This window comes from Corynebacterium tuscaniense (genome assembly GCF_008693065.1).
GTDB lineage: Bacteria > Actinomycetota > Actinomycetes > Mycobacteriales > Mycobacteriaceae > Corynebacterium > Corynebacterium tuscaniense.
In genome coordinates this window covers 1-52,720 of the sequence record NZ_VXKH01000007.1, presented here as the reverse complement: position 1 = coordinate 52,720, position 52,720 = coordinate 1, and the positions used below count along the sequence as shown (strand labels likewise).

Genomic DNA, 52,720 nt, shown 5'->3' with positions numbered 1-52,720 from the left:
TCGTGGGACTCGCGGGCGCGGCGTTGATGCGGCGCGCGCGGGCCACGCGGGACGAGGCTCTCACTGAGATGGGCGGGGATGCCTGATGCGCCATTACTTGGAAGAAGCCGTGTTGGTTGCGGAGGGGCTGCGTGTCAATTACGGCCCCGCGAGTGTGTTCGCGGATGTGAGCGTGACGGTGGGCGCCGGGGAGTTTGTTGGGTTGCTTGGGCCGAATGGTGCGGGCAAGACGACGTTCCTGCGCGCGTTGTTGGGTCTGGTCAAGGCCGATTCTGGTGAGGTTGAGGTGTCCGGGCAGCGCGGTAAGGGGGTGCGGGATGCTGTCGGCTATGTGCCGCAACGTCATGCGGTGGCGTGGGATTTTCCCATTGACATTTACGCGATGGTGCTCAGCGGCCGCCTGAGTTTGCGCCCATGGTGGCGCCCCGCCAGTCGCGCGGACCACATCGCCACAGCGCGCGCTATCAAACAGGTCGGCCTTTGGGACCTGCGCGAACGCCCAGTGGGAAGGCTCTCCGGCGGTCAGCGTCAGCGTGTCCTCGTCGCTCGTGCGCTTGCGCGTGAGCCGAAGCTTTTGCTTCTCGACGAACCCTTTACCGGCCTTGACATCCCCACCACCGAACAACTTTTGTATCTCTTCCGCGAGCTGGTGGACAGCGGTGTGGCTGTGGTGATGTCCACGCACAACGTCGCTGAGGCGGTGTATTCCTGTGACCGTCTGATCTTGTTTAACCACGGCATTGTTGCTGATGGCAGCCCGGAGGACCTCGCTGACCCGCAGCCATGGTCGGAAACTTTTTGTGTGGCCCCGAATTCACGGTGGCTGGCTGGAATTCATGCTGTTCAAGGAGGCGTTCGTGCCTGAGATTAGTTTTGTGCAGTTCCTGGTTGATTTGACCAACCCTCAACTGAGTTTCCTGCCGCGCGCCCTTATTGTGGCGGTGATCGCGGCGGTGGTCTGTGCGGTGGTGGGCTGCTACGTGGTACTTCGTGGGATGGCCTTCATCGGTGATGCTGTGGCGCATGCTGTGTTCCCCGGTATTGCTGTGGCCTTTGCGTTGCAGGTGTCTGTGCTGCTTGGCGGTGCTGTTGCCGGCATGACGGTGGCGGTGTTGATCGCGGTGTTCTCACAGCGGGAACGGGTGAAGGAAGACACCGTGATCGGTATTTTCTACGCCGCCGCGTTCGCCGTGGGGCTCGTGGTGATCTCCCGCGTTGAGGGCTATACCGCCTCGCTCACATCTTTCCTTTTCGGTTCGCTGACTGGTGTGTCTGAGCAGGATATGTGGGTTTCGGCGGCCGCCGGCATTCTCATTGTGGGGCTCATGCTGGGCTTGCGTCCGTGGTTTACTGCGGTGAGTCTGGACCGGGAGACCGCGCGTTCCATGAACCTTCCCGTTTTTGTTCTGGACCTGCTGCTGTACTTGGCGGTGACCACGGCGGTGGTGATTTCCGTGCGCACGATCGGCAACATCCTCGTGGTTGCCCTCTTGGTTACCCCGGCTGCCACAGCCCGGATGTTTACTGACAAGCTCGGCGTGATGATGTTGCTTGCCGCTGGCACCGGTGTTGCCGGCTCCGTCCTCGGAGTGTGGCTGTCCTGGGCCTATGACACCCCCACCGGCGCCACCGTAGTGCTCTGTCTCACCGCATTCTTTGTAGTCAGCTGGCTCTTTTCGCCCCAGCAGGGGCTGGCCACCGAACGTTTTCGCCGCCGTACACGGCACGACTTAAGGAAGAACCTTGCTCACTCACTCAACTGATACTTCTGCTCTGCGTCGCGGTTCAGCTGCCGTGGCTGCCACATTCGTGGTTGCTGGCAGCGCCTTAAGTGGTGCCCTCATTGGGGCTGGCACTGCTGCTGCGGACCCTGCCGTATCGAGTGCCCACCGCCCCGGCGATGCAGGCTTTGGTGTGAACCTGCCCGCGGACGCCACCATGACAACCACGGAGGGCAGGCAGGTGACCCATCCCTGCGCGGGCCGCAAGCTGTTGTACCACTCTCACGTTGATGCGTTGTACGGCACCCGCGACGCCCAGGGCGCATTGTCCGTGATGGCGGTGGATGGCCAATCCGTGGTGCCCATGGATGATGTGTGTTTCCGTCTCGCGCCCGACGCGGATGCGGACGGTAATGAGGTGAGCCGCATCACCGTCCCCGACTCCGATGCCTTGTCCTTCCTGGGGGCACCGGGTGATGTGGTGTGGACCGCCCCGCAGTCCGTCAGCTTCTTCGACCAGTGGCGCCCGATCTGGGCGGGCCTTGGCGCCTTCGACCCGAACCACGAGTTGGATGGGCGGATCCCCACCAATTTCGTCGACGACCTCATGTATTTCGACCTCAAAGAATTCTCCGGACCGGGCGACATGAATGTCTTCTTCGCTGGCGCGGGCGGTGCCGGGGATGTGGAGCACGCCTTCAGCAGCGCCGATGAGACCAAGCACAGCATTGACTACGAAGTGGGTGCGCATGGCCATTTCACCTGGACCTTCACCAAGCCCGGTATTTACGCCACCACGTGGCAAGGTCGTGCCGAGCTTATCGACGGCACCCAGGAACTCACCACCCCCGTCACCATGTACTGGCTCGTGGGCACGGATGAACAGGCGGGCTTGCCGAAAGGGACGACGACGGAGCTTCGCCCCATCACTAACCCGCTAGCCCCAGTCGATACACCAGCACCAACGCCGCCACCCGGGCCATCACCGGGACCCAGCCAGCCGCCCGCGCCGTCGAACCCGCCCAGCGAACCCAGCAGGCCTGCGCCCCGCTTGCCCAACGCTGCAGAGAAGTGCCAGGCAGCCAAGGCTCTAGCGGGTAAACCAGACACCATCATTACCCACGGGCACCTCGATATCGCTCTGGCCGGCGGCGGCGATAAGCCGATCACGTTTGAGCTTCTCGACGGCTCTGACCCGGCCAACACCATCTCCCGCCCGAGCGGCACATTCGCCTTGACCGTCCCGGATGCGGCGAAGGTGACACCACCGGCAAAGATCCGGGAGTCCTTGCCGGGCCAGCCGGAAACCCTGTGGTCCCTGCCGCAGTCGCAGAAACCCAACGTGCCGTGGCCAGGCTTTTCCACAGACCACCTCGCCCCCGGCACCCTCGCGCCGGGCAGTACCGTGACTGTGTCCATCAGTGATTACACCGGCCCCGGCCGGATGCTGGCGTGGCATGAATCCCTCGGTGGTCTCAAAATCGCTTTTGATTCCCACGACCGCAGTCACGTGATGCAGTACCCGGCCCGCGCACATGACCACATGGCCTTCGGCTTTAATCGGCCGGGCTATTACACGGTGCGGTTCAACGTCAGTGGGGAAACCGCGGCAGGGGAGAACATCGATCACTCCATCGACGTACCATTCCTCGTGGGGGATAAAACCATTGCCACTGCTCAGGCGCACCAGGCTGCCGGCTATACAGACCTGGGCAATGTGGATGAGCTCTGCGCCGGACTCCCATCTGCCCCATCAGTTGCCAGCCCGTGGACACCACAGGGCATCGGCCAGATAGGCACCGCCGTGCAGCAACTTGGCAAAGCCCTTGACGGCACCCTGAAAGCCGCAGCCCCAAAACGGACCAACACCAACAGCACCACCAAAGGCAACATCACCAAGCCAGCTACCAAACCCGCGCCGGGCCATCCGGGAGGCACTGCACCCCAAAACCAAGCAGGTGCACCAGCTCCCGCTCACGTCGCTGCACCAGCTGGCGTTGCGCAACCCGCGGCGGTAGGTGGTGGTGTTGCCCAACCGGCGCCAGTCGGTAACGCTGAGGACATCACCGATGCAATGGAGGACGCACCGGAAGATGTAGTGGAGGATGCTCCGCCGGTTGAAGTCGGGGAGGAAGGGGCGCCGATTAGATCGTCGATAAGCGGAATGGGCGTGCCCGATGAGGACACTGATCGCGTGGATAGCCTCGGCGGGCTCGCGTCACTCACGGCGGGCGGATTCTGGTCCGGGCTCGCGCTAGGCGTGGGGGTGATGGCGCTGATTGGCGGGATCGTGCTGTTTAACGCGGCGCGGCGCCTGATCAAGGATTTGGAAAAAGCCAAGGGGAAGCGCTAGGGTACTCAACCGAAGTTTGAACGGGTACTACCCGAGCTCAAGTTTCACCGAAGACCGTCGGTCATCTGTCCTCGAGGCAGATCGAAGGATCCCACCCAGGGATCGGCCCACGCAGGAGAAACGTGGCACCTTTCGCGCAACATGCGCACTGCCTCGTGCTTCTGCACGGGGCTTTTTGTCGCTTCGCTCCAAAACGGATGCAAAGTGTCTGAAAGCTCCGGGCGGACAAGACATGAAGTAATGGGAAGGAGGCGTGTGTTATGGCAAACCCGAAGAATGTTGCGGAGCTCAAGGCTCTCAAGGAGAAGTTTGAGTCATCTTCCGCTGTGTTCCTCACCGAGTACCGTGGTCTGACCGTTGGTCAGCTGCAGCAGCTGCGCGGTGATCTGGGCTTTGATGTTGAACTGCACGTCGCCAAGAACACCCTCGTGAAGATCGCTGCTAACGAGCAGGGCATCGAGGGTCTCGATGATCTTCTCACCGGCCCAACCGCCGTTGCCTTCATCCAGGGCGACGCATCGGTTGACGCTGCGAAGGTGATGAAGAAGTTCGCCAAGGAGAACGACAAGTTCATCCTCAAGGGCGGCTACATGGACGGTAACCCTCTCGACGCAGCCCAGCTGGACGCTGTCGCAGAGATGGACAACCGCGAGACCACTCTGGCCAAGCTTGCCGGCGCATTCCAGGGTTCTTTGGCAAAGGCTGCAGGCCTGTTCCAGGCTCCGGCCTCCAAGACGGCACGACTCGTTGCCGCACTGCAGGACAAGCAGGGCGACGCCGCTTAAGGCAAGCCCACCACAAACACACTTACAAGTCGGCCACACGGCCGCATAAAGAAAGGAAGCCACAATGGCTAAGCTGTCTAAGGACGAGCTCATTGAGCAGTTCAAGGAAATGACCCTCATCGAGCTCTCCGAGTTCCTGAAGGAATTCGAAGAGGTCTTCGACGTTACCGCTGCCGCTCCGGTTGCAGTTGCTGCTGCCCCGGGTGCTGCTGGCGGCGATGCTCCGGCTGCTGAGGAGAAAGACGAGTTTGACGTCGTTCTCGAGGACGCTGGCGACAAGAAGATCGGCGTGATCAAGGCTGTCCGCGAGATCGTCTCCGGCCTGGGCCTGAAGGACGCCAAGGAGATGGTTGAGGGCGCACCGAAGGCCATCCTCGAGGGCGCAAACAAGGACGACGCTGAGGCTGCAAAGGCCAAGCTGGAAGAGGCTGGCGCAAAGGTCTCCCTCAAGTAAGCGCGTCTTCGCATCATGCCCCTGCCGATTGGCAGGGGCATTTTTGCGTTTCGACGTTTCACTCCAAACACCCCCACAGCCCACTACATAGTTGCCACGAGCCACCGCATATTCTGGTGCAACCCAACCTAAACGTAGCCCCAAGCTCAATCCCCGCTCACGCGGGGAACACACGATTTTGCTTGACCGACCTGCACAGGCAGGGCTCATCCCCGCTTGCGCGGGGAACACGACATGTCCTTTCGGGTTGATGCCGGGGGCCGGGGCTCATCCCCGCTTACGCGGGGAACACGGCCGCCCCCTTCGCTTTTCCGAGTACATCCGGGGCTCATCCCCGCTTACGCGGGGAACACGAGTACGTCGAGCGTCTCCGCCAGGCGCTGGTGGGCTCATCCCCGCTTACGCGGGGAACACGTGATGCGCTGATGGAGCAATTACAGGGTGAGCGGCTCATCCCCGCTTACGCGGGGAACACTTTGAAAGCGGTGTGGGGGGCTTCCCTCCGTGGGGGCGCATCCCCGCTTGCGCGGGGAACACTCCTCCACTTGGGTTCCTGTTGCCTCACTGTGGGGGCGCATCCCCGCTTACGCGGGGAGCACCGACACAATCAGAGAATCTTCGATATGCGGTACGGCTCATCCCCGCTCACGCGGGGAGCACTCCATCGTGGTGAGCTTCTGATTACCAGCAACCGGCTCATCCCCGCTCACGCGGGGAGCACTGTCAGTGATGTACATGGCGTGATGCTTTCTCGGGCTCATCCCCGCTCACGCGGGGAGCACCGTCGCGGGTGAACGGGTCGGCTTTAGCGCCTGGGCTCATCCCCGCTCACGCGGGGAGCACAAGATCCGGTTTAGGCAGGATGATCGCGGCGTGGGCTCATCCCCGCTCACGCGGGGAGCACCACGCTCATGGTTGTACCGCGACCTCATTCCCGGGCTCATCCCCGCTCACGCGGGGAGCACAGCCTCTTCCAAAAACTCTAACCCCGAACCCCCGGCTCATCCCCGCTCACGCGGGGAGCACTACTTTTTTTGAGCGGGAGATTGACCGTGGGGGGGCTCATCCCCGCTCACGCGGGGAGCACTACCCGCCCCACCCCGGCCCGCGCCTGGACCGCGGGCTCATCCCCGCTCACGCGGGGAGCACGAGGCCTAAGAATAATGATTCTTTGGACTGATGGGCTCATCCCCGCTCACGCGGGGAGCACTTGTGAAGTTCGCCAGGGCCTTCAACGTCAATGGGCTCATCCCCGCTCACGCGGGGAGCACCCCATCGGGGCAGCCCTTGTCTGTGCAAGTTGCGGCTCATCCCCGCTCACGCGGGGAGCACGTCCGCGACATCCACCACGAAATGACCCACAAAGGCTCATCCCCGCTCACGCGGGGAGCACGGGCGGCTGCCAGTCACGCTAAACGTATGCGAGGGCTCATCCCCGCTCACGCGGGGAGCACCCAGCAGCCGCACCCATATTCTCCAAAGCACCCGGCTCATCCCCGCTCACGCGGGGAGCACGCGGCGGATGCTGCCGGTAAAACCGAGGTTGCCGGCTCATCCCCGCTCACGCGGGGAGCACGCCCATGGTGACAAGAAGCGTGTCTACCGGCTGGGCTCATCCCCGCTCACGCGGGGAGCACTTCTTTAGTTGTCGCCGAGAACTTCGGCTGCGACGGCTCATCCCCGCTCACGCGGGGAGCACGTATGTCTGGGGTGGTGTCCAAGGTTGGTGGGGGGCTCATCCCCGCTCACGCGGGGAGCACCTTCCTTTCGGGGTGGTTTCTTCCTGACACCTAGGCTCATCCCCGCTCACGCGGGGAGCACGTGTCATTTGACGCTTCCTTTCGGGGTGGTTTCGGCTCATCCCCGCTCACGCGGGGAGCACGGCTGTCTGTGGTAGCGGAACAGCTCGCGGAGGGGCTCATCCCCGCTCACGCGGGGAGCACAAACAGCGGGCCACACACAAATATATGGACGGGGGCTCATCCCCGCTCACGCGGGGAGCACCCTCCCTGAACAGTGGGGGAGGGGCTGTCCACATTGGGAGAGGGACAACTTGAAGCCCAATCCGATGATACCCCGCTCACGCGGGGAGGGGAGCCAATCGCATAAGAACAATGGCTCATCCCCGTAATCGGGGATGAGCCAACGGTAGGTGAGTGGTGCCTATTTTTGCTAAATTAGGCCCGATCGCTATACCTAACTTGTTATTAAGAGATTATTAAGACCGGAATGGTGGAGGGATTATGCTATCTTCGTTGGTGAAGATGTTTATCGCATGGATCGTTAGCAAGGAGTAGATCATGGAGGGGCGACACGAAACTTTGCTCCTTGAACAATCTGTTCGAGGGCTTTTGGCTTCCCTAGATTTCAGTGAGCGATCACGGGCCTTGTGGGCGAAGTCGGGAGATGAGAGTGGGAGCCTTAGTCTTCCCCAGCACCTCATGGATGCTGCGCGGGTCGCTGCCGTGGTTTACGACATCTGGGTCGCGAAACCTTTGAAACGCAGGTTGTCAGAAGGGTTGGGTCTCACTGATGAGCAGGTGCGGAGCTTGTATGTGTGGCTGGCGGGAACCCACGACGTTGGAAAAGCCTGCCTCAAGTTCCAGACGCAGTTGGAGAAGATGGGAGGGTACGAGCATCTTGTTTCGGCGCTGGCGGACGTCGGCATCCCTCTCCGTATGAGTGGTTTGGAAAAGGGGCGAGACAAGATGCCACATGGCATTTGTTCGGGGGTTCTGATTGCGAACTGGCTCATGGATGAGGGCTTTGATTTTCCCACTGCGGAATGGCTGGCGTCCGTGGCTGATGCCCACCACGGTGTCCCGTCTTTGGATGGGGAGCGGGATCATATTGAGACGATTTTGAGTACCTACTCTCGCGAATGGCAAGAAATTCATACTGAATTGTTGGATTCTATGGCTGATGCGACGGGGGTTCGGCCGACGCTGGATGAATTGAAAGAGGGGGCAAGGCCGAACGCTTCGGTGATGCAGTTGTTTACGGGTCTCGTCGTTATCGCTGACTGGATTGCATCCAACGCCGATGCATTTCCCATGGTGGTCGATGGGAGCCAGGAAGCTCGCATTCGCGTCGGGATGCAATCGACCGATTTGACTGGTCCGTGGAGGGGGAAGGCGGTTGAGGGGGACGTCGATAAGCAATATCAAAGCTCTTTCGGCTGGCCAGAGTTTTATCGCGCGAGGAGCGTTCAATCGGCGATGGTCGAGGCCGCGAAGGAAATCACGGAGCCGGCATTGATCATTCTTGAGGCTGAAACTGGTGTAGGAAAGACGGAGGCTGCCCTGGCCACGGCGCACGTGATTGCGAATGCCACCGGCGCCCAGGGGATTTACTTCGCGGCGCCAACGATGGCTACGGCTAATGGTTTGCTCGAGCGGACTATCGCTTGGGCTGAAAACACCACTGAATCAGGTGCTGTTTCATCTCTCTACCTAGCTCATTCCAAAAATCAATTGGCGCAGCCTTATCAGGAGTTGCGATTCCGAGGGATTGGGGAGGATGGTCTGGCTGGTGAAAATGTGGTTGCCAGTTCGTGGATGAGTGGACGGCGCCGTGGTTTGCTTTCAAACGTGGTTGTAGGAACCGTTGACCAGGTGCTCATGATGGCCCTGCGGCAACGATATTCGATGCTGCGACACGTTGCGCTCGCTGGAAAAATCATCATTTTCGACGAGGTCCATGCGTATGACACCTATACCTCTGACTACCTTGAAACCACTCTTGAATGGCTGGCGGAGTACGGCGTGACAGTCATCATGATGTCTGCGACCTTGCCGCCCGAGCGCAGAAACGCACTGGTCAAGGCTTTCTCCGGTCGGGAAATCGCGGAGCCTTCGAATGCGTATCCGCTCATTACCGTGGTCTCCGAATCGGGGCAGCGAAACCTCGCGCCCGAACCTAGCCCCACGAACCTCGAAGCAACAATGGAGGTTATTGATGATTCGCTCGATGCTCTTCAGCAGCGCATTGGAGATGTGCTTGAGGATGGCGGCGTGGCCCTCATTATCTGCAACACCATTGCGCGCGCCCAAGAAACATACAGTGCCTTAAAGCGGTTTTATCCTGACGAAGTTGAGTTGCACCACGCGGGATTCATGGCCTGGGAGCGTTCAGAGAAGGAAGACCGCTTGCGTGGGGAGCTCGGCCCGGATGCCCACCGCGGCGCGGGGCGACCAGACCGAAAAATCGTGGTTGCCACTCAGGTAGCGGAGCAGAGTCTAGATATTGATGCCGATGTCCTGGTTACAGACATTGCCCCGATGGACCTGATTATTCAGCGTATTGGGCGCCTGCATCGGCATAATCGCCCGGTGGCTGACCGCCCCGAACGGGTACGGGAACCAAAAGTGTTTGTGCGAGGTATCGAGTCCCAGACCCCTTGCCCAGTTCTCAATTCGGGAGCTGAAGCCATCTACGGGGCGAAGGTTCTTCTTTCAACCATCCTTCATTTGCCCACGACGTTTAGACGTCCGGATGACGTAGCTGCGCTCGTGCGTCAGGTCTACGACGTTGAACAAGACATTCCCACGGAGTGGATGGAGGAATGGGAGAAAGCACTGGTTGCCGAGGAGGCGCGTGTACAGACGGCACATAGCCGATCGAAGAGCTTCCGTCTGAAATCACCACAGAGATGCACGAAACTAAGTGATCTGTTTGGTGATCTCCGGCAAGCCACCATCACCCTTGGGGATGATGAGGTGGGTGCGGCGCAAGTGCGCGACGCTGAGCCGGCAGTTGAGGTTATTCCCATCTTCGGTGATGCGGAGGAGTACGTGCCACTGGGCACCGACTGGTTGATCACTGGTGACCCCGAACTCAATTACCGCCAGGCATTCCACCTGGCGTCAAGTACCGTTCGGCTTCCAACGCGAATGACCCGGTACAACTCGGATTTTGAGGATGTAGTTGGGACGCTTGAACAACAAACACCTATGGCGTGGAACAAGCACTACCTGCTCAAAGGACAGTTAGCTCTTCCTCTAAACGCAGAAGGGGAAGCGGTCTTGGGGAGGTTCAAGGTGAGATACACCTCGGAACTCGGAATCGAAATTCTGAGCGATAAACCTGGGTCGGATGTCACGCACGATTCCTAATATCTGAGATGACAAGATCCGCTAACACAAGAAGGAAGGAGAAAATGGAGTGAGACAGCTGGACAATCATCCGTCGTTTAACTTGCTTGATCAGCCGTGGATCGTCTGCGTGACCTCTGCGGGCACCGAGAAGCTAAGTATTCGCCAAATTTTCGATGGCACGGCGACCCCCATCCAAGTCCTCGGGGATTCCCCGACTCAGGATTACGCAGTACTCCGTGTCTTGTTGGCAATCTTCTGGCGGGCTCACCGCGGCAGCCCGGAAGATTCACCAAGTTGGGAGCAGTGGTTCATTGCAAAACGGCAGGAGCTAATCGAACAGAACCGGGACGAGCGGGTATTGGAGTACTTGGACAAGTACCAGCACCGTTTTGATCTGTTCGATGGTGAGGTGCCGTTCATGCAAGTGGCTAGCCTCGATACAACCAAGTCAACGCGACAGTCAGTCTCCAGAATTTTGCCGGATGCTGAACATGACTTTTTCACGATGCGCACGCATGAGGGGCGTCAAGGCCTTGCTTTCGATGAAGCAGCGCGATGGCTAATTCACACCCAAGCGTATGACTACTCCGGGATCAAGTCCGGTGCGATTGGAGACCCTCGTGTTAAAGGCGGAAGGGGTTACCCCATCGGGACCGGTTGGGCGGGCATGACTGGTGGAACTGTCATCCGGGGGCGTTCGCTTCTGGAGACACTTCTGCTTAACACCACTCCGCAAGTCCTTGCTGATGAGGCGGTCGTCGACTTCCCCGTGTGGGAGCGCGAGGCTGACTCATCTGCGCAACGTAATGATCGGGCAGGCAAACTAGACAAACCCCCAGCCGTGCAGCCGCAGGGAGCTGCGGACTTGGCCACATGGCAGTCCAGAAGAATTCGGTTGTTTGCCGAAAGTGACCGGATTGTCGCGGTGTTGGTGAGCAATGGTGACCAGATCCCGGATGCCGGAAAGAACGTCTTCGGGGATCCAATGACGCCGTACCGTTTCAGTAAAAACCAGACCAAAAAAGGCCAGCTGGCTTTTTATCCCAAACCGTACGATGCACAGCGCACCATGTGGCGCTCACTCGATGCGCTGCTTGTGTCTGAATCTGATGCCGGTTTTACCGGTGGCGAGCATGCGCCCAAGCGGCCAGAAAATCTGGTGAATTTCTCCAGTATCGCGAGGTCTCAGAGGGCGCAGGAAATCGCGGATGTCAGCATCGTATCGATGGAGTACGGCCCGCAAAGCTCATCGGTTGGGACGGTAGTTACAGGGACTATTGGGTTGCCGCTTTCACTGCTGCAGGACGACAAAACTTCCCGAGTACATAGGCAGTACGTGCGCGACGCGGCTGATGTCACGCGCAATGCAGCTATTTCGTTGGGTTGGTTTGTTGGGCAGCTCGCTGTCGCCGCGGGTGGAGAGTACATCTTCGATGCGGACGCAGCGGATCGCTTGTACACCGTCTTGGAGCCACTCTTTATCAATTGGCTGCGCGACTTAGACCTCGAAAACATTGAGGAAGATGCAGTTGTGTGGCAGAAGCAGATCCGAAAAGAGCTCTTCCAAATTGCTGATGAAGCGGTTCGCGGAGCTGGACAGAAAGCTCTGATCGGTCGCGTTGTGGATAGCGGAGAAGACGGAGGTGGTCGCGTGATTAGCGCCGGTTCACTGTACCGCCATCTGCAATACCGAATCAGTCAGGATCTTCCCCTTCTACGAGAACACGAGAGAGAAGAAAGAGAACTGCGACAGAAAGGTAACCAGCCATGAGTAAACCACATCTCCGGTTCAGTGTGGCCAACACTGTGAACCGATTGCAGACGAACTACCTTGAGCACCAAGAATCAATCGCGGGCAGTGAAGCACGTCGCGTGCTCGCAGAATTGCGTAAGAGTGCAGCACGCGAATTCGGCACGGATCCGCTTGCTCTCCAACACGTCCTGAGCATCCTCACCCCAGCACTCAGTGACGGAGAACTCGGCTGTGGCGATGCACCTTCGCCTTCCGAGTCCGCGGCCTACTACGCACTCACGCTCTTTGCTGCGCACATGCAAAGCGCCACCACGCCTGCACATTCTGAAGAGCGCACCTTCGCAATGGCCTGCGGTCGGCTGCAAGCTATCAGCGAATCAGGCTCCCTCAAAGCTCGTTTTGACGCTATGCAGACGGCTCGTGAAGAAGCGTCGCGTCTGATTCATTTGCGCACGCTGGTCTCTCTCTTGAAAGGAGAAAAGCTCGCGTTCGATTATGGCGCGCTTGCGGCTGATCTCCGTAGTCTCCAAAATCCGGCACGTCGCGATGGCGTTCTCCTGCGTTGGGGGCGCGATTTTGCAGTCGGAATGCTCCGCCCATCCCAACAAGACTCACCACTCACGGAATCTGAATCTTCGGACCTCCCTGTTACTACCAATTAGAAAGGCAACACTCATGTCCCTCATCATTGATATCCACGCACTCCAGACCATCCCGCCGTCTCTGATCAACCGCGATGACACCGGTGCGCCTAAGACCGCAGTCTTCGGTGGTGTCCCGCGTCAGCGTGTTTCCTCACAATCGTGGAAGCGGGCGATCCGCCGCTACTTCGAGCACGAGTTTGATAGCGAACAGATTGGTGACCGTTCGAAGCGCCTGCCAGAAAAGATTGCAAAGCTACTTGAGGCTAAGGGGCTTGAGCAATCTGAGGCCATTGCGCGGAGCGAGAAGCTGTTCAAGGCTGCAGGAATTAAAACCGAAGTAGAAAAGAAGCCGAAGAAAGTCGACGAAGATACTCCGGCACACAACCCATACCCTCGCACTACCTACCTCATCTTCCTCAGCCAGCAGCAGATCGATCGCGCAGTTGAGGAGCTTCTCGCACGCGGCGATGAGAAGCTGACTAAGAACGAAGCCAAGGACATTCTGGACACGAAGCACTCAGTCGACATGGCGATGTTTGGCCGCATGATTGCTGATGACGCGGCGTACAACGTCGATGCTGCCGTCCAGGTCGCTCACGCCATCGGCATTCACAACTCCACCCCGGACTTTGACTACTTCACGGCGGTCGACGACCTCGCTGAAGAAGGCGAAGAGACAGGCGCTGGAATGATCGGCACTGTTCAGATGATGTCTTCCACTCTCTACCGGTATGCAACCGTCGACCTGGACGGATTGAAGGAGAACCTGGGTTCCGCCGAGGTGGCAGGTCAGGCTGCAACGCAATTCATTGAGGCCTTCATTGCTTCGATGCCTACTGGCAAGATCAACACCTTTGCGAACCAGACGTTGCCTGAGCTGGTGTACGTAGCCATTCGAGACACGCGCCCAGTGTCCTTGGTCAACGCATTTGAAACTCCGGTGCTCGAAGATGCACGTGGGGGTTACGAGTCGGGTGCCAAGGATGAAGCAAAGTCTCGTCGCTCTGTTGCAGCGGCACGCCTCGCACAGGAAGCGCGCGACGTGCAGGAGGTCTACGGCTTCAAGCCACAAGCAGCCTTTGTGCTTGGTCTCGGTGACCTTGCGGAGCCTTTTGAGGGTCTTGCTGAGAAGACAACATTGGCAGAACTCACTGATCGCGTTGCTGGTGAGCTGAAGAGCCTTGCGGGTGATAACTAGTGTCTCACTCACTGTTGCTCCTTTTAAAGGGACCGATGCAGTCTTGGGGTGATGAGTCCCGGTTTAAAACCCGAGCAACTGCGACGACCCCGACAAAGTCCGGAATAGTCGGTCTCATTGCTGCGGCGCAAGGTCGACATCGTACAGATGAGATTGAAGATCTTGCGGCTTTGAAGATGGCGGTCCGTGTTGACCAATCAGGAAGTCTCCTGCGGGACTATCAGACAGCTCAGCCATGGCAGACAAAGCCAAATGATCCAGCACAACTTGTCACGCGGTATTTTCTTTCGGACGCTGCATTCCTGGTCGCTGTGGAATCAGATGATCGAGCTCTGTTGGAAAACATCGCGGGCGCACTGAAGTCCCCAGCATTTCCACTGTTCATGGGGCGTCGTTCGTGTCCGGTGCATCCGAGTCTTGTTGTTGGGATCGTTGACACTTTTGGGGAGCAGGCACTTCGGGAACATGACACCTGGTACGCCACTGCTCAACACAAGAAGCAGTCGCCCAAGGATGTTTCATTGGCTCTCTACCGGGACGCATTGCCTTCCGAGCAAGGTGGCGTGCCCCGCCAGGATGTTCCGTTGTCCTTTGACCCGCAACACCGCCGTTACGGGTGGCGTGATGTCATCCGATGCGATGACGTGGAGATGCACAACCCTGAGGGGAAGGAACACACATCACCCCGGGATATCTATTTTGAAACGGTGGTGCAGGCATGAGCACGCTGACACGAATCTCAATCAACCCAGCGCGGAGAAATGGGCGGAAGCTCCTCACGAATCCCCAAGCTATGCACGCTGCTGTGCGGGCGTCGTTCCCGCCGGACATTGCAGATAATGACGGACGGGTGTTGTGGCGCGTAGACCCCCAAGACCACGAATCTGTGTTGTACATCGTTGGGCCGGAGAAGCCCACGGGTGCTCTCATCGTGGAACAAGCAGGTTGGGATAGCCGCCCAGCGCAGAGCGCCGACTATGACCGTTTCTTAAATTCCCTGATGAAGGGGCAGCGCTGGCATTTCGAGATCGTCGGGAATCCCACGTATTCGGAACCAAATGGGAAGCGCGGAAAAGTTAAGGCGCATGTTTCAGTCCGACATCAACTTGGCTGGTTGTACAAACAGGCAGGGCGACATGGTTTTGCGCTTGCCCCGCAAATTGAAGATGAATGTTCTGATGAAGAGCGCTCTCGTTGGGCCATTAGTGACATTCCAATGGTGACGGAGCGGTGGACGGATGTGTTTGGAAAAGGAAAAGAGACACGTAGTTCCCGCAATAAGGTGCGCATCGCGAAAGCACGTTTTTCCGGCACGCTTGAGATCACCGATGCGGAGGCGCTGCGGCGCGCGTTGACTGATGGTATCGGGCGTGCCCGTGCTTATGGCTGTGGCTTACTGACGTTGGCGCCGGTGAAATAAAGTGGCGACACCGCAGGAACTCCCGATCACCCGGCATGCCTTAGCGCAGATGGGTGATCGAGTCTCATTCCTTTATGTTGAGCGTGCGACGATCAACCGTGACGGCAATGCGCTCACAATCACCGATCAGCGGGGAGTGGCGCATGTGCCTGCTACTCAACTGGCGGTGCTCCTCCTCGGACCGGGAACCCGCATCACCTATGCGGCGATGGCGCTGCTCGGCGACGCCGGGACGTCAACTGTCTGGGTGGGGGAGCGGGGCGTCCGGTACTACGCCAGTGGCCGACCCCCTGCGAAATCCTCCCGCATGGCGGAGCTTCAAGCTGCAGTCGTATCACACCAAAGAAAAAGGCTGGACTGCGCAAAACGGATGTACAGCTTACGGTTCCCCGGCGAGGATCTCACTGGGCTGTCCATGGCAAAGCTCAGGGGTAGGGAAGGCGCTCGCATGAAGAAGGTGTATGCCGCTGAGGCAGCACGCACAGGGGTGTATTGGCACCGCAGGAGTTATGACCCGAATGACTTTGATTCCTCTACCCCGATCAACCAAGCGTTAACCGCGGCGAGTGCAGCTCTTTATGGCATCGCTCATGCCGTTATAGCTGGCATGGGATTCATTCCTGCGCTTGGTGTTATTCACACCGGCACTGATCGCTCTTTCGTCTATGACATTGCTGACCTGTATAAGGCAGAAATTGCGATTCCTGCGGCGTTCGATGCCGTTGCCAGTGGGGAAGGGTTGCCCTCGGTAACCGTGCGGAGAATGGTGAGGGACGCGGTCGTCCAAAAGCGACTCATGCAGCGCATGGTGCGCGACCTGAAATACGTGATGGACGTGCCCGAGGAGGAGCCCTTCAGTGATGCTGAGCTGCTGTTGTGGAGCGAGCTCGAAGTTATTGCATCGGGTGTGAACTGGGCAGAACACGAGACACTCACGTGATTGTTCTAGTAGTAACGGCGTGCCCTGCCGGTTTGCGCGGGGACCTAACCAAGTGGCTGACGGAGCTCGCACCTGGCACGTTCGTCGGCGCGCCATCGGCACGCGTGCGCGATTTGCTGTGGGATAGGACAACCGAGCTGGTCCGCGATGGACGTGCGCTCATGGTGTATTCCGCCAATAATGAGCAAGGAATGGAGTTTCGGACGCACCGCCATGACTGGGTGCCGACGGACTTTGACGGGCTCACGCTCATGGTAAGACCCGCCGCACCAAGTAAGGCGGTGCGAAGAACTGGGTGGAGCAGAGCCCGGCGGCAGCGGCGGCGCGGATGAGTGAGCAGAGAACAGTCCGCAGCAACCACCCTTAACGCTTCTGAATGTTTAACCCGTAAACTCGCTGGCATGCTTCCAAAGTCCCGTATTCTTTCTGCTTTCCTCGTTGGTCTGGGTTTGGCGTTGGTTGCGGCGGGGTTGGTGGCGCCGGCGTTTTTGAATGGTGATGCGCGGTTCCCGTTGAACTTGGACAAGACTACGTGGACATTGAAGGACCCTGCGGCGCAGGTCGGGGAGGACACCACGGCGGTGACGCGCCAGTTGCATATGACGGTGCAGAATCCGGCGACAGATGAGGTAGCGGCGCTGCGTATTGGGGACACGGTGCGGCGGGAGGACAAGGCCGATGATTTGGAGAATCTGATATCGGCGGAGACATGGTCGTTGGAGATGGACCGTAAAACGGGGGAGTTTGTGGCGCCGGCAAAGTTGAGCACGGTGATGGTGATGCCGGAGGAAGTTGTGCCGGTTGAGGGGGTGTGGTTGAAATTCCCGTCGGATGTGCAGCAGCAGGACTATGAGGTCTTTGAGCCGACTCTGCGCAAGGCGGTTCCGGCGACCTTTACGGGGGAAGGCGAGATTGGTGAGCGAAAAGTTTATACCTTCACGCAGGAGGTGGCGCCGGTGAATGTGGCCACGTTGTATGCCGCTATGACGAACACGATCACGACATCGCCGGAGCAGGGTGGGGGCCAGGCGTTCCTACACCATGAGGCATCGCGGACGTTCACGGTGGACCAGGTCACTGGGTTGGTCGTGGGGATGACGGAGCGGGTGTCTGACTACTATGTCGACCGTGAGGGGAACCGAGTCCAGGATGTCGTATCCTACGACGCAGTGATGGATGAAGCCCAGCAGGTGGGCCTGGCGGAGCAACTGACGGATGTGACGCAGGCGATCTCCCAGACCGTGACGTGGGTGGTTCTTGGTGTTGGTGGGGCGCTGGTTCTTCTCGGATTGGTGGGGGCGTTCCGGCCGGGTGGTGGCCGCCCAAGGGGCGGCCACCGGAAGTCAGACCGGAAACTGGATGCGTAACACGCCGAGGGGTTGTGGCGCATTCGGGATTGGGTGGTAAGGTCCCACGCGAAAGTGACGGAACGATAACGGATTGTTGCGGTCCGGTTAAGCGCTTTACAAACGGCTACTGGGGGTATAAGCTGTCTCCTTGCGCTGGAAGCCGTCACCGGTGCCCAAAAGTAAACCTTGGTACAACGACAGAAAAAGTCGGTTTGACAAGGTGGTTTTGTGCTTTCTAGGGGACGGGAATTCCACTATCAAAGAAATGCTAATTATCCAGCGGGAATGCTTGCATATAGCGCCGTATGTAAGACCCGCGTGAGGTGCTGGAAGGACCCATCTTGGCAGTCTCCCGCCAGACCAAATCGGTGGCCACTATTCCCGGAGCTCCGGAGCGTTACTCGTTCGCTAAGATCGACGAGCCTATTGCTCTGCCCGGACTCCTTGATGTTCAACTTGAATCCTTCGCCTGGCTCGTCGGCACGTCGGAATGGCGTGAGCGCCAGGCTGCCGAGCGCGGGGATGATGCCCGCATTACGTCGGGGCTCGAGGACATCCTCGAGGAGCTCTCCCCGATCCAGGATTACTCCGGCAACATGAGCTTGTCTCTGTCTGAGCCGCGCTTCGAAGACGTGAAGTACACGATCGACGAGTGCAAGGACAAGGACATTAACTACTCCGCGCCGCTGTATGTGACGGCGGAGTTTATTAACAATGACACCCAGGAGATTAAGTCTCAGACTGTCTTCATCGGTGATTTCCCGTTGATGACGGACAAGGGCACGTTCATTGTTAACGGCACGGAGCGCGTTATCGTCTCCCAGCTGGTGCGTTCCCCGGGTGTGTATTTCGATGAGACCATCGATAAGTCTACGGAGCGTCCGCTGCACGCCGTGAAGGTGATTCCGTCGCGTGGTGCGTGGCTGGAATTTGACGTGGATAAGCGTGACACGGTTGGTGTGCGTATTGACCGTAAACGCCGTCAGCCGGTGACTGTGTTGCTGAAGGCACTGGGCTGGACTGAGGCTCAGATCAAGGAGCGCTTTGGCTTCTCCGAGATCATGATGTCCACGCTGGAAAATGATGGTGTTGCTAATACCGATGAGGCTCTGCTGGAGATTTACCGCAAGCAGCGTCCGGGTGAGCAGCCGACGCGTGATCTGGCGCAGGCTCTGCTGGAGAACGCATTCTTCCAGCCGAAGCGCTACGACCTCGCGCGAGTAGGCCGTTACAAGGTCAACCGCAAGCTCGGTCTGGGCGGTGACCACGATGGTGAACTGACACTGACGGAAGAGGACATTGCTACCACGCTGGAGTACCTCGTGCGCCTGCACGCTGGTGAGCGTGAGATGACCTCCCCAGAGGGCGTGGTCATCCCGATCAATACTGATGACATTGACCACTTTGGTAACCGTCGTCTGCGTACCGTGGGTGAGCTGGTGCAGAACCAGGTGCGTGTTGGTCTGTCCCGTATGGAGCGCGTGGTTCGTGAGCGCATGACCACCCAGGATGCGGAGTCCATCACTCCGACCTCCCTGATTAACGTGCGCCCGGTGTCCGCGGCGATCCGTGAGTTCTTTGGTACTTCGCAGCTGTCTCAGTTCATGGACCAGAACAACTCTCTGTCTGGCCTGACCCACAAGCGTCGTCTGTCGGCTCTTGGCCCGGGCGGTTTGAGCCGTGAGCGCGCAGGCATTGAGGTGCGAGATGTGCACCCGTCCCACTACGGCCGTATGTGCCCGATTGAGACTCCGGAAGGCCCGAACATTGGTCTGATTGGTGCTCTGTCTTCTTACGCTCGTGTGAATCCGTTTGGTTTCATTGAGACGCCGTACCAGAAGGTCGTTGACGGTAAGGTCACGGACCAGATTGATTACCTCACCGCTGATGAGGAAGACCGTTACGCAGTTGCTGAGGCTGCTACTGCCCGCGATAAGAACGGCAACATCACGGAAGAGCGTATTGAGGTCCGTCTGAAGGACGGCGATATCGGTGTTGTTGGCGCCAAGAGCGTTGATTACATTGATATTTCCCCGCGTCAGATGGTGTCTGTGGCAACGGCGATGATTCCGTTCCTCGAGCACGATGACGCGAACCGCGCGCTCATGGGTGCGAACATGCAGAAGCAGGCTGTGCCGCTGCTGCGTTCGGATGCTGCATACGTGGCCACTGGTACGGAGCTGCGTGCGGCGTATGACGCAGGTGACATTGTCATCGCTAAGAACGCCGGCGTCGTCGAAGATGTCTCCGGTGACGTGATCACTATCTACGAAGATGATGGTCACCGTGAGTCCTACCTGCTGCGCACTTTCGAGCGCACCAACCAGGGCACCTGCTACAACCAGACTCCGATTGTGTCTGCGGGTGACCGTGTTGAGGCTGGCCAGGTTATCGCTGATGGCCCGGGCACCAAGAACGGTGAGATGGCGCTGGGTACGAACCTGCTCGTGGCATTCATGCCGTGGGAGGGCCACAACTACGAGGACGCCATCATTCTGAACCAGCGTGTTGTGGAGCAGGACATCCTGACTTCCGTGCACATTGAGGAGCATGAGATTGATGCTCGTGACACCAAGCTGGGTGCTGAGGAGATCACGCGTGAGATCCCGAACGTGTCCGAGGATGTGTTGAAGGACCTGGACGAGCGAGGCATCATCCGCATCGGTGCAGATGTCCGCGACGGTGACATCCTCGTGGGTAAGGTCACCCCGAAGGGTGAGACCGAGCTGACTCCGGAGGAGCGCCTGCTGCGCGCCATCTTTGGTGAGAAGGCGCGTGAGGTGCGCGATACTTCCCTGAAGGTTCCGCACGGTGAGACCGGTAAGGTCATCGCGGTTCGGCGCTTCTCCCGCGAGGACGATGATGATTTGAGCCCGGGCGTCAACGAGATGATTCGTGTCTACGTTGCTCAGAAGCGCAAGATCCAAGACGGCGATAAGATGGCCGGCCGCCACGGCAACAAGGGTGTTGTGGGCAAGATCCTGCCGCAGGAAGACATGCCGTTCATGGCTGACGGCACCCCGGTAGACATTATTTTGAACACCCACGGTGTGCCGCGTCGTATGAACATTGGTCAGGTCCTTGAGGTCCACCTGGGCTGGCTGGCTAAGGCTGGTTGGACTGTGAACCCGGACGATCCGAAGAACGCGAAGCTACTGGAGACCCTGCCGGAGCACCTTTATGACGTGCCGGCTGAGTCGCTGACCGCTACCCCGGTATTCGATGGTGCGACGAACGACGAGATTGCTGGTCTGCTGGCTAACACTAAGCCGAACCGTGACGGTGATGTGATGGTGGATGCGGATGGCAAGACTGTGCTTTTCGACGGACGCTCGGGCGAGCCGTTCAAGTACCCGATTTCCGTCGGCTACATGTACATGCTCAAGCTGCACCACCTCGTGGATGAGAAGATTCACGCGCGTTCCACTGGTCCGTACTCCATGATTACGCAGCAGCCGCTGGGCGGTAAGGCCCAGTTCGGTGGCCAGCGCTTCGGCGAGATGGAGGTGTGGGCAATGCAGGCATACGGTGCGGCCTACACCCTGCAGGAGCTTCTGACCATTAAGTCGGATGACGTGGTGGGTCGTGTGAAGGTGTACGAGGCCATCGTGAAGGGTGACAACATCCCAGATCCGGGTATTCCGGAGTCCTTCAAGGTGTTGCTCAAGGAGCTTCAGTCGCTGTGCTTGAACGTGGAGGTTCTGTCCACGGATGGCACGCCGATGGAGCTGTCCGGCGACGATGATGAGTATGACCAGGCCGGATCTTCCCTAGGTATCAACCTGTCCCGTGATGAGGGGTCTGCGGCTGATACGGCGTAGGTGAGACGTCGATAAGCGAAATGGCTTATCGACGAACACCTCAAAGCAACTAGAACTCATAAAAACTACTGAAAAGGAACTTTTACGTGTTTGACGTAAACCTCTTCGATGAGCTCCGCATCGGCCTGGCCACTGCTGATGACATCCGCCGCTGGTCCCACGGCGAGGTGAAGAAGCCGGAGACAATTAACTACCGCACGCTGAAGCCGGAGAAGGATGGCCTCTTCTGTGAGCGCATCTTCGGCCCCACCCGTGACTGGGAGTGCTCCTGCGGTAAGTACAAGCGTGTCCGCTACAAGGGCATTATTTGTGAACGCTGTGGTGTTGAGGTGACCAAGTCCAAGGTGCGCCGTGAGCGCATGGGCCACATTGAGCTGGCTGCTCCGGTCACGCACATCTGGTACTTCAAGGGTGTGCCCTCCCGCCTGGGCTACCTGCTGGATCTGGCTCCGAAGGATCTTGAGCGCATCATTTACTTCGCCGCCAACATCATCACCTCTGTCGATGAGGAGGCACGTCATAATGACATGTCCACTCTCGAGGCTGAGATGATCCTGGAGAAGAAGGAAGTCGAGCAGGACACCGAGGCTGATATTGCTGATCGTGCCCAGAAGCTCGAGGAAGACCTCGCTGCGCTGGAGGCGGAGGGCGCCAATGCGTCTGCCCGCAAGAAGGTACAGAACGCTGCTGATAAGGAAATGCAGCACATGCGCGAGGCTGGCGAGCGCGAAGTCGAGCGCCTGGATGAGATCTGGAACACCTTCATCAAGCTCGCTCCGAAGCAGATGATTATTGATGAGAACCTGTATGAGGAGCTCGTTGACCGCTACGAGGATTACTTCACCGGCGGCATGGGTGCTGAGGCGATCCAGACCCTCATCCGTAACTTCGACCTGGATGCTGAGTCTGAGGAACTGCGCACCATCATCGCTGAAGGCAAGGGCCAGAAGAAGGTCCGTGCTCTAAAGCGCCTGAAGGTTGTCGCTGCTTTCCAACGTTCCGGCAATGATCCGGCTGGCATGATTCTGGACGCTATCCCGGTGATTCCGCCGGAGCTGCGCCCGATGGTTCAGCTCGACGGTGGCCGCTTTGCCACCTCTGACCTGAATGACCTGTACCGTCGCGTGATCAACCGCAACAACCGTTTGAAGCGCATGATCGATCTGGGTGCACCAGAGATCATCGTGAACAACGAGAAGCGCATGCTGCAGGAATCCGTTGACGCGCTGTTTGACAATGGCCGTCGTGGCCGCCCGGTCACTGGTCCGGGTAACCGCCCGCTGAAGTCCTTGTCTGACTTGCTGAAGGGCAAGCAGGGTCGCTTCCGTCAGAACTTGCTGGGTAAGCGCGTGGACTACTCCGGTCGTTCCGTGATTATCGTCGGCCCGCAGCTGAAGATGCACGAGTGTGGTCTGCCGAAGCTGATGGCACTTGAGCTGTTCAAGCCGTTTGTGATGAAGCGCCTGGTGGACAATGACTACGCGCAGAACATCAAGTCCGCGAAGCGCATGGTGGAGCGCCAGCGCCCTGAGGTGTGGGACGTCCTCGAAGAGGCAATTGCTGAGCACCCGGTGCTGCTCAACCGCGCACCGACGCTGCACCGCCTGGGTATTCAGGCCTTCGAGCCGGTGCTGGTTGAGGGTAAGGCTATCCAGCTGCACCCGCTGGCATGTGAGGCGTTCAACGCTGACTTCGACGGTGACCAGATGGCTGTTCACCTGCCGCTGTCCGCTGAGGCTCAAGCAGAGGCCCGCATTCTCATGCTGTCCTCCAACAACATCCTGTCCCCAGCATCCGGTAAGCCACTGGCTATGCCGCGCCTGGACATGGTGACGGGCCTGTACTTCCTCACCATGGAAAAGGGCGAGCACGAGATCGGCGGCGAGGGCGCTTACGCTCCTGCCGACGAAAACGGGCCGGCACGTGGAACTTACACTGACCACCGCGAGGCCATCATGGCCTACGACCGTGGAGTTCTTGGCCTGCAGGCACCGATCAAGGTACGCATCAGCCACCTCCGCCCGACGGTGGAGATTGAGGCTGAGCAGTTCCCCGATGGTTGGGAGAAGGGGCAGGCCTGGACGGCTGACACTACCCTTGGCCGCATCATGTTCAACGAGATGCTGCCGTTCAACTTCCCGTACCAGGAAGGCGCCATGGTGCGTAAGGGTGGCGGTGCTGGCAAGGTGCTGCTCGGCGACATCATCCAGTCGATGGTGGAGAAGTACCCGATGATCACCGTCGCTCAGACGATGGACAAGCTGAAGGACGCCGGCTTCTACTGGGCTACCCGCTCCGGCATCACCATTGCCATGTCTGACGTTCTGGTTCTTCCGAACAAGGAAGAGATCCTGGAAGAGTACGAGCGCGAGGCCGCGACCATTGAGCGTAAGTTCTGGGAGAAAGGTGCTCTGACCGAGGAGAACCGTTACGACCGTCTGGTGGAGCTGTGGCAGGACGCCACCAACAAGGTGGGTCAGGCTGTGGAGGACCTCTACCCGGATGATAACCCGATCCCGATGATCGTGAAGTCCGGTGCTGCCGGTAACATGCGCCAGATCTGGACACTGGCCGGCATGAAGGGCATGGTTGTGAACTCCCGTGGTGAGTACATCACCCGCCCGATCAAGACCTCCTTCCGTGAAGGCCTGTCCGTGATGGAGTACTTCAACAACTCCCACGGTTCCCGTAAGGGCCTGGCCGATACGGCTCTGCGTACCGCTGACTCCGGCTACCTCACCCGTCGTCTCGTTGACGTGGCGCAGGATGTCATCGTCCGCGAAGAGGACTGTGGCACCCACCAGGGCGTCAAGGTTCCTGTCGCAGAAGCGACAGGAACGGACAAGGACAAGAAGTTTGTCCGGCACGACCTCATTGAGACCTCCGTGTCCGGTCGCGTGCTGGCATCTGATGCTGCTGACGCGAACGGAAATGTAGTCGTCGCTGCTGGTGAGGACCTCACTGAGGAGCGTATTGACGCACTCGTGGAAGCCGGCATAACCGAGATCAAGGTCCGCTCCGTGCTGACCTGCCAGACCCCGACGGGTGTGTGCGCGAAGTGCTACGGCAAGTCCATGGCCACCGGCAAGCTGGTGGACATTGGTGAAGCTGTAGGTATCGTCGCTGCCCAGTCCATTGGTGAGCCGGGTACTCAGCTGACCATGCGTACGTTCCACCAGGGTGGTGTCGGTGGTGACATTACCGGTGGTTTGCCGCGTGTTCAGGAGCTGTTTGAGGCACGTGTGCCGAAGAACCGCGCCCCGATTGCGTCCGTCGCCGGTGAGATTTCGCTGGAGGATGAGGGCAATTTCTGGACGTTGACCATTCACCCGGAGGATGGCTCCGATGATGTGATCTACGAGAAGCTGTCCAAGCGCCAGGGCTTGGCTCAGGTGCGTCGCCCGATGGAGTCCAACCCGGACGCCATGATCGAGCGCTCCCTTAAGGATGGCGACAAGGTCCAGGTCGGTGACCGCCTGCTGCGCGGTGCTGCTGATCCGCATGACGTGCTGGAGATCCTCGGACGTCGCGGTGTGGAGAAGCACCTTATCGACGAAGTGCAGGCCGTGTACCGCACCCAGGGTGTGTCCATTCACGACAAGCACATCGAGATCATCATCCGTCAGATGCTGCGTCGCGGCACCGTTATCGACGCGGGCTCCACGGAGTTCCTCCCGGGCACTCTCGTGGATCTGTCTGAGGCACGCCAGATCAACGGTCAGGCTGTGGCCGAGGGTGGCGAGCCGGCAGAGCTGCGCTCGGAGATCATGGGTATTACCAAGGCCTCCCTGGCCACCGAATCTTGGCTGTCTGCCGCTTCCTTCCAGGAGACGACGCGTGTGCTGACGGATGCCGCTATCAACAAGCGCTCTGACAAGCTCATTGGTCTGAAGGAGAACGTGATCATCGGTAAGCTCATCCCGGCTGGTACGGGTATTTCCCGCTACCGCAATATCTCCGTCAAGCCGACGGAAGCCGCACGTTCCGCCGCTTACTCGATCCCGACCTTCGGCGATTCGATCTACGGCGACGAAGGCTACGGCGAGTTCACCGGCGCATCCGTGCCGCTGGATGAGTATGGCTTCGAGCAGTACTAAGAGCTAGGCACTAGCGGCGAACTCCGCGCCGAACCAATAACCCGGTCTTTTCTCCCATACCAGTGGGGGAGAGGGCCGGGTTTTCGTCGTTAATGCATCAGTGCAGTGGCTTCAGCGCTGTGGAGACTAAAGAAAATAGATATAAGTTGCTTTGGAAACCCTATACGCGGTAAGTTTCCCTGTGGCTTCCCTTTCGGAACCTTGGGTTTTTCCTGGGTGCGTGGAGGGGTGCGGTTATCCATTGCCCTCTTGCGTAGGCGTTAGGGCAACTTATTTTGTTTCCATGGCACTGATTAAGGAGTCGCCCATGAGCGTTCACACGACCACAATCACCCGGAAGGGCTTAGCCATCGCCACCGCTGGCCTGTTCGCACTGTCTTCCCTGAGCTTCACGCCATTCGCGGTAGCGCAGGATGGGGCTGGCGCTGTCAACTCTGGTTTGGTGAGCCAGCTCAGCAAGACTGAGACTGCGAAGCTGACGATTCACAAGCTCAAGGGCGGCTTTGTTGGGACGAACCAGTACGGTGTCCAGCAGGATGTCGCCGGCACCCCGTTGAAAGGCATCGCCTTTGATATTTACAGGGTGAAAGAAGGCGGCGCTGACATCGACTTGTCCACCATTGAAGGCTGGCAAAAATACAGCGAGCTGGACCCGACGAAGGCGAATGAGTACGCCTCCGAGGCGAACTATGTGAAGACCATTACCACTGGTGATGGTGGCGTAGCCACAGACGAACTGCCCATCGGTGTGTATGTGATCAAGGAGAACCTGGCTAAATCGAACCCCGATCCAGCCGGCACCTACACCCCTGCAGCGCCGTTCATCACAGCACTTCCCTTCACCAACGAGGGTGGCACTGCCTGGAACAAAGACGTTCACGTCTACCCAAAGAACCAAGAAGTGAAGTCCACGAAGGAAGTGGACGACCGCCAGGGTGATCAGAACGAGGATATCCGTCAGGCTGGACAGACGATCAGCTACACGCTCAAAGGCGGTGTCCCCCCGGTTCCGAATACCGTGTCCCAAGACAATAAGTACTTTGACAGGTACGAGCTGATTGATACCTATGACAGTGACAAGTGGACTCCGGACACCTCAACCGTGAAGGTGCAGATCAATGAGGGAGACACTAAGCTCGCTGACCTCGAGGCGGCGGACTTCGAGGTGACGAATCCGGAAAGCAATACCTTTACTATCAAGCTGACCGATGCTGGCCTGCTGAAACTTCGCCACAACGTTGGCGAGAAGACCAACGTGCAGGTTGTTGCCACTATCGACGGCACACTCAAAGCAGACCTCAAACCAGGCACCGTCAAAAACGGTGTGGAAGTTGAGACTGGTAATAGCGGCCAGCCCACGGTGAAAACGCCGAAGTCGGAGGTTGAGTCCAAGTACGGTCGCATCGATGTGACCAAGTTTGCCAAGGAAGGCGATAAGGAGACCAACCTTGCTGGCGCGAAGTTTGAGCTGCACAAGTGCACCAATGCGAACGCTGCTGGCCAGCCAGGCACGTTGATTGAAAAGTCAAAGCAGACTGTCGGTGGCAAGTCTGAGTGGGAAACCGATGCTGAGGGCAAGATCACCATTACTGGTATCCAGCTCGAGGACTGGTTTGACGGCAAGGGGCAGGCTGACTCCTTCGATTATTGCCTGCTTGAGACCAAGGCACCTGAGGGTTACGAACTCCTCCCGCAGCCGATCCTGACCCCGGTGAACACGAACACCCCGGAAACCAAGATCGGTGAGGAAAACCTGCCGTTCACTTTGGTTCAGCGCGTTGAGAACGTTCCCACCACCACCTCCACCTTCAAGCTTCCGTCGACGGGTGAGTGGGGCCGCTGGTGGCTGGTGCTCGGCGGTGTGGCAGCGGTCCTGGCTGCGTTGGGTGTGCTGTACCGCAACAACCGTCGCACCAACGCTTAAAAGCAGGCAAGGACACACGAGTGACAACGACGGTGATAGGTGTCGACGCGGGGCGTCGAAAAGCGAAAGCGGACAAGAAATCCGTTCGCTTTTCCACCAAGGCTGCCGTTGTCCTGCTCCTTGTCGGCATCGCGGCTATTTTGTACCCGGTGGTGTCAACGCTGCACAACAATGCGGCATCATCCCGCGTGGCGGATCAAATGACCGTTGAGGTCACACAGATGGAATCACATCGGCGAGACCTCCTGTTGGGGGAGCTCCAGCAATACAACGAATCATTGCGGCGCAACCCCGTCCAGCCAGGTATTCCGGAGGAAATGGACTTCCAGCCGACACCTGAATACCTTGCCTACCTTGAGGTGGGGAAGCCGAACTTCACGTCGACAGATGCTTTCTCCGAGGTGATCATCCCGGATGTGGATATTCGCCTGCCGGTGTACAAGGGCTCAGGGCCAGAGGCACTCAACCGTGGAGCCGGGCACCTGTTCGGAACAACATTGCCGGTGGGTGGACCCGGTACAAACACGACGATCACCGCGCACACGGGCCTGGCCACGGCCTCGATGTTTGACAACCTGATCAACATTAAAAAGGGCGATGACGTGTTCATTAGCACGCTTGGGGACATCATGCGGTACCGCGTGGTGGGCACCAAGGTTGTTGCACCCGACACGATCGATGCCATCCCGCAGGTCGGTGACACTGAGGAGGATCGCATCTTCCTCATCACCTGCACACCTTACGGTCTCAACTTCCACCGCCTCATCGTTGAGGCGCATCGTATTCCACTCGACGCTGAACCCCAGCGGGACCTTGATGTGGGGAATGCGGTCGGACCGTGGCAGACATGGATGACCATTGTGGCCACCATTTTTGTACTACTCATGGTGCTGCTTGCCTGGATTATTTATTCCGGGTTGAAGCAGCGTCGACGCACTTCGGACGAGGACAACTCTCATGAAACTCTTTAATCGTGCCAAGCGTATCGCTGCTGTTACTGCGGCAAGTGTGATTTTGGTGAGTGGGGCGAGTGTGCCCAGTCAGGCTGAAGACGGTGCGGGAGCTTCGCTTATCGACGTCTCCCCGGCATCGTCCGCCCCGAGTGCTTCCGCTGAGTCTCCAGCGTCTTCACCGGATGAGCCTGCAGCGCCGGCTCCTGTTATGCCTGCGGCCCCTGCTCCTGTGGCGCCGTTGCGCGCACCGGCAGCAGGTAACGGGTTTGCGGTTGAGGAGGCAGCGGGTGGTGTGACCATCACTGGTCTTGGTGGGGTGACGCTCGTTGGTGGTGCGTTGACGATTCCGGCCGAGATTGATGGCAAGAAGGTGGTTGGCATTGGTCCACGTGCCTTCCGGAATGCGGGTGTGAAGACACTTGAGTTCGCCGATGGGCTCGAGCTGGATGTGATTGGTGATGCCGCGTTTCAGGGCAATGAGATCAGCGGTGAGTTGAAGGTTCCCGCCAAGGAGATTGGTGAGAACGCTTTTGCCCAGAACAAGATCAAGGACCTTAAGCTTTCTGGCACGACTGTGGTGGCTAAGGATGCTTTTCGTGATAACGAAATCGCGTCGCTAAAGCTGAATCCTCCGGCAGGTGAAACTGTTGATTTGGCGGAGCGCGCCTTTATTAACAACCGTTTGAAAGGCACCGTTGACCTGAACAAGGTGGGCAAAGTTGGGGATGATGCCCTTTCCACCAACGATCTGCGTGAGGCGAAGCTGGGGGAGAATACGTCCTTGGGCAGCGGTGTGTTCAAGGAGAACAATGCGTGGGTGAAGCTGACCACCCCGGAAGGTGCTCAGCTTGATAGCTCGATTAAAACGGCTGAGTATGAGTCAGGCTTCGGGCAGATAGTTGACCCTGTGAAGGTGATTGTCCGTTACATCGATGACAAAGGTGCGCAGATTCTGCCTGATGAAACGTTGGGTGACGATCTGGCTGCGCCAGGACCGAAGTTCCAGCGCGGAAAGGAAGCCACTCACACACCACGCCAGGTATCCGGATACAAACTCGACACCGAGTCGATCACGTTCACGCCGGATAAGGATGGCTACGTCATTGAGGCGAAGTACACAAAGGTGGATAACAAGCCAGTGTTCACCTTCCCGAAAGATGGGATCAGGCTGAACAACGGGGAAGAAGTGACCTCGGAGCGCCTCAAGCGGGGAGTATCGGCGCGCAGCCATGATGGGAAGGACATCACCAACAAGATCCAGGTAGACGGAAGCGCAATTGATACCAAAACCACTGGGCTATATGAAGCAGTGTTTTCCGTTGTTGATGATGAGGGGAATGAGACTGTAGAGACCGTGCCCGTCTTCGTTGGAGCAGACTGGGGCGAGTATGAATTCGGTGGAGGCTGGCAGGTCAAGGACTTTGTTTACACCAAAGACGGCCATGTAACAGGTTTTAGTGAGAGTGGTAAGGCAAAGCTGGCTGCGGGGAATACAACGTTGTGGATTCCTCCGGTGACCACTGAGGGGTCGCCCGTAACAGGCATCGGCAACCGGGCCTTTTACAAGACGCCGATCACATCGATTGAGGGGGGATGGCAAAATGTGAGGCGGATCGATAATTTCGCGTTTGCGGATACAAGTCTCTCGAAGCTCCCGGATGATTGGGGCGGGGTCAAATTGATCTACCAGGGTGCCTTCTCAAACTCCGAGATTGCGGAACTTCCCGCGTCATGGGGGGATGTTGAGCAACTGGACTATGATGTGTTCCGCAACAACCAACTCACCCGTTTGCCTGACTCCTGGGGAAAGATTACCGTCCTTCCTGGGGCCGTGTTCATGGGAAACAAGATCGAATCGCTTCCGCAGTCGTGGGGCAATGTGAGATCGATCGGGAGTAGGGCATTCAAGGAAAATGCGCTCACAGAGCTGCCTGAATCGTGGGGGAATGTCACTGGAATTGGAAGCGAAGCTTTCTCGAGTGATCGGTATAAGGAGCAAACAAATAAAATCAATGCTCTTCCGAAATCGTGGGGCAAGGTGACGAGTCTCGGCAGTGGGGCGTTTGAAAATAACGAGATTGAAAGTATCCCGGATAGCTGGGGCCAGTTATCCGTGATACCCAGCAACCTATTTCGGAATAACAAGCTCAAGGAAATTCCTGCATCGTGGGGTGGTATCACCCGAATTGGAGATTCGGCCTTCCATAAAAATGACATTGCGCATGTGCCCCCCAGCTGGGAAAATGTGAAAGAAATTGGGAGATACGCATTCGGGTACAACCAAATTACTGAGATCCCGGAGTCATGGGGCCAGCTGGAAAAGTTGAATGAAGGCATTTTTGTTTCCAACCGACTAATAAAAATCCCAGATTCGTGGGAGCAGCTCATGGAGATTGGAAGTCGAACGTTTGAGAACAATGATTTGACCGAATTGCCCGCATCCTGGGAAGGCATCAAGAAAATTGGTGGCAATGCCTTTTTCAAGAATAGGATCGCGGCGGTACCGGAGTCGTGGGGTGAGATAGTGACCCTTGACGGTTGGGCCTTCGCGGACAACAACATTGAACGGCTACCTGTTTCATGGGGCAAAATTCAAGAGCTTCGCTATGGCACCTTCCGCAATAATCCGTTGAAGATCATCCCTGATTCATGGGGAGAGGTTGAATCCATCGACGGAGGGATATTCCAAAATACTGAGCTCACATCACTTCCGAAATCTTGGGGCAAAGTGAAGCGGTTTGGGAGCGGAACTTTTGATGTTGCACCAAGCGCAGTACCGGGTTTGAGTGACCTGTCATTTGAGATTCCCTCAGAGAATTTAACCCAGAATTTTCTGGACACGCTGATATTTTCAAAGCTTCCTCTTCCGGTCACCCTGTACACACCGGATCGTGTCACGCCCGAAGGGTTGAAGGTGCCCGACGGGGTCACAATCAACCCGATGAAGGTGACCGTCCGTTTCGTTGATGAGAGCGGTAACCCGATTGGGCCGAAAGAGGACGTCAGGGAAACAAGCACGAGAACCCTTTTCAACTACCAGCCACCAGGCATTTACGGGTATGAGGCGCCACCGGCGGTTTCCCAAGTTTTGGGGCCTGATGCGGAACAAGAAATTGTTCTTGTGTACAAGAAGATTCCAGCAGATCAATTGCCCAGCAATACGAACATTTCACTCAATCTGAACAACAAGGACCCTTACTACATTGGTAAGGACATGACGGGCAGCATCAAGGTCGACAGAACCGGAAACGCGACTGACACTTTGAGGAATGTCCGTGTGTTCGTGCACTTCGATCCCGAGGTCTACGACGTTGAGAACTTCGACATCACAGCGTACAACCTTGGGATTGACCGAAGCACGATTAAAAAAGAGGGCTCGATGGTCTCTTTTGTCATCAAGTCTCTCTCACCAGGCCAAACACTGACCATCCCATTCCGTCTGAAGTTCTACCCGGGGCCGACAGCGGCGAACACCGATTACCCGCTTCAAGCCACGATCACTGATGAGAACAACGTGGGCATTGCCGAAAGCAACGTTGAGTCTTTTCAGGGCTACTACAGCCAGCCGCGAGAAACCATCTCGGTGCCGGGAGAGGATACGTCCACGGGTGAAATCAGTGATTATGACCAAGCTGTGAACAAGGATGACCCGAATAATCCGGTGACCTATGTTGCGGACAATGATCCGCAACGCCCAGTGAAAAACACGTTGGATTACAACATCTGTGTCAGTGGACTGCAGCGAAACGTCGGCGACTACCAGCTCACTGTTCCACTGCCGGAATACCTTGTTCACCCGAAGTCGGCCAATTATGATCCGGACAATCCGCGGCGACTGGCTGAGTTTGATCCAGAGAAAAACCCTGGTTGGGTGCTGTCTTCTGATGGTAAGCAGCTCGTGTACACGGGGCACAACGGTGACGGTCGTGCGAACATCTGCAAGCCACTGACCCTGGGCTACCCAGGGGCAGTTGAGAATGAGAAGTTCTCTCTCAACGCCTCGGCGATCATGACTCCTACCGGCAAGCCGGACACGGAGCGGCACCTTGCCACCACAGCAACGCACAGGAACTTTTTCGGCCGTAGTGTCCCGCCTCCAGGTGAGATTTTGGCCAAGATCCCTACAGGTAACCACGGCGACGCCAGAAACAATTATTTCTACGACAACGCGCGTGAGCGTGGAGGAGTCTTCCCCTGGTCAATTGTTTATGAGATGCCTTCTGCAATGAGCGGTGTGGTCTTCACAGATCATGGGTTGGATCAGCGGATGTACTACGACTCGGTCACCGTGCCGGTGAACCTTGGCACCGTGACTGTCCGGGTCCTCGACGATACGGGCGCAGAGCTCCAATCCGATATTGTGGATTCGGCCAACAACCGGACAATCACCTACGAGCGCAATAAGGTCCTCAAGGCAGCCAAGATCCGGTTTGAGGTCAAGGACCCTGTTCCGGAAGGCCTGCAGGGCAGAATCAGTGTGTCGACGCGGCTTAAAGATCCGGATGCGCCTATTGGTGATGAATCCAAAGCACGAGTATTTGAAAACCGTGCGTCATTGCAGGCAAAAGATGTGCCGACCGTCAATGTCACAGCACGCAAAACGGTGAAGCCTCATGATCAGAAAATCACGGCTTTCAAGACCCAAAAGGCAGTCAATGCGGAAGGCAAGCCCGTTGACAACCTCATCACTGGTGACTTTTTGGAATACACGGTTGGCTTCACCCCGAATGAGAGTTTTGGGGAGACGATCACAGACATAGTGGTTGTGGACCTGCTTCCCCCTGGACTTGATGTGTACGACATCACGATGACGGCGGAATTCTCGCGTTTGCCAGGTGCACGCTACGAAGTGGTGGATAACTACCGCGATAGCGGTCAGGCCGCTGTAATTTTCCGCGCTACCTCTGCATCTCCTGACCAAGCCCGGCCTCAAGAAAGGATGACGGCAGGGTGGATTAAGGGCAGGATCAATTTGCTGGGGCAAGACAGGTTGAGAAACGATGTCTTTGTCAAGGCAACGAACACGGGGCTTAATAATGCGGTTACTGACAAGCGGCTTGGCGACGATAAATGGTCCCAAGCACAGCGGGAAGCAGCATTCACTCCGGCAGCTGCCATGGAAATCACCAAACAGATTAGGGAGCACGCGGCGGACGGCACGGTTGGTGCGTGGACAAATTCAGTAACCACGTTGCCGGGAGCCAAAATTGACTACCGCTTCCGCCTTACAAACGGCACAGAGCGCCCCCGTTCCGGCCTTGTTGCTTACGACGTATTCCCGCATGTCGGTGACGTTGGCATTCCTCAGGGCCGTAACTCCAATTTTGCGAACACCTACGATCCCACACGCGAAGTAACTCTGCCGGAGGGGTACACCATCTCCTACTACAACGGGGATGCGTGGCCGGTATATGACGGATCTAGCCAAGACGACGTTGAGAATGTCTTGGCAGGTTTGGCGTGGGAGCCGACTCCCAGTGTGACCACTAAGGCAGTCCGCATCGAGCAACAGCCCAATGTTGAATTGATGGGCGGACAAACAATCGAGTTCATCCTCCCGTTCAATGCCAACGCGGAACGGTTGGATGCTTATGGCAACCCGCCGCAGGATCTTGTGGGCAAGGCGGCTTATAACTCCTTCTTCTATCAAGATAATTCGCAGCCTGAACTTCTTGAAGGTAACCGTGTTTCCAACCTCTTGAAGGCACGGCCTATCTCCATTGAGTTTGTGAAATATGAGAAGGACACGAAGAAGGCTCTTGCTGGTGCTACCTTCGCGCTTAAAGACGCAACGGGAACCACTATTGCCACCGCGAAGTCCGGCGTAGACGGGCGTGTTGTATTCCCCAACGTGGCGGTGCGAGTGGGGCACCGTGTTGTTGAGGTGGCTGCCCCCGATGGGTACCAGGTGAGCCCGCAGGAGCGGATTATCACTGAAACGGATTTGAGCGAGGGGTATGCCAAGAACCCGGCGGTGATTGAGTTGGGAGAGTTCTTCAATGAGTTGAAGCCGCCAGCACCAGAGTATGGCCGCCTTGAGTTCAAGAAACTGAACTCTGCAGGCATGCCACTTCCTGGCACTAAATTCACCCTTTCCAAAAACGATAAGAAGTATGGTCGCCTCCTGTATGAGGCAACTGCTGATGGCAATGGACGGGTGGTTTTCACCAACGTGGTGGCTGGAAAGGGCTACTTCTTGCAGGAGACCCAACCAATTGCGCCTTACCAGCCGGTCCCCAATATCGGCGGAATTGCAATTGACCCGAATCAGACGACGAAACTGGGCAAGGATTTCACTGTTCCGGGCACAGGAGAAACTATTGACAATGTCATCGTGAATGACAAGGTCCAAATTCGTCTTGATAAACGATTGGTCAACGATGACCGCCTGGTGGATAAGGATGGCAACAAGCGTGCCTTCGGTTCTTTCCAAGCGGCGGATGGAAGTTTCCTCAGCGGTTCCACTTTCCAAGTCGTAGAAAAAAGCACGGGCAAGGTCATCTCCAGCGTGAGCCCATACGACTCGGAGAAAAGCCTCATCACTGGGCTTCATCCAAACACGGTTTACCAACTGCGTGAGACGTATGTCCCTAGCAGATACGAGGAGATTGATTGGCTGAAAGACACCATGTTCTTCCAAATCTCCAATGACGGCAAGCTCTTGGACGAAAATGGCAAGGAATTCCCAGTGCAGTCCGCGCTCTATGTTCCGAACCGAGCAGCAACACAAGAATCAGTCGTGACGGTGAGCAAGGTTGACCAAAAGAGTCAGCCTCTTGCCGGGGCTGAGTTCGAGCTTCAGCGCATTCACAAGGATGAAGCTGATGGGACAACCACATGGATCAAGGTCGGTGAGACCGTGACAACGGGTAGCGACGGTGTCGCCGCGTTCACACTTGCGGAAAGTGGCCGGTACCGTGTCGTCGAAAAGCAAAATCCTGCTGGCTACGTCGGTGATTATGTTTCGCCTGAGTTTATTGTTCAGCGTACGGTTGCCAAGACGTTTACGTATTCGGCGACGAACTATCGGATTCGTCCGACTGTGGCGAAGATTGATTATGTTGCGCGTGGTTTGCCGGACCAAGGTGCTGCCCTGGAGGTAAGCAAGAAGCATCCGGGCTCTACCGCAATTCGTCGTCATGGTGCGTGGGAGGTTGTGAAATACCTGCCTGGCGCGGCATTTGATCTGCGTGAAGGTGATAAGGATGGCGCAGTCATCCAACACATCGAAACAGGTGATGATGGTAAGGCTGAAATCACCGTTGACCTGGACCCGGATAAGTCCTACGTCCTGGTAGAAACCGAGGCCCCTCAGGGCTACGCCGCCGCTGAGAAGCCGGTGACGTTTATTCCGGCGACGATGATGCAGTTTGAACCAGGCCGTGAAAAGGGAATGTTCACGGTGTATGTACCCAACGCGCGGGAGACCGGCCGCATTGTGGTGTCCAAGACAGATATGAATTCAGGGTTGCCACTGCTTGATGGTCAAGCCGAATTCACCGCACAGAAGGTGAACAAGGTCACTGACGGATCTGAAAAGGAAAACGACATTGTCATCGACGGTGTCCGCTACCGCCCTGATCCGGATGAGAAGGCGCATACGAAGAAGACGAGTAAGTCCGGTGGTGTAGCAACATTTGACAAGCTCAGCCACGGCACGTGGATTGTGCGTGAGACTGCTGCGGCGAAGGATTTCGTGGTGGATGATGCACCAGCGATCTTCGAGGTGAGCAGAAATGAATCCTCGCATACGTTCGTGTTTGCTAACCAGGGTGATCCGAAGATCAAGCTGACCAAGTTCATTAACGGCCAGGATGCGAATAACAAGCTCACCACTGTGTGGTTGGCGCCAGATGCAGACACGATGGACGTGAAGTTTGTTGTGGAGAACACCGGCAAGGCGACATTGCGTGATGTCACGGTCACTGACCACATTGAGGGTGCGCAGGACCAGTACATCGATGAGGCCTTGTCGCACGCAGTGTTCACCGTAAAGCGTGTCGACGGCACCGTTGAGAACAACGTTCCCAACAGCAAGATGGTGCTGGCCCCTGGTGATAAGGCTGAGACCACACTTGAAGGGATGGCCTCACCTGAGGTGAACAAACTGCACCGCAATGACGCAACGGTTGTGGGTACCTGGAAGTCCCCGAATGATGTGACGGATGCTGATCCGGCGCATGCTTACCGCATGCCGGTGAGCCTGCCATTGCCGGCAACAGGTGATCAGCCATGGTTGATTAGGTTGTTGATCTTCGGCGGATTGGCGCTGTTGCTGGGCATGGCGTTTGCTCGTCGCGCGGTGCGCCGAGAAGCGTAAAAGCGCCCCCGTACGCCCCATGCGCCCCATGAGCCTCAGGCGCATGGGGCGTACAAGCAGCGGCCGTGATCGGCGATGCCATAAAAGTTTTTGGTCTCTTTGCCTTAGTTCTTCTGCGCGAGTTCTACTGCCCGGATTTCAAAAGAGCAGAGAGGACAAAACCAAGGATTGTGCCACCGATGATCGAGGACCAGAACGTGATAGCGGTGTACTTAGCATCAGCTGACTTGTCAATGCCGAAGATCTGGTTGATAAACGCGAGGAAACCTTCCTTGGACGATCCCTGGGGATCTGGATCCGTCGGCTTCGGATTCGGCTGGCTTCGCAGTAACAGTGACATCGCGGGATGCCGTCTTTGATGCAGAGAGAACATTTGAGATGCTCAGAACACCGTTGGCCAAAGTGACACCTTGAGGTGTGCCAACAAGCTCGGCGTTCGAAGACACATGCAGGCGGACGGTGCTGCCTTCCGCACTGATCTTAGAAACGGCACCGAAAGCGACAGAGGAAATCTTCGCGTCGCCGGTGGTCACCTTCACTGGAATGTTAGCGCCAGCGTCGACCTCGTTGGGCACGTGGCGATTTGCTTTACGGCGCAATCGCGCGGTAAATTTGCACCCGATTCCGCCGTCGTATGTTTTATGTGCGACGGAGATGGAAATGAACTCCCCGTTCATCCTGAACGGTTCGATGTTCAAGCACGCGGAAGGGCCCCGGAAAAGAGCCCCCATTTTTGCGTGTCTGGGCATGGTTCTGTTTGGGGTGGGCGATCAGACGACAAGAAAGTGTTGGTATGCCAACTATTCAGCAGCTGGTCCGCAAGGGCCGCCACGATAAGAGCAAGAAGGTCGCTACGGCAGCCCTGAAGGGTTCCCCGCAGCGTCGCGGTGTGTGCACCCGCGTGTACACCACCACCCCGAAGAAGCCGAACTCCGCTCTGCGTAAGGTCGCGCGTGTGCGCCTGACCTCTGGCATTGAGGTTTCCGCATACATCCCGGGTGAGGGCCACAACCTGCAGGAGCACTCCATGGTGCTCGTGCGCGGTGGTCGTGTGAAGGACCTTCCGGGTGTCCGCTACAAGATCGTCCGTGGCGCACTGGATACCCAGGGCGTGAAGGACCGCAAGCAGGCTCGCTCCCGTTACGGCGCGAAGAAGGGACAGTAATTAAAAATGCGTAAGCAGCAAGCACCGAAGCGTCCCGTAATCAAGGATCCGGTTTACGGCTCCGAGCTGGTCACCCAGCTGATCAACAAGATCCTCAAGGACGGCAAAAAGTCCACCGCACAGCGCATTGTTTATGACGCGCTGGAGATCTGCCGCGAGAAGACCGGTACTGACCCGGTTGGCACCCTGGAGAAGGCACTGGGCAACATCCGCCCGGACCTTGAGGTTCGTTCCCGCCGTGTTGGTGGCGCAACCTACCAGGTTCCGGTTGAGGTCCGCCCGGGCCGTTCCACCACCCTGGCACTGCGCTGGATGGTTACCTTTACTCGTCAGCGTCGTGAGAACACCATGGTTGAGCGCCTTGCAAACGAGATCCTGGACGCATCCAACGGTCTCGGCGCATCCGTGAAGCGCCGCGAGGACACGCACAAGATGGCAGAGGCCAACCGCGCCTTCGCTCACTACCGCTGGTAGTTTCCCGCTTCGCTGCGTCTGGCGCGACGTCTTTGTGGCGTCGTCATGCCAGATCAGCGAGGACGTGGCAGAATTAACCAAGGAAAATATCCGCAAAGGCGTCTCACAGTCGCCCCGTTTAGATGGGAATGCGGCTCTCAGGCGTCGACGACAATTAAGTTGGGGTACACAACGTGGCACAAGAAGTGCTTAAGGATCTGAATAAGGTCCGCAACATCGGCATCATGGCCCACATCGATGCTGGTAAGACCACCACGACCGAGCGCATCCTGTTCTACACGGGCATCAACCGTCGTGTGGGCGAGACCCACGACGGCGGCGCAACCACTGACTGGATGGAGCAGGAGAAAGAGCGCGGCATCACCATTACGTCCGCTGCTGTGACCTGTTTCTGGAATAATAATCAGATCAACATCATCGACACCCCGGGCCACGTCGACTTCACCGTTGAGGTTGAGCGTTCCCTGCGCGTCCTCGACGGCGCTGTTGCAGTGTTCGACGGCAAGGAAGGTGTGGAGCCGCAGTCAGAGCAGGTGTGGCGCCAGGCTGCTAAGTACGACGTCCCGCGTGTCTGCTTTGTTAACAAGATGGACAAGCTGGGCGCTGACTTCTATTACACCGTTCAGACCATCATTGACCGCCTCGGCGCAAAGCCGTTGGTGATGCAGCTGCCAATCGGCGCTGAAGATGACTTCGACGGCGTGGTTGACCTGATCAACATGCAGGCCATCACCTGGCGCGGCAAGACCGAGATTGGTACCGAGGGCACGATCGAGGAGATCCCGGCTGACCTTCAGGAGAAGGCTGAGGAGTACCGCGAGAAGCTGCTCGAGGCTGTTGCTGAGTCCGACGAAGAGCTCATGGAGAAGTACTTCGGCGGCGAAGAGCTGACTATCGACGAGATTAAGGGCGCCATCCGCAAGATGACCGTCAACTCCGAGATCTACCCGGTCTTCTGTGGTACCGCATACCGCAACAAGGGCGTTCAGCCGCTTCTCGACGCGATTGTGGACTACCTGCCCAACCCGCTGGACATCGGCGAGGTCACCGGTACCTCCCTCGACGGCAACGAGCAGCTGACCCGTAAGCCGTCCGTCGACGACCCGTTCTCCGCACTGGCATTCAAGATTGCTGTTCACCCGTTCTTCGGCAAGCTCACCTACGTGCGCGTCTACTCTGGCCAGGCCATCCCGGGCGAGCAGATGCTCAACTCCACCAAGAACAAGAAGGAGCGCGTGGGCAAGCTCTTCCAGATGCACGCGAACAAGGAGAACCCGGTTGAGCACGCTGACGCCGGTAACATCTACGCGTTCATTGGTCTGAAGGAAACCACCACGGGTGACACCCTCTGCAGCCCGGATCACCCGATCATCCTCGAGTCCATGGACTTCCCGGACCCGGTGATCCAGGTGGCTATTGAGCCGAAGACCAAGGCTGACCAGGAGAAGCTGGGTACCGCTATTCAGAAACTTGCTGAAGAGGACCCGACCTTCACCGTCCACCTCGACGAGGAGTCCGGCCAGACCGTTATCGGCGGCATGGGCGAGCTCCACCTTGATGTTCTGGTGGACCGCATGAAGCGCGAGTTCAAGGTTGAGGCGAACATCGGTTCCCCGCAGGTTGCTTACCGCGAGACCATCCGCAAGCCAGTCGAGCACCTCGACTACACCCACAAGAAGCAGACGGGTGGTTCCGGCCAGTTTGCAAAGGTCATCATCTCCATCGAGCCGTACAACCCGGACCCGGAAACGCTCGAGGAAGGCGAGTCCGCGATCTACACCTTCGAGAACGCTGTCACCGGTGGCCGCGTGCCGAAGGAGTACATCCCGTCCGTCGACGCTGGTATCCAGGACGCAATGCAGTACGGCTACCTCGCTGGCTACCCGCTGGTGAACATCAAGGCCACCCTGGAAGATGGTGCGTACCACGAGGTTGACTCCTCTGAGATGGCCTTCAAGCTCGCTGGTTCCCAGGCTCTGAAGGAAGCTGTTGCGAAGGCAAAGCCGGTCCTGCTCGAGCCGCTCATGGCTGTTGAGGTTGTCACTCCGGAGGAGTACATGGGCACCGTCAACGGTGACATCAGCTCCCGTCGTGGCCAGGTGTACGCCATGGAGGATCGCTCCGGCGCAAAGGTTGTTAAGGCGAAGGTTCCGCTGTCCGAGATGTTCGGCTACATCGGTGACCTGCGTTCCGCAACCGCCGGCCGCGCAAACTTCACCATGGTGTTCGACTCCTATGGCGAGGTCCCGTCGTCCATCGCTCAGGAGATTATCGACGAGCGCAACGGCCGGGCCTAACGTCCAGCCGTCCCCGCTTAACCTTCGCCAGTAGGCACTAAGCGGGGAAGCTCACACCGGTGGTAATGGCTGAGCTGAGGCTGGTGCAGGTCACAGGAACTGCCCAGGTTGAGCCGGCCGTTACCACCGGGAGACCCCGTTGTGGTTTGAAAAACGGCCACGACAAATCTAGGATCAAGTAACTGGCACATTGTGAAATGGCCATTGTTTCCATGCCCTCGCACCGGTTCACCACCCAAACGCGTGGACTGAGTGGATCGAGTGCTAGGAAATGCAAACAAGGCAAAGTAAATTTACGTGGCTGCGAGAGTCGTAGTCACATGCACGTCCAGGAGGACAAACAGTGGCAAAGGAAAAGTTCGAGCGCACTAAGCCGCACGTGAACATCGGCACTATCGGTCACGTCGACCACGGCAAGACCACCACCACCGCCGCTATCACCAAGGTGCTGGCTGACAAGTACCCGGAGGAGAACAAGGCCTTCGACTACTCGGCTATCGATAAGGCTCCGGAAGAGCGCGAGCGCGGCATTACCATCAACATCTCCCACGTGGAGTACAACACCCCGAAGCGCCACTACGCACACGTTGACGCCCCGGGCCACGCCGACTACATCAAGAACATGATTACCGGTGCTGCTCAGATGGACGGCGCAATCCTCGTTGTTGCTGCTACTGACGGCCCGATGCCGCAGACCCGCGAGCACGTTCTGCTCGCCCGCCAGGTTGGCGTTCCGTACATCCTCGTTGCACTCAACAAGTGCGACATGGTTGATGATGAGGAGATCATCGAGCTCGTCGAGATGGAGATCCGCGAGCTGCTCGCTGAGCAGGATTACGACGAAGAGGCTCCGATCGTCCACATCTCCGCTCTCAAGGCTATCGAGGGCGAGGAGAAGTGGGTTCAGTCCATCGTGGACCTGATGCAGGCTTGCGATGACTCCATCCCGGATCCGGTCCGTGAGACCGACCGCGACTTCCTGATGCCGATCGAGGACATCTTCACCATTTCCGGCCGCGGTACCGTTGTTACCGGCCGTGTTGAGCGTGGTGTCCTGAACCTCAACGACGAGGTCGAGATCATCGGTATCCGCGAGAAGTCCCAGAAGACCACCGTCACCTCCATCGAGATGTTCAACAAGCTGCTCGACACCGCTGAGGCTGGCGACAACGCTGCTCTGCTGCTCCGTGGTCTGAAGCGTGAGGACGTTGAGCGTGGCCAGGTCATCATCAAGCCGGGCGCTTACACCCCGCACACCAAGTTCGAGGGCTCCGTCTACGTCCTGTCCAAGGACGAGGGCGGTCGCCACACCCCGTTCTTCGACAACTACCGTCCGCAGTTCTACTTCCGTACCACTGACGTGACCGGTGTTGTGAAGCTGCCGGAGGGCACCGAGATGGTTATGCCGGGCGACAATGTCGACATGACCGTTGAGCTCATCCAGCCGGTCGCTATGGACGAGGGCCTGCGCTTCGCTATCCGCGAGGGCTCCCGTACCGTCGGCGCTGGCCGCGTGACCAAGATTCTGGACTAGTTTGTAACTAGAACCAGGTTCTGGTTCCACCGGAACAGCTCCTTAAAAGCCGCATCCCTTTCGAGGGGTGCGGCTTTTGTTATGCCGTCTTGGAGGCGACCTTTGCAGGTGATGAGGGGCAGGGTTAGACGTTAGGTGTGTCTGCCTGGCCTGTCTGGTGGCGTTTTTGGTTCCGCGTCAAGTGTTTGGAACTTTTTTGGGTGTTGAGGGAACCGGGCTGTTTCCGCTGTTCTTCGGTCTCCTGCGCGCGCTTCAGTGTGCGCACCCTGTGGATAGTTTTTCGGGTTATCCACAGGCTTTTCGGCCCCTAGCTGCGCGTTTTTGGTTTTCGGTTTAGCGTTGCCGGCATGAATCCTTTTGCAGCACTAGTGGCGGGTTTAACGAACCCGGTTGAGACCTTGGCATCCTTTGATGCCCAGGTGCTTATCGACGCTGGCTGCAACCCGTCCCATATCCGCACATGGGCGAAAGTTCACACGGTCTACTACGGGAAAACGAAGTTCACCCGTAAACAAGCAAACGCGATTACGGTGGCACGCTCGACTCAGAAGTCCTTGGATCAGCTCGTCTACATCGAGGGACAGTTAGCACCTATCGCTGACCCTGCTGAGAAGTGGCGGCTACGTTTAGTGTTGTTGTCGGTTCCGGGTGACTATAAAACGCTTCAGCGTCGGGCGAAGACCATCGTCCCGGAGGTGGACAAGCCTGCCCCGGAACCGGCGGTGGGGTTTGGGCGCTCACGTAAAAAGAGGCGCCCTATCATCATCACGGCTAGAGAAGAAGACGCAGCAGCTATCGAGTACGCCTCACGCCAGGGCCTCGGCGATGGCCCTGCAGGCCCCCAGATGTACGAGAACTTAATGACCATCCTGGGTCTTCGCCCTGATGCTCAAGGTGAAGGGGATGCCGCCCCAGCTCGAGTTGCTCCGGCTGTTCCCCGCCCCTTAATCCTCATCCCACTAGACGACCACATCACCATTGTGGGCGGTGATGGGGACGACACCATCTTGGGGTTGACTGATGGCACCACGATCACCGGTGCGGACTACCTGACGCAGCATCATGGGGAGCAACTGGAGGTGGCGGTGTTCCACCCACAAGCAGGTGCCGTCAACCTGTATGACACGCAACGCTTCGCCAACCGGAAACAGCGTGACCTAGCACGGGCTTTGTCACCAATCTGCCCGGTACCGGGGTGCCGGCATGCGGCTGATAACTGTCAGGTCCACCACATCAAAGCATGGTCGAGGGGTGGGCATACGAACATGAATAACCTGGCGATGCTGTGTCGCTATCACAACCGCACCAATGATGATGACCCCGCACATGCCCACCGGGGCAGGGTGGAAAATATCTGCGGTGTGCCAACCTGGCGTTCACCCCGCGGACACCTCGTGGCCAACACCATCCACCCCTACGGAGCCATGACACTCCTCTACGGGCGGTAGCCCTTAGAACATCACAAGCCGGCATACGTCGGCTGTTTGTTGTCCCCAAAAAATGGATGGTTCGACGATGGCGATAAGCACGATGCAAAACCGCTGGTCGCGGATAGCTGTGCGGCGCGGCAGTCACACCGGCCCATCAAGGCCAAGGCGCCCGGCAGGCAAAACAGCTGCCGCACATCACCCGCCCCGCACAAACATTCCGCTACTTAACCCTAAGCTCAGTGGGTGTGAATGACCCGACGCGTATTCCTCGAGTATTAGAGCGCCTCCGTGAAGCGTGGGAGGGGCAACCGGACCTTCCACTGGCCACGCTGTTTGGCATTCTTGCGAACAATGGCGCGGGGTGGGGTACCACGGATGAGGAGTTGGAGGAGCTGCTTGTCCGCCAGGCGCAGGCACACCCTGCTGATTTACCGCGTAGTGATGAAGGCCGTGTCGCCGTGGATGTCTTGGTGGAGACGGTGTCTCCGACGCACCGCGTGACGCTCACGGCGATGGGGGATGTGGTGGTGCGCTCCGGCACAGAAAGTGCCCGGCAACCGAGTGTGTGGCGTTACTCTGCAGTGCGTCCCACTGGTCCGGGCAGGGTGCTCGTGGTCGCGGACTCTGATGGTGTGGAACATCGCCTAGGTGTGGTCACGCTTATTTCGCACGTGGGGTCTTCTGCGCCCCTGGAAGGGCTTGTAAGGCCAGATATTGGCAATGCTGTGTGGCTTGTTGTGCTGGAGGGCGGGGCCCGTGCAGTGGTGACGCAGCGCATTCACCTGTGGCAGGTGGAGGGGCGGGCAGTGCGCAAGTCGTCCCATACCTGGGAGCGGATTGTCAACGCGGCGTCGGGGGAAGAGTTCCGCTACGCGCCGGCAGGTGGGGGTGCGCAGGTGTCTCTTGGGCGGGTCGAGCTGGTATTGCTGCTTGAGGGTTAAAGCGCTGTCACCTTGTCTAAGTGGAGTTTGAATACGGTGTCAATGTCCATGGTGTCTACCGCGTCGCAGAAGTCTGTGTCCATCTGTTCTACGTAGGCGATGAGGGTGTCTAGCTCAACGTTGGGGTTCGCGTTGATGGTGAAGGTTACGGTTGGGCGCTTGTTCACGTAGGTGACGGTGTGCGTTGCTTTGGTTACCAGGTCGGTGGTTTCCGCATGTGTGCAGGCGGCTTGAGCAAGACGGGCAACGTTGATGCGCGTTTTGCCGAGTTCTGGTTGAGCTGGCGTGAGAGTGCGGTTGTTGAAGGCGCGACTACGAATGTTCGGCAAGATTAGCGCCAGAGCAAGGACGAGGGAGATTACCAGCGCGGTGATCAATGCGGCGGTGTACCAGTTCATACCGGGGATGTTCGTGAGCATGGAGCGGTTGATTTCCCGCACGAAGGGGGAGAGGTAGGGGATCTCCCAGTACATTCCTACTGGGATGAGTCCGCCGGCGATGAGCAGTAACCCGAGTAGGAAGATGATCAGGCGGTCAATGGCAGCGAGTCCGGTGGTCATGGCATGTCCTTTGCTGACGGTGCGGGCAATACGTTGACTTTCACGCGGGGGGTGGGTTTGAGTCTTTGTGCTTGTTCGGTCAGTGTGGTGGCGAGCTGGTGCTCAAGGTCGGTCGAGCCATCGTTGACGACGTTGACGGTGAGGGCGCGGCGGCTTGCGCGGGAGGAGATGCTGGTTTGCCCCAGCTCCGATCGCACCGTGGCGGTGGATTTCCGGGCAATGTCTACCGGGCGTACCCAGATGGAGGATGTTGGGGAGATCACCTGAATATAGCGCCGCGGGCGGGGTTTCACGGCTGCAAGGATGAACCAGAGGCCGACCAATGCCATGAGAATTCCTACGGTCACTCCCGCTTCATCTACGCGGGCAGAACCGAACCACTCAAAGGCGGGCCGTAGCCAAGAGTTCTGTGGGTCATTTTCTTGGTGGCGGTACCACAGGTCACGGCCGATGACGCTGGCGAGGCACAGGAGAAGTAGGCCAACGAGGACGGTGAGCCACCGCACAATGGGGTTGCCTTTGGGTTCTGCGCCCGGTGCGGGGTGTGCTTCGGTGGGGTCGGACTGTTGTGTCATGGGTTTAGCGCATCTCCTTCCTGCTCGCGGTGGTTTCGGTGTAGGAATCCTGGTCCACGCGGTCGGGGTCGATGAAGATCTTGCCTAAAGGCCGTGGCTCAGGAACCTGCGGGGAGGTGATGGGGGAGGGGGTGACGGTGATTCGTCGTAAAGCTTGTGGCATCGGACGCTCCACCGGAACGAACTTGGAGCGCCGTGCGGTGATCGGGCGAAGGGCTTTTTGCTTTTCGACGTTCACCGGCCTCAACCCCGCCACCTCCGGAACCGCAACGCGACGCGGCATAACCGGTGGTGGCGCAGTGGCAGAGATCGGGCGTATTGGCCGCGGAGGCTGGACTGCGATGACTTTTGGCGGCGTAGGCACCTCAATCTTTCGCACGTCCTCGTAGGTCGAGGAATCTACTGTGACTGGGGTGAGATCCTTGACCGGCTGGGCAGCGGGGGACGAAACGTGCGTGGCAGTGACTCGAATCGGGGTGGGCACGAGCGCCGCTGGATGGTTGGACAGATCCTCGCGAGTGACGGTATCCCCAGTGGAGATCTCCGCATCAGCCACGGCGATGTTGAGACGGTTGACCGTGAGACCCGTCAGCGTTTCCACATGAGACACCACGGTGCGGCGAACCTCATCGGTGATCGCGCCAACGGGGGCGGGGTAGGAGGTGACAACCTCAATATCCAACGCCACCGATTCCGCCGCGCGGTCAATGTGCACATCCACCCGCGGGAAGCTGCGACCAGCGAGGCCGGCGAGTTTCGCATCAACCTCACGAGTGCCCGGCACAGACCGAATGGCGGCGCTGGCAACGTGCGCAACTGTCTTTTCACTGATGCGGTACGAGGAAGAATCCATTATCCGCGGCCCCGGCCAGACGTTGCGCTGATCAAGGCAGCCACGTCAATACGGCCGTCCAAATGCGCGCCGATGACACTACCGATGGTGCCCAGCAGGAGAGTGGCGAAAAACCCGAGCCAGCCACCGAAAATCAAGGCGAAGGCCAAAACCACGCCAATGATGGCGCCGAGCACTGTCTTGTTAGAAAAGATATTCATGCTAGATCCACATTTCTATTTCGTGGTGCTGTGGCGGACGGCATCTTCCACAACCACATCTACTCGGGGTAAACCGGGTGCTTGGGCAAGTGCCGGGACGGCAAGGATAGCCGCTCGAACGTCCCTGACCAGTTGAGGAATTTCCCGGCCTGAGGACAAGTCATAGATGAGGTGCACAGCGATATGCGTGCCTTCTTCATCCATCTCAAACACCTGGAGCCCTTCAATGAGTGCGCCAGGGAGTCGGAGCACGGCGTGGGCCATCCGCCCACTGCTTAAACCCGCCACACCGTCGACGGACAGGGCTGCATCGCAGATCGCGTCGGCGATGTCCTTAGTTATGGTCAGGGGAGCCATCTACTGTTCCAGCACCTGGCCGTTGCTTGGCAGGGGCTGTTCGGTGCGGGCTGTGTCCGCATCCCCGTTGTCGTCCGGCAAGTGGACGTCGTGGACAGTGACATCCACACGATCAACGATGAGGCCGGTCATCCGGGTAATAGCGACGGTGATGTTCTCACGGATCGCATTAGCCAGCTCATGGATAGCCACGCCGTACTCAGCGATGATGGCCACCGCCACGCTGGCGTGGCCGTTCTCCACCGCAACGTTCACGCCCTGCTGGACGTTGGTGGATGAGGTGAGGGACTCGCGCACGGCACCCCACATGCGGGCGGCACCACCGCCCAGGTTGTGCACACCGGAGACCTCCCGGGCAGCGATGCCGGCGATCTTGCCCACCACGTTCTCATCGATGACAGTGCTACCGTGCTCAGTCTCCAGCACCTCATTGCGCTTCACGGGAGCTTCTTCCGGGGCGGCCGCCTCGTTCGTGGCCGGAGTGTTATTCGTTGCCATTAGTGGTCCTTTCACCGTTGGTTATAAGCATCCTTGATGCGACACCTGTCCATCCTAGGAAGAACTTCGGCCTACGGCTATACCTTCTTGTGGTGGACATTGGGCTTCACATTGTGATGGGGGCAAACCGTGATGAACGAACTGCAATAAATGAACTTAAATAAACCAGGAGGATTGTGCCGGCACGCCACATTCGCCGTTTTGCCACCTGACTTATTTGAAAGCGTTTATTGCAGTCTGGGTTTTGGGGGGTGAGGCGGGGCAGGGTGGGACGTCGATAAGCAAAAGCGCAGTTTGCAAATGTGGAGTGAGGTGTGTTTGAATACTCGGGTTGCTTTAACACGGCGCATTTCTGTGGAACTCGCAGGGTGCGCCGCTGGTAGGGCGAACATGACACCTTTGCACGATGAGCTCCTGCTTATCGACGAAGGACCTGCGATCGAGCACAGGCCGCCAACGAGTAGGCACTCTCGAGACCGGGGACCGGAGAAGGGGCATGGCAAATAAACAGCGGCAGTACGCGAAGGCCACGTCAACACCTGTTTGGTGTGCGTACCCCCTTGCGAGCCTGACACTGCACACATGAACGCGCTTAGCGCGGGCACGTGAGCGGCGGAAGCACTGACAAGCGTTGTTTATGCGCTTGCGCACCTTCCGAGATGTCATGGCAGTCATTCACATGAAAAGACACTGGCGTTGATGCCGGACCCAAACCGGACAACGTTATAGAGAAAAAGAAGACAGCTAAGTTTCCACCTCTTCGCTCTCAATTCACTTCGTTCACGTCGAGCGAAGCGAGAGGTGAACGTGGGACAGCGAGGAAGAGGTTGACGTGGCGGGACAGAAGATCCGCATTCGGCTGAAGGCCTACGACCACGAAGCGATCGACGCATCTGCGAAGAAGATCGTTGAGACGGTTACCCGCACGGGTGCCCGCGTCGTTGGACCGGTGCCGTTGCCTACCGAAAAGAACGTGTACGCCGTTATTCGTTCTCCCCACAAGTACAAGGACTCGCGCGAGCACTTTGAGATGCGCACGCACAAGCGCCTCATTGACATCCTCGACCCGACGCCTAAGACAGTTGATGCCCTCATGCGCATCGACCTGCCGGCCAGCGTCGACGTGAACATCCAGTAGGTCGTAGTAGGGAGAACTGACACATGACTAATGAGATCAAGGGCATTCTGGGCCGCAAGCTCGGCATGACCCAGATCTTCGACGAGGAGAACCGGGTTGTTCCGGTGACCGTCGTCGAGGCTGGGCCGTGCGTTGTCACCCAGATTCGCACTGAAGAGACCGATGGCTACTCCGCCATCCAGATTGCCTACGGCGACATCGATCCCCGTAAGGCAAAGAAGCCGCAGGCAGGCCACTACAAGAAGGTTGGCCAGAACCCGCGCCGCCACGTCGCTGAGATCCGCATGGATGACACCTCGGCGTACGAGCTGGGCCAGGAAGTGTCCGTCAATATCTTCGAGGGTGACACCTTCGTTGACGTTGTTGGCACCACCAAGGGCAAGGGCTACGCAGGCGCCATGAAGCGCCACGGCTTCGCTGGCCAGGGTGCCTCCCACGGTAACCAGGCTGCTCACCGCCGCGTCGGCTCCATCGGTGGTTGCTCCACCCCGGGCCGCGTGTTCAAGGGCACCCGCATGGCTGGCCGTATGGGCAGCAACCGTGTGACCACCCAGAACCTGAAGATTCAAAGGATCGACGGCGACTCCAACCTGCTCCTCATCAAGGGTGCTATCCCTGGTGCTAAGGGCAGCCTGGTTACCGTCAAGACCGCAGTGAAGGGCGGTGCTCACGCATGACAAACCTGACACTTGATGTCCACACCGCTGACGGAGCCACCAAGGGCACCGTTGAGCTCCCGGCTGAGCTCTTCGACCGTGAAGCGTCTGTGCCCCTGATGCACCAGGTTGTGAACGCTCAGCTCGCAGCCGCACGTCAGGGCACCCACAAGACCAAGACCCGCGGCGAGGTTGCCGGTGGTGGCCGTAAGCCGTTCCGCCAGAAGGGCACCGGCCGCGCACGCCAGGGCTCCATCCGCGCACCGCACTACACCGGCGGTGGCACGGTGCACGGCCCGCAGCCTCGTAACTACGCGCAGCGCACCCCTAAGAAGATGATCAAGGCAGCTCTTGCTGGTGCTTTGACCAACCGTGCTCAGAATGACCGCATCCATGTGGTCGAGGAGCTCGTACCTGGTCAGAAGCCGTCCACCAAGTCTGCACGCACCTTCGTCGAGCGCCTCACGGACCGCAAGTCGGTCCTGCTGGTCATCGGCCGTGAGGACGTGAACTCCCGTCTTTCCGCACGGAACCTGCCGGGCATTACGATCCTTGAGCCGGGTCAGCTGAACACCTACGACGTGCTCAAGGCAGACGATGTCGTCTTCTCTGTGGAAGCTCTGCACGACTTTGTCAACCGCGCCACTGCAGCAGTGGAGGATAAGAAATAATGGCCAAGATTGCTAACCCGCGCGACGTCATCATCGCCCCGGTCGTCTCCGAGAAGACCTACGCGCTGATGGAGCAGAACACTTACACGTTCTACGTCGACACTGACGCAAACAAGACCCAGATCAAGATTGCCGTGGAAGAGATCTTCGGCGTGAAGGTCGCCTCCGTGAACACCGTCAACCGTGAGGGTAAGCGCAAGCGCTCCCGCACCGGTTGGGGTAAGCGGAAGGACACCAAGCGCGCTTATGTGACTCTCCGCGAGGGCAGCGACTCCATCGACATTTTTGGCGGCGTCGCCTAACGGCAACGAACCAAAAAGAGTTCGATACGAAAGAGGAAAATTATGGCTATTCGTAAGTACAAGCCGACAACCCCGGGTCGCCGCAACAGCTCTGTTTCCGAGTTCCAGGAACTTACCCGTTCCACTCCGGAGAAGTCTCTGCTGCGCCCGCTCCCGAAGAAGGGTGGCCGCAACACTCACGGCCACATCACTACCCGTCACCGCGGTGGTGGCCACAAGCGCCAGTACCGTGTGATTGACTTCCGCCGCACCGACAAGGACGGCGTGCCGGCAAAGGTTGCTCACATTGAGTACGACCCGAACCGCACCGCTAATATCGCGCTGCTGCACTACGCAGACGGCGAGAAGCGCTACATCATCGCGCCGAAGGGTCTGACCCAGGGCACGATCGTTGAGGCAGGCCCGAACGCCGACATCAAGGTTGGCAACAACCTGCCACTGCGCAACATCCCAACTGGTACGACGATCCACGCTGTGGAGCTCAAGCCGGGCGCTGGCGCCAAGCTTGCACGTTCCGCTGGTGCGTCCATCCAGCTGCTGGGTAAGGAAGGCTCCTACGCTGTTTTGCGTATGCCGTCTTCTGAAATCCGCCGCGTGGACATCCGTTGCCGCGCAACCGTTGGTGAGGTCGGCAACGCCGACCAGATCAACATCCGTTGGGGCAAGGCCGGCCGTATGCGCTGGAAGGGCTGGAGGCCCACTGTCCGCGGTGTTGTCATGAACCCGGTTGACCACCCGCACGGTGGTGGTGAGGGTAAGACTTCCGGTGGCCGTCACCCGGTTTCCCCGTGGGGCCAGAAGGAAGGCCGTACCCGCAACCCGAACCGTTATTCCAACAACATGATCGTGCGCCGTCGTCGCCCGAACAAGAAGCGTTAAGAGGAGGTAACTTCATATGCCACGCAGCCTGAAGAAAGGCCCGTTCGTCGACGAGCACCTCCTCAACAAGGTGGACGCTCAGAACGAGGCTGGAACCAAGCAGGTCATCAAGACCTGGTCTCGCCGCTCGACCATTCTCCCCGATTTCATCGGCCACACCTTCGCTGTCCACGATGGACGCAAGCACGTGCCGGTGTTCGTGGACGAGTCCATGGTCGGCCACAAGCTCGGCGAGTTCGCACCGACCAAGACCTTCAAGGGTCACGTTAAGGAAGAGAAGGGGCGTCGATAGATCATGAGCGACACCATCACCTCCGCACGCGCGACCGCTAAGTACGTGCGTACGTCCCAGATGAAGGCGAACCGCGTCCTGGACCTTGTCCGCGGCAAGACCGTGTCCGAGGCCCTGGCCATCCTGAAGTACGCGCCGCAGGCCGTTTCCACCCAGGTGGCAAAGGTCGTCGCGTCCGCCGCAGCCAACGCTGAGAACAACTTCGGCCTGGACCCGCGCACCCTGGTCATCTCCGAGGCTTACGCCAACGAGGGCCCGACCATGCGCCGCTACCAGCCGCGTGCTCAGGGTCGCGCATTCCAGATCCGCAAGCGCACCTGCCACATCACCGTGGTAGTGGAAAGCCAGAAGGAGGCTTAAACAATGGGTCAGAAAATTCACCCGCACGGCCTCCGGCTGGGTATCACTTCCGACTGGAAGTCCCACTGGTACGCCGACAAGTCCTACTCCGACTACGTCGCTGAGGACATCAAGATCCGCGAATTCCTGAAGAACAACCTCGAACGCGCCGGCATCGCCGACGTTGTCATCGAGCGCACCCGTGACCGCGTCCGCGTGGACATCCACACGGCACGTCCGGGCATTGTGATCGGCCGTCGTGGTGCTGAGGCAGACCGCATCCGTCGTGAGCTGGAGAAGCTCACCGGCAAGATGGTCGCCCTCAACATCCTCGAGGTCAAGAACGTCGACGCGAGCGCTGCACTCGTTGCACAGTCTGTGGCTGAGCAGCTGGTCAACCGCGTCGCATTCCGCCGCGCAATGCGCAAGGCAATCCAGTCCGCAATGCGCCAGCCACAGGTCAAGGGCATCAAGATTCAGTGCTCTGGCCGTCTCGGTGGCGCTGAAATGTCCCGCGTCGAGCGCTACCACGAAGGCCGCGTTCCCCTGCACACCCTCCGCGCTGAGATCGACTACGGTCTCGCCGAGGCAGACACCACCTTCGGCATCATCGGTGTCAAGGTATGGATCTACAAGGGCGACGTTGTCGGCGGTGTCCGCGAGTCCGAGCTGAACGCTCCGGGCAACGACCGCCGTGGCCGCGATCGTCGCCCGCGCCGTGGTGGCCAACG

The 52,720-nt window shown here is 58.2% G+C and carries 40 protein-coding genes, 1 pseudogene and 1 CRISPR repeat array; of the genes and pseudogenes, 33 read left to right on the top strand and 8 right to left on the bottom strand.

Annotation, left to right across the window (positions count from 1 at the left end):
• The first annotated feature begins 85 nt into the window (after positions 1 to 85).
• The 19 genes from F4V54_RS03265 to F4V54_RS03175 all read left to right on the top strand — a co-directional run bounded on the left by F4V54_RS03265 (position 86) and on the right by F4V54_RS03175 (position 36,828).
• Positions 86 to 865, top strand: a complete 780-nt coding sequence (locus tag F4V54_RS03265; protein WP_150386222.1) for an anchored repeat-type ABC transporter ATP-binding subunit — start codon at positions 86 to 88, stop codon at positions 863 to 865.
• Entirely contained in the window at positions 858 to 1,763 is a 906-nt protein-coding gene (locus F4V54_RS03260; protein WP_249041219.1) for an anchored repeat-type ABC transporter permease subunit, read from the top strand. Before F4V54_RS03265 ends, F4V54_RS03260 begins: the two co-directional genes overlap by 8 nt.
• Complete coding sequence (locus tag F4V54_RS03255) at positions 1,744 to 4,074, top strand: choice-of-anchor M domain-containing protein (protein ID WP_150386221.1); 2,331 nt, start codon at positions 1,744 to 1,746, stop codon at positions 4,072 to 4,074. The genes F4V54_RS03260 and F4V54_RS03255 overlap by 20 nt, the downstream gene beginning before the upstream one ends.
• Before the next feature lie 260 nt (positions 4,075 to 4,334).
• Complete coding sequence (gene rplJ, locus F4V54_RS03250; protein WP_034665525.1) at positions 4,335 to 4,859, top strand: 50S ribosomal protein L10; 525 nt, start codon at positions 4,335 to 4,337, stop codon at positions 4,857 to 4,859.
• A gap of 64 nt (positions 4,860 to 4,923) precedes the next feature.
• Positions 4,924 to 5,313 (top strand): 50S ribosomal protein L7/L12, encoded by a 390-nt coding sequence (gene rplL, locus F4V54_RS03245; protein ID WP_150386220.1) that lies wholly within the window; start codon positions 4,924 to 4,926, stop codon positions 5,311 to 5,313.
• Positions 5,314 to 5,457: 144 nt separating this feature from the next.
• Positions 5,458 to 7,317: a CRISPR direct-repeat array (repeat unit 28 nt; unit sequence GGCTCATCCCCGCTCACGCGGGGAGCAC).
• Between the two features lie 317 nt (positions 7,318 to 7,634).
• Complete coding sequence (gene cas3, locus F4V54_RS03240) at positions 7,635 to 10,427, top strand: CRISPR-associated helicase Cas3' (protein WP_428840481.1); 2,793 nt, start codon at positions 7,635 to 7,637, stop codon at positions 10,425 to 10,427.
• A gap of 49 nt (positions 10,428 to 10,476) precedes the next feature.
• A complete protein-coding gene (gene casA, locus F4V54_RS03235) occupies positions 10,477 to 12,180 on the top strand; it encodes a type I-E CRISPR-associated protein Cse1/CasA (RefSeq protein ID WP_249041217.1) in 1,704 nt (567 codons plus the stop codon).
• Positions 12,177 to 12,824 carry a type I-E CRISPR-associated protein Cse2/CasB gene (gene casB / locus F4V54_RS03230; protein ID WP_150386218.1) on the top strand — a complete coding sequence of 216 codons (648 nt, stop codon included), beginning with the start codon at positions 12,177 to 12,179 and terminating at the stop codon, positions 12,822 to 12,824. Before casA ends, casB begins: the two co-directional genes overlap by 4 nt.
• Before the next feature lie 13 nt (positions 12,825 to 12,837).
• Positions 12,838 to 14,004 carry a type I-E CRISPR-associated protein Cas7/Cse4/CasC gene (cas7e, locus tag F4V54_RS03225; protein WP_150386217.1) on the top strand — a complete coding sequence of 389 codons (1,167 nt, stop codon included), beginning with the start codon at positions 12,838 to 12,840 and terminating at the stop codon, positions 14,002 to 14,004.
• Positions 14,004 to 14,726: a type I-E CRISPR-associated protein Cas5/CasD gene (gene cas5e, locus F4V54_RS03220; protein WP_150386216.1), complete on the top strand. Its 723-nt coding sequence runs from the start codon at positions 14,004 to 14,006 to the stop codon at positions 14,724 to 14,726. Before cas7e ends, cas5e begins: the two co-directional genes overlap by 1 nt.
• Entirely contained in the window at positions 14,723 to 15,424 is a 702-nt protein-coding gene (cas6e, locus tag F4V54_RS03215) for a type I-E CRISPR-associated protein Cas6/Cse3/CasE (protein WP_150386215.1), read from the top strand. Before cas5e ends, cas6e begins: the two co-directional genes overlap by 4 nt.
• Position 15,425: 1 nt before the next feature.
• Positions 15,426 to 16,364 (top strand): type I-E CRISPR-associated endonuclease Cas1e, encoded by a 939-nt coding sequence (cas1e, locus tag F4V54_RS03210; RefSeq protein WP_150386214.1) that lies wholly within the window; start codon positions 15,426 to 15,428, stop codon positions 16,362 to 16,364.
• A complete protein-coding gene (gene cas2e / locus F4V54_RS03205; protein WP_084576691.1) occupies positions 16,361 to 16,696 on the top strand; it encodes a type I-E CRISPR-associated endoribonuclease Cas2e in 336 nt (111 codons plus the stop codon). The genes cas1e and cas2e overlap by 4 nt, the downstream gene beginning before the upstream one ends.
• Before the next feature lie 69 nt (positions 16,697 to 16,765).
• Positions 16,766 to 17,731 (top strand): cell envelope lipid trafficking protein PgfA, encoded by a 966-nt coding sequence (pgfA, locus tag F4V54_RS03200; RefSeq protein WP_150386213.1) that lies wholly within the window; start codon positions 16,766 to 16,768, stop codon positions 17,729 to 17,731.
• 305 nt (positions 17,732 to 18,036) lie between these two features.
• Positions 18,037 to 21,534, top strand: coding sequence for a DNA-directed RNA polymerase subunit beta (gene rpoB / locus F4V54_RS03195; protein ID WP_034665212.1), 3,498 nt, complete (start codon positions 18,037 to 18,039; stop codon positions 21,532 to 21,534).
• Positions 21,535 to 21,620: 86 nt separating this feature from the next.
• Positions 21,621 to 25,631 (top strand): DNA-directed RNA polymerase subunit beta', encoded by a 4,011-nt coding sequence (locus F4V54_RS03190; RefSeq protein ID WP_034665209.1) that lies wholly within the window; start codon positions 21,621 to 21,623, stop codon positions 25,629 to 25,631.
• Between the two features lie 307 nt (positions 25,632 to 25,938).
• Positions 25,939 to 27,555, top strand: coding sequence for a SpaH/EbpB family LPXTG-anchored major pilin (locus F4V54_RS03185; protein WP_170253097.1), 1,617 nt, complete (start codon positions 25,939 to 25,941; stop codon positions 27,553 to 27,555).
• Positions 27,556 to 27,575: 20 nt separating this feature from the next.
• Positions 27,576 to 28,526 (top strand): class C sortase, encoded by a 951-nt coding sequence (locus F4V54_RS03180; RefSeq protein ID WP_170253096.1) that lies wholly within the window; start codon positions 27,576 to 27,578, stop codon positions 28,524 to 28,526.
• A complete protein-coding gene (locus tag F4V54_RS03175; RefSeq protein ID WP_150386210.1) occupies positions 28,513 to 36,828 on the top strand; it encodes a SpaA isopeptide-forming pilin-related protein in 8,316 nt (2,771 codons plus the stop codon). Before F4V54_RS03180 ends, F4V54_RS03175 begins: the two co-directional genes overlap by 14 nt.
• A 124-nt stretch (positions 36,829 to 36,952) precedes the next feature.
• Here the strand turns inward: F4V54_RS03175 and F4V54_RS03170 are convergent, their stop codons facing one another.
• Both F4V54_RS03170 and F4V54_RS11895 read right to left on the bottom strand, forming a co-directional pair.
• The gene (locus F4V54_RS03170) at positions 36,953 to 37,168 is read right to left on the bottom strand and encodes a hypothetical protein (protein WP_102724262.1); all 216 of its coding nucleotides are present in this window, start codon (positions 37,166 to 37,168) and stop codon (positions 36,953 to 36,955) included.
• 22 nt (positions 37,169 to 37,190) lie between these two features.
• Positions 37,191 to 37,505, bottom strand: a pseudogene (locus tag F4V54_RS11895) (hypothetical protein); the annotation flags it as partial.
• 116 nt (positions 37,506 to 37,621) lie between these two features.
• Between F4V54_RS11895 and rpsL the strand changes: the two are divergent.
• From rpsL to F4V54_RS03140, 6 genes are all read left to right on the top strand, one after another.
• Positions 37,622 to 37,993 (top strand): 30S ribosomal protein S12, encoded by a 372-nt coding sequence (gene rpsL / locus F4V54_RS03165; protein WP_034665197.1) that lies wholly within the window; start codon positions 37,622 to 37,624, stop codon positions 37,991 to 37,993.
• A gap of 6 nt (positions 37,994 to 37,999) precedes the next feature.
• The gene (rpsG, locus tag F4V54_RS03160; RefSeq protein WP_034665194.1) at positions 38,000 to 38,467 is read left to right on the top strand and encodes a 30S ribosomal protein S7; all 468 of its coding nucleotides are present in this window, start codon (positions 38,000 to 38,002) and stop codon (positions 38,465 to 38,467) included.
• A 173-nt stretch (positions 38,468 to 38,640) separates the two neighbouring features.
• Positions 38,641 to 40,764 (top strand): elongation factor G, encoded by a 2,124-nt coding sequence (fusA, locus tag F4V54_RS03155; protein WP_034665191.1) that lies wholly within the window; start codon positions 38,641 to 38,643, stop codon positions 40,762 to 40,764.
• A 343-nt stretch (positions 40,765 to 41,107) separates the two neighbouring features.
• Complete coding sequence (tuf, locus tag F4V54_RS03150; RefSeq protein WP_034665189.1) at positions 41,108 to 42,298, top strand: elongation factor Tu; 1,191 nt, start codon at positions 41,108 to 41,110, stop codon at positions 42,296 to 42,298.
• Positions 42,299 to 42,645: 347 nt separating this feature from the next.
• Complete coding sequence (locus F4V54_RS03145; RefSeq protein ID WP_150386209.1) at positions 42,646 to 43,746, top strand: HNH endonuclease signature motif containing protein; 1,101 nt, start codon at positions 42,646 to 42,648, stop codon at positions 43,744 to 43,746.
• A 227-nt stretch (positions 43,747 to 43,973) separates the two neighbouring features.
• Positions 43,974 to 44,669, top strand: a complete 696-nt coding sequence (locus tag F4V54_RS03140) for a hypothetical protein (protein ID WP_150386208.1) — start codon at positions 43,974 to 43,976, stop codon at positions 44,667 to 44,669.
• On the opposite strand, the gene F4V54_RS03135 is transcribed toward F4V54_RS03140, so the two are convergent.
• Genes F4V54_RS03135 through F4V54_RS03110 form a run of 6 tightly spaced genes read right to left on the bottom strand, consistent with a single transcriptional unit; the run spans position 44,666 to position 47,712 of the window.
• Positions 44,666 to 45,229, bottom strand: a complete 564-nt coding sequence (locus F4V54_RS03135; protein WP_150386207.1) for a hypothetical protein — start codon at positions 45,227 to 45,229, stop codon at positions 44,666 to 44,668. The genes F4V54_RS03140 and F4V54_RS03135 overlap by 4 nt on opposite strands.
• A complete protein-coding gene (locus F4V54_RS03130; RefSeq protein WP_150386206.1) occupies positions 45,226 to 45,804 on the bottom strand; it encodes an Asp23/Gls24 family envelope stress response protein in 579 nt (192 codons plus the stop codon). The genes F4V54_RS03135 and F4V54_RS03130 overlap by 4 nt, the downstream gene beginning before the upstream one ends.
• Before the next feature lie 4 nt (positions 45,805 to 45,808).
• Entirely contained in the window at positions 45,809 to 46,657 is an 849-nt protein-coding gene (locus tag F4V54_RS03125; RefSeq protein ID WP_150386205.1) for an Asp23/Gls24 family envelope stress response protein, read from the bottom strand.
• Positions 46,657 to 46,857, bottom strand: coding sequence for a hypothetical protein (locus tag F4V54_RS03120; protein ID WP_150386204.1), 201 nt, complete (start codon positions 46,855 to 46,857; stop codon positions 46,657 to 46,659). Before F4V54_RS03120 ends, F4V54_RS03125 begins: the two co-directional genes overlap by 1 nt.
• 15 nt (positions 46,858 to 46,872) lie before the next feature.
• Positions 46,873 to 47,214 (bottom strand): Asp23/Gls24 family envelope stress response protein, encoded by a 342-nt coding sequence (locus tag F4V54_RS03115; RefSeq protein ID WP_102724004.1) that lies wholly within the window; start codon positions 47,212 to 47,214, stop codon positions 46,873 to 46,875.
• Positions 47,215 to 47,712, bottom strand: coding sequence for an Asp23/Gls24 family envelope stress response protein (locus F4V54_RS03110; RefSeq protein ID WP_034664279.1), 498 nt, complete (start codon positions 47,710 to 47,712; stop codon positions 47,215 to 47,217). It abuts the gene before it with no gap.
• A gap of 832 nt (positions 47,713 to 48,544) precedes the next feature.
• Here F4V54_RS03110 and rpsJ point away from each other — a divergent pair.
• From rpsJ to rpsC, 8 genes are all read left to right on the top strand, one after another.
• Positions 48,545 to 48,850 carry a 30S ribosomal protein S10 gene (gene rpsJ, locus F4V54_RS03105; RefSeq protein WP_003848085.1) on the top strand — a complete coding sequence of 102 codons (306 nt, stop codon included), beginning with the start codon at positions 48,545 to 48,547 and terminating at the stop codon, positions 48,848 to 48,850.
• 23 nt (positions 48,851 to 48,873) lie between these two features.
• Complete coding sequence (gene rplC / locus F4V54_RS03100) at positions 48,874 to 49,527, top strand: 50S ribosomal protein L3 (protein ID WP_150386203.1); 654 nt, start codon at positions 48,874 to 48,876, stop codon at positions 49,525 to 49,527.
• Positions 49,524 to 50,177: a 50S ribosomal protein L4 gene (gene rplD / locus F4V54_RS03095; protein ID WP_102724003.1), complete on the top strand. Its 654-nt coding sequence runs from the start codon at positions 49,524 to 49,526 to the stop codon at positions 50,175 to 50,177. Before rplC ends, rplD begins: the two co-directional genes overlap by 4 nt.
• Positions 50,177 to 50,479 carry a 50S ribosomal protein L23 gene (gene rplW, locus F4V54_RS03090; protein WP_102724002.1) on the top strand — a complete coding sequence of 101 codons (303 nt, stop codon included), beginning with the start codon at positions 50,177 to 50,179 and terminating at the stop codon, positions 50,477 to 50,479. The genes rplD and rplW overlap by 1 nt, the downstream gene beginning before the upstream one ends.
• Positions 50,480 to 50,521: 42 nt before the next feature.
• On the top strand, positions 50,522 to 51,358 hold the full coding sequence (gene rplB, locus F4V54_RS03085; RefSeq protein ID WP_034664271.1) for a 50S ribosomal protein L2: 837 nt from the start codon (positions 50,522 to 50,524) through the stop codon (positions 51,356 to 51,358).
• Positions 51,359 to 51,374: 16 nt separating this feature from the next.
• A complete protein-coding gene (rpsS, locus tag F4V54_RS03080) occupies positions 51,375 to 51,650 on the top strand; it encodes a 30S ribosomal protein S19 (protein WP_034664270.1) in 276 nt (91 codons plus the stop codon).
• Positions 51,651 to 51,653: 3 nt separating this feature from the next.
• Positions 51,654 to 52,010 (top strand): 50S ribosomal protein L22, encoded by a 357-nt coding sequence (gene rplV, locus F4V54_RS03075; RefSeq protein ID WP_034664268.1) that lies wholly within the window; start codon positions 51,654 to 51,656, stop codon positions 52,008 to 52,010.
• Between the two features lie 3 nt (positions 52,011 to 52,013).
• The coding region (gene rpsC / locus F4V54_RS03070; protein ID WP_150386202.1) for a 30S ribosomal protein S3 at positions 52,014 to 52,720 on the top strand (707 nt) is incomplete at its 3' end.

Bases quoted from the DNA above. Each gene is read 5' to 3' on its own strand.
- cas7e (WP_150386217.1), top strand. From the start codon at position 12,838: ATGTCCCTCATCATTGATATCCACGCACTCCAGACCATCCCGCCGTCT.
- F4V54_RS03170 (WP_102724262.1), bottom strand. From the start codon at position 37,168: ATGTCACTGTTACTGCGAAGCCAGCCGAATCCGAAGCCGACGGATCCA.
- F4V54_RS03145 (WP_150386209.1), top strand. From the start codon at position 42,646: ATGAATCCTTTTGCAGCACTAGTGGCGGGTTTAACGAACCCGGTTGAG.
- F4V54_RS03185 (WP_170253097.1), top strand. From the start codon at position 25,939: ATGAGCGTTCACACGACCACAATCACCCGGAAGGGCTTAGCCATCGCC.
- rplL (WP_150386220.1), top strand. From the start codon at position 4,924: ATGGCTAAGCTGTCTAAGGACGAGCTCATTGAGCAGTTCAAGGAAATG.
- F4V54_RS03135 (WP_150386207.1), bottom strand. From the start codon at position 45,229: ATGACCACCGGACTCGCTGCCATTGACCGCCTGATCATCTTCCTACTC.
- rpsL (WP_034665197.1), top strand. From the start codon at position 37,622: ATGCCAACTATTCAGCAGCTGGTCCGCAAGGGCCGCCACGATAAGAGC.
- rplC (WP_150386203.1), top strand. From the start codon at position 48,874: ATGACTAATGAGATCAAGGGCATTCTGGGCCGCAAGCTCGGCATGACC.
- rplJ (WP_034665525.1), top strand. From the start codon at position 4,335: ATGGCAAACCCGAAGAATGTTGCGGAGCTCAAGGCTCTCAAGGAGAAG.
- F4V54_RS03125 (WP_150386205.1), bottom strand. From the start codon at position 46,657: ATGGATTCTTCCTCGTACCGCATCAGTGAAAAGACAGTTGCGCACGTT.
- F4V54_RS03175 (WP_150386210.1), top strand. From the start codon at position 28,513: ATGAAACTCTTTAATCGTGCCAAGCGTATCGCTGCTGTTACTGCGGCA.
- F4V54_RS03130 (WP_150386206.1), bottom strand. From the start codon at position 45,804: ATGACACAACAGTCCGACCCCACCGAAGCACACCCCGCACCGGGCGCA.
- pgfA (WP_150386213.1), top strand. From the start codon at position 16,766: ATGCTTCCAAAGTCCCGTATTCTTTCTGCTTTCCTCGTTGGTCTGGGT.
- F4V54_RS03120 (WP_150386204.1), bottom strand. From the start codon at position 46,857: ATGAATATCTTTTCTAACAAGACAGTGCTCGGCGCCATCATTGGCGTG.
- cas6e (WP_150386215.1), top strand. From the start codon at position 14,723: ATGAGCACGCTGACACGAATCTCAATCAACCCAGCGCGGAGAAATGGG.
- F4V54_RS03115 (WP_102724004.1), bottom strand. From the start codon at position 47,214: ATGGCTCCCCTGACCATAACTAAGGACATCGCCGACGCGATCTGCGAT.
- rplB (WP_034664271.1), top strand. From the start codon at position 50,522: ATGGCTATTCGTAAGTACAAGCCGACAACCCCGGGTCGCCGCAACAGC.
- casB (WP_150386218.1), top strand. From the start codon at position 12,177: ATGAGTAAACCACATCTCCGGTTCAGTGTGGCCAACACTGTGAACCGA.
- rpsG (WP_034665194.1), top strand. From the start codon at position 38,000: ATGCGTAAGCAGCAAGCACCGAAGCGTCCCGTAATCAAGGATCCGGTT.
- rplW (WP_102724002.1), top strand. From the start codon at position 50,177: ATGGCCAAGATTGCTAACCCGCGCGACGTCATCATCGCCCCGGTCGTC.
- rplV (WP_034664268.1), top strand. From the start codon at position 51,654: ATGAGCGACACCATCACCTCCGCACGCGCGACCGCTAAGTACGTGCGT.
- F4V54_RS03110 (WP_034664279.1), bottom strand. From the start codon at position 47,712: ATGGCAACGAATAACACTCCGGCCACGAACGAGGCGGCCGCCCCGGAA.
- F4V54_RS03265 (WP_150386222.1), top strand. From the start codon at position 86: ATGCGCCATTACTTGGAAGAAGCCGTGTTGGTTGCGGAGGGGCTGCGT.
- rplD (WP_102724003.1), top strand. From the start codon at position 49,524: ATGACAAACCTGACACTTGATGTCCACACCGCTGACGGAGCCACCAAG.
- rpsS (WP_034664270.1), top strand. From the start codon at position 51,375: ATGCCACGCAGCCTGAAGAAAGGCCCGTTCGTCGACGAGCACCTCCTC.